The following is a 57,671-nucleotide window of genomic DNA, read 5'->3' on the forward strand; positions in this document are numbered from 1 at the left end:
CGCTAATCGTCAGGAGTGCAAGCACTCCATCAGATCCGCTCGACTTGCATGTATTAGGCACGCCGCCAGCGTTCGTCCTGAGCCAGGATCAAACTCTCCATAGAAAGGGTTTTCCGATTGTCCAGCCGAAGGCTGATCGGAAAATCCCGGTCAGAATTTGACTTGCTCATTACTTTGTTTTTATCGCTTTTCTCACGAATGGCGAGCCATTCGTAAGGGCAGTTTCGCTCGTTGTTCAGTTTTCAAAGAACAATTTATTTCGTTCTCGTCGTCGTGTGTTTCAGCGGCGACTTAGATAATATATCACGGGTGCCTATACCATTGCAAGTCTTTTTTTAAAGTTTTTTAGTTTATCTTTTTCTTCATTAATATAATTAAAAAAGGACCTTGCGTTCAACACGCAAAGCCCTTCTACTTCTTCTTCCGTACTATTAGTATTCTTTTGCTGTTGTGTACTTCGAAGCTTCTTTAGCAAACTCATACTTCTTGTTTGCTTTTTTCAGGCCGGCATCAACAGTCGTATCAACGATGACCCATTCGCCGTTCAACATAACTTCGTTCCATGCATGGTATTGTTTCACGTAAGTTGTGTTGCCCATTACCAGCTTTGTAGGAATGTCTACACTGCGCAGCATAGCTGCAAAAAGAGCCGAGTATCCGTAGCAGATATCTTTCTTCGAGCTCAGCGTACGGTCAATGTTAGGCAGGTAGTCAGTTGGCAGGTTAGCTGCCAGATCATAATCATACGAAACATTGTTTACGATATAGTTGTAGATCGCTTTAACTTTCTCGCTATCCGTTTTCTTGTTAGCTGTCAGCTCTTTCGCTTTTTGAATCGCTTTGTTCGAGCTGTTCCATTTTACGTTTTGGATCGAGTTCAAGAATACAGTGTTTGTATCGTCCAGTTCCAAGCTTACTTCTTCTTTGCTTACTACTTTATATTTATTGCCCGACGTGTTCTCCAGAACCGATACGGTGTAATCACCGTTGCCCAGTTGAAGAGGAAAGTTTTCTTTTGCATCCGTCAAGCTGTATGTATATTTCTCATTGCCCTTAGTGATCATCACTTTTGTTTTCACGTCCGACTTTACATCGTACGCTACGCTTACCACACCATTGTTCAGTTTCGAAGTATCCAACCATTTCTCTTCTGCATTAGCGGATGCTGTCGTTACTTGGATCGATGTTGTGAGTACGAATACAGCTGCTAGCATAAGAAAAAGCTTACGCATGAGTAAAACTCCCTTCGGCGGCTAGGCTGCCATCCCTTTCGGAGAAGGCCCTATAGCTTTGCGTCCCTACCTTTCGATAGGTTTGCTATTATCGTATAAAGTTTCGAACATTCGTTCGCTTTTTGTGAAAATAAAAAAAGCTCATTCTTTCGGTAGCTGGCTGCCATCATACGGAAGGCCCTGTAGCTTTGCGTCCCTACCTTTCGATAGGTTTGCCGTTATCGTGATTTAGCTTTATCTAGTACTAGATTACCATATTCTATGAAAATTGCAACACTAAAACTATTAAAAATGCAAAAAAATAGAGAGACTAGTCTAATTGACTAATCTCCCTTGATAATTACGTATAATCTATGCTTTGCGTTTTCTTTGGATCAGCATAAATCCGCCAAGCAATGCAAGCGAAGCGCCTGCAAAGTAAATTGGCAACGAGCTGGATTCACCCGTTTTCGGCAATGCGCCCAAAGGAACTTCTTCCTTTACTTCCACTGCATCGCCACCAACTGCTGTGGTTGGTTCCGCAGATGGTTTCGCTGTACCTTCGCTGCCAGTCGCAGCGCCTTCAGTTACAGTTTCCCCAGTGCCAGTTCCCTCAGTGCCAGTCGTTTCAACTGGACCCAATGGACCTTCTTCTTCGTCAATAATCACTTCTTCGTCAGGCGTAGAAGTTGGCGTTGGCGCAGAAGTAGGCGCTACTGTCGACTCTGGAGTTGCTGTCGCTTCAGGCGTTGGTGTTGCAGTTGGATCAGGTACGAACGTTGGTCTTGGCGTCGTCTGTGGTGTCGGCGTCGACTCAGGCGTCGGTGTCGACTCTGGCGTCGGTGTCGACTCTGGCGGCAATGTCGTCTCTGGCGTTGCCGTCGGTGTTGCTGTTGGCGCTTCCGTTGGTACCGGTGTTGCCGTTGGCGCTTCCGTTGGTACCGGTGTCGCCGTTGGCGCTTCCGTTGGTACCGGTGTCGCCGTTGGCGCTTCCGTTGGTACCGGTGTTGCTGTTGGCGCTTCCGTTGGTACCGGCGTTGCTGTTGGCGCTTCCGTTGGTACCGGCGTTGCTGTTGGCGCTTCCGTTGGTACCGGCGTTGCTGTTGGCGCTTCCGTTGGTACCGGCGTTGCTGTTGGCGCTTCCGTTGGTACCGGTGTCGCCGTTGGCGCTTCCGTTGGTACCGGTGTCGCCGTTGGCGCTTCCGTTGGTACCGGTGTTGCTGTTGGCGCTTCCGTTGGTACCGGTGTTGCCGTTGGCGCTTCTGTTGGTACCGGTGTTGCCGTTGGCGCTTCTGTTGGTACCGGTGTTGCTGTTGGCGCTTCCGTTGGTATCGGTGTTGCAGTTGGTGTTGGCGATGCTGACGGTGTAGGAGTAGCTACCGGTTTTAATTTGTAGTACACGTTCACATGGCTAATATCTGGATATCTGCCATTTTTCAACGGCGACTTCAAACCCGAACCGCTACTTTCTTCGTCTTCGATTGGATAAGATTTACCGTTATCCGCACCCTTTACGAAAACGCAGGTTACTTCATACTTGCTGTTTACTTCAGACCAGTCGATTGATTTAATGTCATTGGAAAAAGTAACATTGGCCACAATATCATTACCATTCTTGATAGGGAATGTTTTGCCGCCATCATCACGGTCTACATCATCAATCTTCTTGTAAGTACCCGAGCAGGCATTAGTTTCGTTACCTCCGCCTCCGTACGCCCATACTGCGCCGTAAGCGCTAAACACCATAAAAACAACTAACAAGCTAGCAAGCAACGCTTTTAGCCTCATTCTTCATTCACTCCCATTAAATAAGATTCTTCTTCAAATCGGCTAAACAACCGACTTGAGAATAGTCATATTCATGGCAATCGGACGATCATAGCATTCACTTAGCAGTAGAGTGAACGCCTTAGACTCCTGACTTTGCGTCCCACCCTTTCGAATGGTTTGCTATTAACATGGCATATGCATTGGTTTCTAGCAGAACCGCTTTTTTCTTCCATTTTCAACCGGTTCGCAAGACCTATTCTACAATTAGTAGCAAATAGAAGTCAACGATTTTCATCGTCTTTTTCAAACCGTTTTTCAGGACTAAAAACCCACCATTTGCTCCCGACAAAATTCAGCACCACCGTTATACAGGTTACGACAATCTTCGCGACAATCGCATGCCATCCAAGGGTGTCTTTCCCCACAAAAAGCAGCGCCAAGCCGACTCCGAGCACCACCATATTCAGCATGACAAAACGAACCGCCTGCGCTTTGTCGAATACAGACTCGACACGCTCAGCAGACGGTTTGCGAAACGTTATTTTCGAATTCATCAAATAGCTGTTTGCCATCCCTGCGAGATAAGAGACTACCTGGCTGGCCATGTAATTCATATCCGCCCACACGAGAAGACTGTACACCGCAAAGTCGACCGCCGTATTGATAAGGCCGACCAAGTTAAAGAGCAGAAATTGCAGCAGCGCTTTGCGTTTTGCCGTCTCCTGCCTTTTAACCTGAGACAGCTCCGTTCTTTTAGCGGACATATTCGCGTTCTCTTTCCACTCCTATATCCTGCTTGCGATCCTCACGTTCGAATCCTTGCGTTTCTCTCACGATATATAATGGCCGATTTTTCGACTCATCGTAGATTCGGCCGATGTATTCTCCGATCAATCCAAGCAATATGAGAATGATGCCGTTAAACAAGAGGTTCGTAGCGACGATCGACGTCCAGCCCGGCTGTGTTGCATTCGTGAACAATTTCTCCACCAAGACAACCATCAAATAAACGAAACTCGATATGGACAATGCGAACCCGATGTACGTTGCGATTTTCAGCGGCTTATAGGAAAACGAGGTGATGCCGTCGAGCGCGAAGCTGATCATTTTTTTGAGCGGATATTTGGTCTCGCCTGCGAACCGCTCCTCGCGCACATATTCAACCATCGTCTGTTTGAAGCCGACCCAGCTGACAAGCCCCCGCACGAAACGATTCTTTTCTTTAAGCCCGCGAAGCACGTCGCAAACCTTCCGGTCAATGAGCCGGAAATCGCCCGTATCCATCGGAATATCGAAGTTGGTCATGCTTCTCATCGTCCGGTAGAACATCATTGCCGTTAGTTTTTTAAACGCCGTCTCTCCTTTTCGCTTCAGACGTTTGCCGTATACGACCTCGTAGCCTTCTTTCCACTTCTCAATCATTTGCAGCATCACTTCCGGCGGATCTTGCAAATCGGCATCGATAATAATAACCGCTTCGCCGTGCGCATAATCCATTCCGGCCGTAATTGCGATTTGATGACCGAAATTCCGGGAGAAATTAATGAGCCGCACGTTCCGGTCATTGCGGCAAATGCCGTCCACAATTTCAACTGTCCGATCCCTGCTCCCGTCGTTGATGAAAATAAGCTCGTACGATTCGCCGTACCCGTCCATAACTTCCTTAAGCTTTGTGTACGTATGCCCGATAACCTCTTCTTCGTTATACATCGGCACGATAATGCTGTATTTGGCCTGCATGCCTATCACTTCCCTTTACATCAGGATCTTTGATCGCTCATTGCTCTAACTAAAAAACACCCATGAATCGAACAAGCTCAAAACCGCCGCGTACCATCTCGCCGTCTCAAAACCCGACAGAACCGGATAGTACATGAAGAATAGCACTGCCGCCCCGGCTACATACAGCCAGCGAACCCATTGCCGGTCCGGATGCTTCTCTTCGTACAGCTTGAACATATAAATAATAGCCATAATCATAAACGGCACCATAGCAAAATAGTGATAAAGGAACGTCAGTCGCGGCACAAGCATCCACGGCAAGTATTGCGAAAAATAAGCGATCCAAATGACATATACCCGCTTATCCCTGAGCTTCCAGCTGAAATACAGCGCGCCAAGCAGTGCGAACAAGCCCGTCCACCAAATAAGCGGATTGCCAAACGCCGAGATGGTCGAAATATAGTCTGGATTAGCCACATCGTCGCCGCTGTAGTACCATACCGGCCGCTTCATGAACGGCCACTCCCACCACTGCGAAGAATAAGGATGCGTGGCAACGAGTTCGCTGTGGTAGTGATACATGTTTTTCTGATAGTCTACCAATCTTTGGGCTGTATATTCATCGCCTTGAACGTTAAGCACAGGAATGTACGACAAACCGTAAACAACAGCTGGAACAGCAACGTAGAAAATGACGCAAACCGCCAATGTGATGATCGTATTTCGCGGGAAAAGCTTAACGATTCGGCGGAAGTTCTCGTCGTCTTCCTGGCCGGAACCAGCAGCAATCGCTCGCTTGGCAGCCGCATATTGCCGGTAACGTTCGAACAACGACCAGAACAGCATGACCGCAAGTCCTGCTCCTCCGTAAATAACGATCCATTTCGATGCCACTCCGATTCCGAACAGCACTCCTGCCGTACACAAAGGAACCAGCGTTTTGCGCAGCGGCGTGTTGTAAAAATTCATCAGTACGTACTTATGCATAAAGTAGAACATCAGCATGATGAAAAAGACGCCGTAAACGTCGATCGTCGCGATTCTCGTCTGCGTGAAATGCATAAATTCCGCAGCGAGCAGCGCTGTTGCAGCTGCAGCATAGCCCGTCTTGCGGAACAGACGCAGTGCAAACAGATACATAATCGGCACCATCGCAATGCCAAACAACGTGCCCATAATCCGCCATCCGAACGGACTTAAGCCGAATATCTTGATGCCGAGCGCGATTATCAGCTTACCGAGCGGCGGATGCGTATTTTCGTACGCCCGAACGCCTTCAATATTCTCAAGCGCCGTCCGGCCATGATAGATCTCGTCAAAATAGCTGCTGTTCATATAGTTTTCCGTATATGCAGCGGAGGACTGCTCATCGAACAGGCGCGCTGGAGCTCTTAGGTTCTTCTTGTCGGCTGTGTCATCGGCTGCGGCGGGTGCGGCATCCAGCTCAACGACTTCGCTAATTACAATTGGACTCTCGCTTCCTTGAGCATAGAAGGCTATCTCTTGTATGGAGAATTCTCTTGTCAGTGCGGTAATCTTGACATAACGCGCTCGTTCGTCAAGCTTATGAATGACCCACTTAAGACTGTCTCCGCCCTTCTGCTCGTACTCAACCGGCTTGTTCCAGCCGTCCGGCGCAACTCCGAATTCAAGTTTATATTTACCCTCTCTCGTTCCGCCAAAGCTGTTCATCCGCTCCAATTGGACCTCTTCGCCAAAGTCAACGTAGAAGCTTTGACCGACCTTTCCAGGCGTCCAGCCTGAAGACAATGTATGTGTCGATCCCAAGTTAAACAACGCAACAACGGCATAAATGAGCGTAATCGCCGACATCGCCAGCCAGTCTTTCTTGGTCAGTCCCAGCTTAACGGATTGCACATCTGCAGCCGTCCCGTCTTCACGCACCTCATCCAGCAGCAGCTTGTCGCTGCGACTTTGTTCATCTGCCGGAATTGGCGGCACAAGCTGCACTCTTCCGCGAATATAGAGATCGTAGCCAATATAGAGCAAATACACGAACAGAACCAAATTGACAATCGCTGTCACGATGACAATGCCGTCCGTCGGCACTCTGACCGTCTGTTCGCTAAACTGCAGCACGTATCCAACATTAATCAGGAACGTAATGCTATACCCGAGCAGCACGCGCAACAGGCGCCGGTCCTGCGAGAAAATGTACGCAAACACGAAGAGAAGAATCGCCGGGAACATATATCTTTCATGCATTTTGGTTCCGAACAGGAACATAACTGTAATAAGAACAGAAGCGATATAGAACGATTTGGACAAGTTGGACTTGTCCTTTCCTGCAAGCGAGTAAACCAAGGCCAGCACGACCGCCAGACCAATAGCCATGGCTCCCCATGCTCTGTAAGGAATAAGAAGCCAAGCTTCATCGATCCCCGCCCAGTTCCCGCCGGTCAGCGTGTATAAATTAAATGCGTTAAGCGTCGCGTACGGATAAGATGCCAGCGTCGTTTTATAAAGATTGATCAGACCGCCAATGCCGCCGTTGCTCCAGAAGAACGGCAACGCAAGCGCGAAGAAGAGTGCGATCCCGTACAAAGCTCCGACCGCCGCACGCGTCCAATCCCGTTTATGCCAAACCGCGAGCAGCACGACCGGCATGAAGATGAGCGCTTGCGGCTTTACTAGTACTGCAATAGCAAACCATAACGCGCCGATCTCGATTTTATCGTCCAAAATACGAAGAATAGATAGGATAAGAAGAAACGTAAAGATGGAATCCACCTGTCCCCACGCAGCGGAATCCAGCCATACGGCAGGGTTCCATACGTAGAGCATCGCAAGGCCAAATGAAGCTGTTACCGTCAGCTTTTTGCGCGCCGTTTGGAAGATTAGCCATGCAGCAGCCAAATCAGCCGCAATAGCTGGAAGCTTGTACAGCATAAAAGCAGCGCGGGACGTCGAATCAAGACCAAACAGCTGTTGAATCAGTGCCAACACGTGCAGGACATAAATATAGCCTGGCGGATAATCCGCGAACATTTCTCCATTGTAAAAGTTGCTTATGCCTTTCTCGACGACGGCATTGCCCCAATAAATGAATGTGTTCATATCGTTTATGTAGCCGGGAATAGCGGCGGACACGCAAACGCGGAAGCCGAGCGCGATGATTAGCCAGCCGATAATCGGCGCGCCCGAGCCGCGTTTGGAACGGGATTCAAGCGGCGAACGCTCTCTAATCATGCGTTGATAGAGAAAAGCGAACAGAATCGCGAACAATGCGGAAAGCGAAAGCACATAAAGCGCGGATACTTGCGGAGGCTTGGCCTCTTTATCATCTTTATTATTTGACGTATCGGCCGGTACTAGCGAGAATGCCTGCACCCCTTCGGGCAAAGACTCTACTTTATTCATCGACAAATCGTCAAACAGCGCCTTGCCGACGTTCAAGCTGTTGTAGCCGCCCAAGCTTGCGGCAACCCGCAACTCCTTCTGTTTCGGGCCGGTCTTGCCGTAAAATTCAAGCTGCTTCCACTCGCCCGCCGTATCTTTCAATTGCGGGAACTCAAAGCCTACATCCATGACAAACAGATTGGCGCCCATCATCGCCGCATCCGTACCGGACACTTTCACCCAGCCCGTCACATGATAATAGGAATCCGGCTCAACGGCCAGCTTTTGCACCCATTTCGCATGATTTGGCTGCAGGTTCTCGATAACGATCGCGCTCCCGCCAGCGTGCGTATCACCGGTTTCCAGACCGAATCGGGTCGCGTCGTCGCCTTGCACCCACACATCCTTCGTCCAATTCAACGGCGCTCCGGCATCTGCTGGATCGGCTTGCTCAAAATCGCTGTTTTGAAGCAGATTCGGGCCTGCGCCCTCGCCGGCTCCTGCAGCATAACCGGAAATCGCGGGAATAAGCACAAATAATAGCAAACTGAATAATAATATATTTCGCAACCGCAACCGCATGTTCCGATCCTCCCATTCAAAATTGACTCTATATCGACAGCAATATACGCCTAGTTTTTCCTAAAAATACATATCAACTTTATACTGAATGCCAGTATAGGTCAATAGACATGCCAAGTAATCCGGCTACTAAAAAAAAAGGGGGTCGCCTCGAGTCTTTGCAGACCTGATGAGACAACCCCATTGCTTCTCTAAGTTTGAACATTGAAGTAGCGATAAAGCTTCGTTCGGCTTATTCGCCTGCGCGATCGCGCATATGCGGGAAGAGCAGCACGTCGCGAATCGATGGCGCGTCAGTCAACAGCATAACCAGACGGTCGACGCCGATGCCGAGTCCGCCAGTTGGCGGCATGCCGTATTCCAGCGCGCGGATGAAGTCATCATCCATCTCATGCGCCTCGTCATTGCCCTGCTCTTTCTCCACCAGCTGCGCTTCAAAGCGCTGGCGCTGGTCGATCGGATCATTCAATTCCGTAAATGCGTTCGCATGCTCGCGAGCTACAATGAACAGCTCGAAACGGTCCGTGAAGCGCGGATCCTCAGCGTTCTTCTTCGCCAGCGGCGAGATCGCAACCGGATGTCCGGTAACGAAAGTAGGCTGAATAAGCGTGTGCTCGCAGAAATGCTCGAAGAATGCGTTCAGAATGTGGCCAAACGTCATATGCGGCTCAACCGGCACTTTATGCTCCTTCGCCAGTCGATGCGCTTCTTCGTCGCTCATCTGAGCGCCGAAATCGACGCCTGTTACTTCTTTAACAAGATCAACCATCGAAACGCGGCGCCATTGCGGCGTCAGATCGATTTCTTGGCCTTGATAAGTAATTTTCATCGTGCCAAGCACCTCTTGCGCAATATGCGCAATCAGGTTCTCGGTCAATGCCATAATGTCCTTGTAGTCGGCATATGCCTCATACAGCTCAATCATCGTAAATTCAGGATTGTGACGCGTCGAAATGCCCTCGTTTCGATAAACGCGGCCAATCTCGTATACTTTCTCCAAACCGCCGACAATAAGCCGTTTCAAGTGAAGCTCGATGGCGATACGCATATACAGCTGCATATCAAGCGCATTGTGATGCGTAACGAACGGACGAGCCGCAGCGCCGCCGGCAATTGCGTGCAGCGTTGGCGTTTCAACCTCGAGATAGCCTTTCGAGTCAAGATAACGGCGCATCGATTGAATAATGCGGGAACGGGAGATGAACGTCTGCTGCACATCCGGGCTCACGATCAAGTCGACATAACGCTGACGGTAGCGAAGCTCTACGTCCTTCAAGCCGTGATACTTGTCCGGCAGCGGAAGCAGCGACTTGGTCAGCACTTCAACCTCTTTCGCTTTTACCGAAACCTCGCCTGTATTGGTCTTGAATACTACGCCATGAACGCCGACAATATCGCCGATATCGAGCAGCTCAAACGCAGCGTATTTGTTCGCTTCAACAGTATCCTTCCGCACGTAGATTTGAATTTTCCCGCTCAAATCTTGAATGTGCGCGAACGCTGCCTTGCCCATGCCGCGCTTCTGCATAATACGTCCGGCAATGCTTACTTCAACCGCTTTCTCCTCCAGCTCTTCCTTGCTCAAGGATTCATATGCGGTCAAAATTTCTTTTGCCGTAGTCGTACGCTCGAATTTGCTTCCGAATGGGTCGACGCCCAAGCCGCGAAGCTCGTCCAATTTGTCTCTGCGAATTTGCAGCAGCTCGCTAAGCTCCTGTTCTTGTACTACACCGTTATTTTCTTGACTCAATTCAGTCATCTCCTCGCAAATCGTAAAACGAATATTCATAAATATAAGCGTATTTATAAGTGAAATACTTATAAAATCTTATATATTCAAAAAGCTTCCGCCAAGGAAGCTTTCCAAAATTCCATAGTTAGAAACCTTATTTCTTAATATCAACGATTTTATATTGAATGATGCCGGCAGGTACGCTAACGTCTACGATTGTTCCTTTTGTTTTGCCCAAAATCGCTTTGCCCACCGGGCTTTCGTTGGAAATTTTGTTTTGCAGCGGATCGGACTCGGCCGAGCCGACAATAGCATATTCCATCGTGTCGCCAAATTCCAAGTCTTCTACTGTTACTGTCGAGCCAATGCTCACCGTATCCGTATCAATTTCGTCATTATTGATAATCCGCGCATTGCGCAGCATTTTTTCAAGGGTAATAATGCGTCCTTCGATAAAAGCTTGCTCGTTCTTTGCATCTTCATATTCGGAGTTTTCGCTAATATCGCCGTAGCCAATTGCCACTTTGATCCGTTCCGCTACTTCACGACGTTTAACCGATTTGAGGTTTTCCAATTCCTCTTCCAGTTTCTTCAAACCGTCCTGAGTCAGAATGATCTCTTTATCGCTCATCTTCCCGATTCTCCTGTCGTGTGACAAATTTTCATACGGTGTATGAAATCACTGATATTTAATATATTACGTTCCACAGTCGTCATGCCTTTAGCAGTCGCTGCGGACGCATCTTTGATGTATATTGCAAGATTATATGCAAAGATATCTCGAATGTCAATCAAAGGGAATTGGCTTTCTGAAAACGCTTTAATTCAGCGCAGCCTATTCATGCGAGCATCTGTCGAATACCGCCGAATCGTCTGTTTAATGAACGGCTTCCGAGCTCGCTTTTCCTTCCGTCCCCGCCAGCGCTTCCTCATTCAAAGAAGCAATGTATTGTTCCAAAATTTCCACGACGCCTTCACGGCCGGTTTCTTCCATAATGACATCCTTTACGCGCGCCGCTCCAGGCAAGCCTTTCAAATACCACGCCAGATGCTTGCGCATTTCACGAACAGCCACCGCTTCGCCTTTCAATGCGGCGAGACGATCCAGATGCAAGAGCGCAACTTCCATCTTCTCGCGCGGCAGCGGATCGGCGAGAAGCTCGCCCGTCGCCAAATATTGAATCGTCCGGTACAGCATCCATGGGTTGCCGAGCGCGCCTCGGCCAATCATTACGCCGTCGCAGCCCGTGTGCTCAAGCAAGCGCTTCGCATCCTCCGGCGAGAATACGTCGCCATTGCCGATGACCGGAATGGATACGGCTTGCTTAACATCGCGAATGATATCCCAGTTCGCTTTGCCGGTATAGAGCTGCTCCCGTGTACGGCCATGCACGCTGACCGCACTGCCGCCTGCGCTTTCAACCGCTTTTGCATTGTCTACTGCAAAAATATGCTCATCGTCCCAGCCAATGCGCATTTTGACCGTTACCGGCTTGCTCACCGCCTCGACTACAGCTGAAACCATCTCATAAATTTTGTTCGGGTCAAGCAGCCAGCGTGCTCCGGCATCGCATTTCGTCACCTTCGGCACTGGACAGCCCATATTAATGTCAATAATATCGGCGTTGGTCTGCTGGTCGACAACTTTCGCCGCTTCCACAAGCGACTCCCGATCGCCGCCGAAAATTTGCAGGCTGAGCGGCTTCTCGCGCTCGTCTACAAACAGCATCTCCATTGTTCTTTTATTGCCGTGCAAAATCGCCTTGTCGCTCACCATTTCCGCGCAGACGAGCCCTGTTCCAAATTCTTTAGCGATGAGTCGGAAAGCTGGATTGCACACGCCTGCCATCGGCGCCAGTACGACTCTGTTCTTCATCTCGATGTCTCCGATTTTCAGCATGCCGCTTCTCCTCTACATCTAAATTACGACTTTATGTCCGTTAATTCTTCATAGCTGACGCCAAGCGTCTCCGCAATGCTGGCCAGCAGCTTTGGATCTACTTTGCGCGTCCCCCGCTCCAATGAGCCGAGCACGGCTACCGAAACGCCAAGCAGCTTTGCCAGCTCCTGCTGAGTATGGCCCTTCAGCTTCCGGAATGCCCGTACCCGCTGAGCCAGTTGATCGTTTTCCATAATGCAATGCCTTCCTTTCCTTCCTGAAGCGCCGCTGCCGCAGCCGTCGAAACCGAGTTCCGAAGAGGATGATCCCCGGCAATGACGTCGCTGAGCGGAACAAGCACAAAAGCCCGCTCCATCATGCGCGGATGAGGCAGCGTTAGCTCTGCCCCATCCATCGTAACGTTGTCGTACAGCAGCAGATCAAGGTCGATGGTACGCGGTCCCCAACGAATATCGCGAACGCGGCCTAACAGTCGTTCTTCCTCCAGCTGCACACGCAGCAGGGCGATAGGGTCTAGCGTTGTTTGTACCGCTATAGCCATATTTAGAAACGCCGGCTGATCCGTAAAGCCAACCGGGTCGGTCTCGTAAAGAGAGGATATGCGAAGCACTTCAATATCGCCACGCTCGTTCAAGCGCTCAACCGCCTGCCGAAGCAGCTCCTCCCTGTCGCCCATATTAGAGCCGAGAGCAATATACGCCGTAAAGCCGCCCAAGTTAGACGGGAGCAATTGTTCCATTGGCATCCCGCTTTCTGCGCAGCTCGATCGTCACTCCGTCGAAATGTATCTCGAACGGCGGATTTGGCTTCGTTACACGAACCGTCACTTCATTTATCATAGTATAAGCTTCTAAAACACGCGATGCAATGCCGCCGGCTAAAGCTTCAATCAATTTGTACGGAGGCCCTTCCACGATCGACTTCGTCAATGCGTGAAGCTGCGCGTAATCAATCGAGCAGGACAAATCGTCCGTTGACGCCGCCTGCTCTAAATCGAGCTTTAGTTCCAAATCGACACCGAACTTTTGGCCTAGTTTATTTTCTTCGGCAAATACGCCGTGATAGCCGTAAAATTGCATGCCCTTCAAAAGCATTGTATCCATCGTTCAACTTCCTTCCCCGATCCCCAGCTTCGTCTATATTCAATTACGCGGATATACGATCGCGTCGGTCATTCGAGCCGTTCGGGCGTTAGCCCGCACGTCATGCACGCGGACGATCTGACAGCCCTGCGCGATGCCGAGAGCGGTCGTCGCCGCTGTCCCCTCGGCCAGCTCCGATACCGGCAGATCAAGCGTTTGCCGAATAAACCGTTTCCGGGAGGTGCCGAGCAGCACCGGATAACCGAGCGCATTAAGCGCCTGAAGCTGTCCCATCAGCTTAAGATGATCCTCGTAGCTCTTGGCAAAACCGAATCCTGGGTCGAGCCAAATATCGCTTTCTTTTATCCCGGCTTGTCGAGCAATGTCGATGCTTGTCTGCAAATCAGCCAGCACATCGGCAACCAGATCGCTATATTCCGAATCTGTCCGATTGTGCGTGATGACAACGGGACAGCCATACTCGGCTGCCACCGATGCCATCAACGGGTCATACCTCAACCCCCAAATATCGTTGATGATATGCGCTCCGGCCTCCAACGCCCGACGGGCCGTTTCCGCTTTGTATGTATCAACCGAGATCGCAATGTGCGGCAAAGCCTTGCGCACCGCTTCGATCACTGGCAGCAGCCGGCGAAGCTCTTCTTCGGAGCTGATCGGCACATAGCCCGGACGCGTCGATTCCGCGCCAATATCAATAATGTCGGCGCCTGCTTCAACCATGGCTGCCGCATGCGCAGCGGCAGCCTCCACTTCGTTATGCCGGCCCCCGTCAGAGAAAGAGTCCGGCGTTGCGTTCAATATGCCCATGATCAGCGTGCGGCTGCCAAGCTCAAGCTGCACTTTGCCGCTTTCGCTGCCCCATGTATAAGAACGGCTCCAAAATACGGGATTATCCGCTTGATTCGATGCTATTTTCATGTTCAATCGTTTCCTTTCAGCCCTGATGCGCTGATTTGGCGCGTTTATGCGCCGCTGGCCGTATCCGCACGGTATGCCTCTAGCAGTCTTTGCGTTATGTTCCCGATTCTGCCGTCACCGACAGTTGCCGCCGAAGCCCTGTTCGAATCCTGTCCCGCCAAGCTAGTAATCGGCACCAGCTCTTGAATCGAATTGGTGACCCATGCTTCGTCGGCTTGAAGCAGCTCGGCCCAGCTGTATCGGCCTTCTTCTACGGTAAAACCCTCTTCTCTCGCCAGCTCGATAACCCGCTGACGGGTAATGCCCGGCAGTATGCCGATATCAATGGACGGGGTGCAGACCTTTCCGTTCCGCACAAAAAAGAGATTGCTCACGATACCCTCGGCCAGCCAGCCTTCCCCGCTGAGCATTAAGCCTTCGGCGTTCGCAGGCGCACCGCTCGCCGCAAGTTCCCGCTTTGCAATTATATTATTCATATAATGAAGCGATTTTAAACGAACGCTGCCCTCCGGCGTGTTGCGCGCTGTTTTAAGCAGCTTGAGCTGTTTTCCAGCGCTGTACAGCGCTTCGCTATAAGGAGGCAGCGCCTTGATCAGCAGGAGCTCATTCGGCCGTTCATAATCATCCGTCTGAAGCCCCAGCTCTCCCGGGCCTGCGGAAACGGTCAATCGGATGTAAGCCTCCTTCAGGCCGTTCGCCTGCAGCAATTGCTCCATTAGGGAGACGAGCTGATCTGGATTCGCCTCATATCGGATACCCAGCTCCCGGCAGCCTTCTGCAAGCCTTCGCAAGTGCCGTTCCAGCAAGTACGGTTTTCCCTTGTACGTGCGGAACGTTTCAAACAGTCCCAAACCGTACAAAAAGCCGTGATCATATATCGAGATCACAGCTTCTTCAGCATTCATTACAATCCCGTTGAATCCAATCTTCATCGCGCCGAGCCGGTCCGAATCTTAAGGAAATTGCGCAGCAGCGTCAAACCATGCTCCGTAATTATGGACTCCGGATGGAACTGAACGCCTTCAATCGGGTACTCTTTATGGCGAAGCCCCATAATCTCGCCCTCTGCCGTCTCTGCGCTAATCTCCAGGCAGTCTGGAAGCGTTTCGCGCTTCACGATCAGCGAGTGATAACGAGTCGCCGTATAAGGGGAAGGGATGTCTTCAAAAATCGTTTTTCCGTCATGCAAAATTTCCGACGTTTTGCCGTGCATCAGCTTCTCCGCACGCACGACGTCACCGCCAAACGCTTGGCCTATAGATTGATGTCCGAGACAGACGCCGAAAATAGGAATGATACCTTTGAAATGCTCGATCAACGACAGGCTGATTCCTGCTTCGTTCGGAGAGCAAGGCCCCGGCGAGATCAGAATATGATCCGGCTTCAACGCTTCAATGCCCGCCAAATCAATCTCGTCGTTGCGCTTGACGACAACCTCCTCGCCCAGCTTGCCTAAATACTGCACCAAATTGTACGTAAACGAATCGTAGTTATCAATGACAAGTATCATCGTTCCACTCCCCCTTATTCTTCTAATGTTCTATATACAGCAAATTCAAGCTTGACTTGTCCGCTCGCTCTCGCGCTCCTGCTCTTGTTCCCGTTCCCGCTCAGCAAAATGCTCGCTAAACTGAATCGCTTTCCATAACGCTTTCGCTTTGTTTAGCGACTCATAATACTCTCGTTCCGGAACGGAATCAATGACGATGCCCGCGCCTGCTTGAATATGAACGAGGCCTTCTTTTATTGCCATTGTTCTAATAATAATATTAAATTCCATATCGCCATTATAGTCAATCCATCCGAGCGAGCCGGTATAGGAGCCTCTCCGTACCGGCTCCAGCTCCTCGATAATTTCCATCGTGCGAATTTTTGGCGCTCCGGTAATCGTTCCGCCAGGGAATGTCGCAGCAATGACATCGTACGCATCCTTGCCCTCCGCCAGCCGGCCCTCAACTTGCGATACGAGATGCATAACATGCGAGTAGCGTTCGATGACCATCAGCTCCTCCACATTCACGGAGCCGAATGCGGCTATGCGCCCCAGATCGTTGCGCTCCAGGTCGACGAGCATAATGTGCTCGGCGATTTCTTTTTCGCTGGAACGCAGTTCATCGGCGAGCTTCGCGTCCTCTTCCTCTGTCTTGCCCCGGCGGCGGGTGCCCGCTATCGGGCGCGTAGCGAGGAAGCCGTCCCGCTGCTCCACGAGCAGCTCTGGCGAAGCGGAGACCAGCTGAAAATCCGGCGTGCGCAGAAAGCCCATATACGGCGACGGATTGACAATACGCAGCCATTCGTAGAGCTCCTCCGGCGACGAATGCAGCGCTCTGCTTTGCCGCAGCGACAGATTGACCTGAAATACGTCACCCTGCGCAATATAGTCCCGGATACGCTGCACAGCGTCCATATAAGCCTGTTTGGAAAATGGCGACGTTATGCCGGCCATTGACTCAATGTCGATCTGCAAGCTTTCATCCTGCATTAGCCGCTCTCTCGCCTCGCGCAAGCCAGCTTTGCTTTCGCCGGCGCCTCTGCCTGAGCCGGCAGCTGGCTGCACTTTCGCGCGCCAATATTCGGCCATGGCTTCCGCCCGCTCGCATGCTTGCTTATACAGCGTCTGCAGACGCTGTTCATCGGCTTCTTGTTCCGCCTGTGTATGAACGGCGCAGTATAATGTCTGCTCTTGATGATCGACGATCCACAGCTCGTCCATTCGCAGAAACAAATAATCCGGCATGCCGAGATCGTCGGCGGCGAGCTCCGGCAACCGCTCGATGGAACGAATAACATCGTAGCTCCAATAGCCGACACAGCCGCCGGTCCATTTCGGGCCGCCGCCGACCTTCGGCGCGATATACGGCGCCATCCAGCGGCGAACCAGTTCAAGCGGCTTCCCGCTCCATTCTTCATGCTCCCCGCCAGCGTCTGTAACGACAGCGCGATCTGCTTTACCGCGAATAACGCCCGACGGCTGTAGACCTAAGTACGTATAACGGCCATGTTTGCCGCTCTCCAGTACAAATGCGTAAGGGGAGGCATCTTTCCATGCAGCTTCCCAGGAATCAACAGCCAGCGTATCAAGCGGCAGCTGCTTGAGCAGCGGAAGCGTCGTATATTGCTGTTCGGCGTGCCACCCGAGCCACAGCTGAAATGCGGTGAACATCACCTTTTACCCCCGATCAATTGCTTATTATGATTTGCTAAGTATACAGAAATGGAAAGCAAAAGAAAAGACTCGAGGCCGCTGCTATAGTGGATTTATCCAATATAGAGTGCTGAATTTAGGCGACTCGACCTAAGTTAGTGGAAAAATCCAATATAGGGCGACGAAATGCGGCGGATAGGCCAAAGTTAGTGGATTTATCCAATATAGAGCACCCAGCAGAGCAACGAAATTCAAAAAGCTCCCCATACCGCGCAAAAGCGGCACGAGGAGCTTCGATAAAAGCGATATTAGTTGTCGAAGTTGAACAGCGGAGTCGACAGGTAACGCTCGCCGTTACTTGGCACGATTGCCACGACGCGTTTGCCTTTGCCCAGCTCTTTCGCAACTTTCAGAGCAGCGAAAATAGCAGCGCCGGAGGAAATGCCGACGAGAAGGCCTTCTTCTTTAGCTGCGCGGCGCGCAACTTCGAAAGCTTCTTCGTTCTCAACTGTAATAACGCCATCATAAACTTCACGGTTCAAGATGTCCGGCACGAAGTTGGCGCCGATACCTTGAATTTTGTGAGGGCCTGGTTGGCCGCCCGACAAGATTGGGGATGCAGCAGGCTCTACTGCGTATACTTTAATGCCGTCGAAGTTCTTTTTCAAAACTTCGCCTGCGCCCGAAATCGTTCCGCCCGTACCGATACCGGCAATAAATGCGTCCAGTTTGCCGTCAAGGGAGTTGATTGCTTCAACGATTTCCGGACCCGTTGTTTCGCGGTGGATTTTCACATTGGCTTGGTTTTTGAATTGTTGCGGGATGAAGTAGCTAGGGTTTTCTTTAGCCAGCTCTTCCGCTTTGCGAACTGCACCGTTCATGCCTTCGGATCCTGGTGTCAGAACGAGTTCTGCGCCATAAGCGCGAAGCAGGTTGCGGCGCTCGATGCTCATTGTTTCAGGCATAACGAGAATCGCTTTGTAGCCTTTTGCAGCTGCAACCAAAGCAAGTCCGATACCCGTGTTGCCGCTGGTAGGCTCAACAATTGTATCGCCTGGTTTCAAACGGCCCTCTTGCTCAGCCACTTCGATCATGCTGATTGCGATACGGTCTTTAACGCTCGAACCCGGGTTTTGATACTCAAGTTTTACATAGATTTCTGCGCTGTCCTCAGGCACCAGACGGTTCAAACGGACAAGCGGTGTATCACCGATAAGTTCAGTTACGCTTTGTACAATTCTAGCCATGTTATAACATCCTCCTTATTCCGACTAAATCAGTTGGTTTTTTCTAATACCATATTATCTAATGATGGTATTGGTTGTCAATAGCTTTTCAATGTAATTTGGCTTCAAACTCGCAAACGCTTTACTAATTATAAGCTGAGCAAATAGCCAGTTAAACTCCGTCTTATAAAGCTAAAAAAATGATGCCGGACAAGCGGATTATTTCCGTTTGCCAGCATCATATTTCAATAGCAGCTCATCTTCAATATCCTGCAGCGGCAATGCGCGCGACAACGCCAATTGTTTGCGCGCGGTTTCCTGCAGCTTGCGTCCGGAAAGCCCCTCCGTCTTTCGCCGTTCCGTCACCTGAATGACCGCAAAGCCTTCCTCAACCTCTAGCGGTCCAGCCATTTCGCCGGTTTGCAATTGGCCTGCCGTATCCAGCAGCTCTGCGTCATAGAAAGGATCGTCGGAATCGATCAGTCCGAGATCGCCGCCGGATTCGGACGTAAATTCATCGATCGAATAGGTTTTGGCAATGAGCGCAAAATTTTCACCGTCCGCCAGCATTGCAAGCACATCATTCGCTTCCCGCTCAGTCGCAGTTACAATCCACTGCAAACGGAATTGCAGCTGATCGGCAAATTGATCGGCATGCTCATCAATGTACCGCTCGACATCCTCGTCCGTTACTTGAACGGTCATCATTGCTATTTTTTCAATCAGCAGCTTGTATCTCATTTCCTCCAGAAGGTCATCCTTGTTCATCCCGAGCTGCTCCAGCATAACTCGATAATACGCTTCTTCGCTCTCGTAGCCTTCCATCGCCACAGTGAGCTCCCGCTCCTGCTCCTCAGCGGTCACGCTTAACTGCTGCGCCTTCGCTTCAAGATCAATCGCCTTGCGCGCCATCATCGTCCGCAGCACCGTATCGCCGTACTGCTTGTACAGCTGCTGCTCAAGCTCACTGACTAAGATTGGTTCGCCGCCTACAGTGGCAGCAATCGCGGACGACTCCTCCATGGAATCGCCGTTGCCTTCTGCTCCGTCATTTAAAGCTGCCTTGCCGCCTGACTCCGGGTCCCGGCCTTCCGGTTCGCTCCCGAAAGGCGACAGCTTGACAATGACGACCGCGCTAAGCGCAATCATGCATACCGCCTGCAGAAGGATAACCGCCTTCAATACCCCGAAATTTCTCATTCCCTTAAAGCCTCCATACGATGGAGCAGCTATGGTCTCGCCTGTTCGAGCAGCTGCTCCAGCTGTTCGCGATCAAAGGTATACGCCTCGTTGCAAAAATGGCATACGATTTCCGCTTCTCCGTCTTCCTCAATAATTTGCTGCAATTCCGATTCTCCTAAGCTGACGAGCGTTTGCGCTACGCGATCGCTTGAGCAGGCGCATTGAAATACGATGTCCATTGTATCGTGAATGTGCAGGTCGTCGCCCACCAGCCTGTGCAAAATCTCCTCCGGCGTCTCGCCTTGCTCAAGGCACGCTGTCACATGCGGCATCGCGCCGATTGCCTGCTCAAGCCGCGTAATTTCCGCATCGGTTAAACCAGGCAGCAATTGCACGATAAAACCGCCTGCATGAATGACGCTTCCGTCCGTGTCGACCAGCACGCCAAGGCCAACAGCCGAAGGCGTCTGTTCCGACAACGCAAAATAGTACGTGAAATCCTCGGCAAGCTCGCCGGAAATTAACGGCACACTGCCGCGATAAGGTTCCTTCAGCCCGAGGTCTTTCGTAATATGCAAATAGCCGTCGGTTCCAACGCCCCCGGCTACATCAATTTTTCCATGCGCATTGCTTGGAAGCAGCACATCAGGATTGTCCACATAACCGCGGACTTGGCCATGCGCATTCGCATCGACAACGATTTGTCCAATCGGCCCGTTTCCCTTCACTTGAACCGTCAACTTCTCTTCGCCCTTTAACATTGCGCCCATAATTGCGCCGGCCGTAGCTGTGCGGCCAAGCGCAGCAGTCGCAGTCGGCAGCGTGCCGTGACGGCGCTGCAGCTCGCTCACAAGCTGTGTCGTACGAACGGCAAAAACGCGGATTTTTCCGCCCCAAGCCGTACCGCGCACAAGCACATCATTCCGTTGTTCCATGCTAGCCCTCCTTACATCAAGGTTTGGGCAGAGCCCAAAACCGCTTGTCTTTTCAATATCACTCTATGTTCCGTTCATAAATAATACGCAATCCTTCCAGCGTAAGAAGAGGATCCACTTCCTCTATCGTTTCCGATTCGGCGCTGATTAACTCTGCAAGTCCGCCTGTTGCGATTACGCGCGGCGATACTTTAAATTCGTTTCGAATCCGTTTCACAATGCCGTCGACCTGACCCGCATAGCCAAAAATAATGCCGGCCTGCATCGACGTCACCGGATTGCGGCCAATGACGCTCTTCGGCTTCACAAGCTCAATGCGCGGCAGTTTCGCCGCGCGTTGATACAGCGCCTCCGTTGAAATGCCGATACCCGGTACAATCGCGCCGCCCAAGTAGTTGCTTCCCGCATCGATATAATCGAACGTGGTCGCTGTGCCGAAGTCGACAATAATAAGCGGTGCGCCGTATTTTTCAATGCCGGCAACAGAGTTGACGATCCGATCCGCGCCAACCTCGCGCGGGTTCTCATAGCGGATGTTTAACCCCGTCTTAATGCCTGGTCCGACAACGAGCGGCGTTTTGCGCAAATATTTCAAACAAAGCTGTTCCAGCGTGCGCATCAGCGGAGGAACGACGGACGAAATAATAACGCCTTCCATCTGATCGAGCTTAAGCCCCGCATAATGGAACAGGTTATGAATGTTCATGCCGTACTCATCGACGGTTGCCGATCGATTCGTGCTTAGGCGCCAATGGTGCTGCAGCTCTTTGCCTTTATATACGCCAAGCACAATATTCGTATTCCCTACATCAATGACGAGAATCACAGCGCTGTGCCTCCCTTTATCGCGTTCAAATCAAGACTGATATCGAGCGCGTTGAAGGAATAGGTGAGTCCTCCCACCGAGATGACATCAACGCCGCACTCTGCAATGCCTTTAATCGTTTGCAGGTTCACGTTGCCGGAAGCTTCAACGATTGTCTGCGGAGAGCGCGATTTTATTAGACTTACCATTTCTTTCATCATCGGCGGAGCCATGTTGTCGAGCATGATAATATCGGTACCGCAAGCAAGCGCTTCTTCGACTTGCTCAAGCGATTCCGTTTCCACTTCGATTTTCATCGTGTGCGGAATGTTAGCCCGCGCAGCCTCTACCGCCTGGCGGATGCCGCCCGCCCCTTTAATATGGTTGTCTTTAATCATAACAGCGTCATACAAGCCAAAACGGTGATTGGCGCCGCCGCCCACACGGACTGCGTATTTCTCCAGCATCCGATGGCCTGGCGTCGTTTTTCGCGTATCGACAAGCCGTACCTTGAGCCCTTCTAAAGCTGCAACGAAAGCGCTCGTCTTCGTCGCAATGCCCGACATGCGCTGCAGAAGGTTGAGCGCGAGCCGCTCCCCCGTCAACAAACTATGCGTGCTGCCTTCGGCAACGATAAGCACGGTTCCTTTTTCCACGTGATCGCCTTCCGCCACTTTCGCTTCGAACGTAATGGACGGATCGACAATTTCAAATACGAGCTTCGCAATCGGAAGTCCGGCGATTACGCCGCTTTCCTTCGCATGGATAACCGCCTTCGACTGCGATCCCGCAGGAATCGTCGTTGCTGTCGTAATGTCGCCGCTGCCGACATCTTCGGCCAGCCAGCTTCGAATTTGCGCTCTTAACGCTTCATTATAGTTGCTCAGTTCATACATGAACAATTCGCTCCTCTGTCATCCCGTGCAAACGATGCAGAACGGTGTGCTTGCGCCAGTTCTCGTCATCACGCTCCGGAAAATCTACGCGCGCGTGAGCGCCGCGGCTTTCTTCGCGTTGAATCGCCGCTTCAGTCGTCAGAATCGCGCAAGTGAGCAGGTTGGCAAATTCAAACTCTTCCCGCTTCGTTAATACATCGTCAAAAATCGGGAGCTGGCGCTTCAATTCCTCCAGCCCTTTTTCCAGCCCTTTCGCATCACGGTTCAAGCCGACATAACGGACCATTACCTTTTGCAGCTTCAGCCGTTTCTCGACTACGGCCTGCATCGGGATACTCGTACGCCATTCATCAATTTCGATCGACGGCTGAATATCCAGATCCGTCAGCTTATTGATCGACTCCACAATACGTCTGCCGAACACAATCGCTTCCGACAACGAATTGCTCGCCAATCGGTTCGCGCCGTGCACGCCAGTCGACGACACTTCGCCGCAAGCGAATAGCCGTTTAATATTGGTTTCTCCGTTTAAGTCGGTTTTGACTCCACCCATCATATAATGAGCAGCAGGAGCGACCGGAATCCAATCCGTCGTCAAATCAAGACCATATTTCAAGCAAAATTCATAAATAGTCGGAAAACGATGCTTCACCATCTCCGGCGATTCATGCGTAACGTCGAGATATACGTAAGTGGCTTTCGTTTCTTCCATCTCCGACACGATCGCGCGGGCGACAACGTCACGCGGCGCAAGCTCAAGCTGCTCATGGTAGCGTTCCATAAAACGCTCGCCCTTCACATTGCGAAGCACCGCGCCCTCGCCGCGAACCGCTTCCGAAATGAGAAAACGAGGCGCACCCGGATAACAAAGCGATGTTGGATGGAATTGAATAAACTCGACGTCTTGAATATACGCGCCCGCGCGGTATGCCATGGCAATGCCGTCGCCGGTCGCAACATCCGGATTCGTCGTATAACGGTACAGCTGTCCCGCTCCGCCGGAGCACAGAACCGTCGCTTTGCCGCGGACAAACAAACGTTGTCCGTCCGGCTTTTGCACAATCGCGCCGCAGCAAACGCCATTCTCAGTCACTAAATCGATGACGAAATGGTCGTCCCATACGTCAATATTCGAATCGGCCACCGCTTTCTCCGAAAGCGCGCGCACGATTTCATAACCTGTCGCATCGCCGTTCGCATGCAGAATGCGGCGCTGGCTATGCGCGCCTTCCTTCGTCAGCGCAAACTCGCCGTTCTCGAGGTCAAACTGGGTGCCCATTGTGATCAGGTTGTTAACGCCTCTTGGACCTTCATGCACCAGCACGTTAACCGCCTCGTCCGAGCAAAGCCCTGCCCCCGCCATAAGCGTGTCCTGGCGATGGTATTCCGGGGAGTCGTCTTCCGAGATTACAGCAGCAATGCCGCCTTGAGCGTATCTCGTATTGCTGTCGAGCAGCGATTTTTTCGTAATCATAAGCACCGAGTTACCGCTGCCGCTCGAGCGCAAAGCGGTAAAAAGACCGGCAATGCCGGCCCCGATGACGATAACGTCTTTATCAACTACTGGCAGATCCTCCAGCTTGATGTCTACTAAATATCTAGGAATCATATCGGTTGGCGCCTCCGGGCTAACATAAGGATCTTTGAGGAACTCAAAGTCCTGATGTCAGGATCTTTTCATGCATCTCTTTACCATTACTTCACGAGCAGCATGCGCTCCAAGGAACGACGAGCTTGATCGGCAACATGCGGCGGAACATAGATTTGCGGCTGCATCGTCTCAAGGCATTTGACCAGCTTTTTCAAATTGTTCACTTTCATGTTCGGGCAAACCAAGTATTTGGATGCAAAATGGAAGGTTTTATTCGGGCTGTCTAAACGAAGCTGGTAGCCTGTACCGTCTTCCGTGCCAACGATAAACTCTTGGCAATCGGATTCTTTGCAGTACTTAATAATAGCTGTTGTACTGCCGACAAAATCGCCAAGCGCCACCACTTCTGGACGGCATTCCGGATGAACGACGAATTGCGCGTTCGGGTATTTCGCTTTCATTTCTTCCACGTCTTTGACCGTCAGCATGTCATGGGTGTTGCAGTAGCCTTCCCAGATGATCATCTTCTTGTCTGTATTCTGCTGCACGTAGTGGCCCAAGTTTTTATCCGGCACCCAAATCACTTCGTCGCCTTCAACCGAATTGACCACTTTCAGCGCATTTGCCGAAGTACAGCAAATATCAGTCTCCGCCTTAATCTCCGCAGAAGAGTTGATATACGTTACGACAGTCGCATTCGGATGCTGCGCTTTCAGCTTCCGCAAGCCGTCCACGTTGACCATATCGGCCATCGGACAGCCGGCGCGCTCGTCCGGAATGATGACTGTTTTGTTCGGAGCGAGAATTTTCGCGCTTTCGCCCATAAAATGTACGCCGCAGAATACAATAACATCCGCGTCTGTCTCTGCCGCTTTTTGCGCAAGCAAGAACGAATCGCCGCGGAAATCCGCCACTTCCTGTATCTCATCCCGCTGATAATAATGAGCAAGAATAATCGCATTACGTTCTTTCTTCAACTGCATTAGCCGTTCACGCAGCTCACGGTTCTGTTCCGCTTTGCGTTCCAGTGCCAGTGCTTCCACAGTAGATCCTCTCCTCTTATGAGGGATGGGCGGTGAGTCCCATTCCGAGTAGGGCCGAACGACTTTGTGAATTGATGCACAAACATTGCCGTTCAAGCGCCTTTTATTTATAAAAACTTATTTGTTAAGGTTTAATTTACTCCAGGCGGGGAACTGTGTCAATGCGAGATTCGCCAAACTTTCGTCACAATTAACTATTTTTTATTTCCACTTGCTTTAGGTCCCCCTCCAGTATTGCCCAAGCACCACGATATTCGTCAAATACGCGTCATCGCCTCACATGCATTACGATAAAAAGGGCGTCCCGCCTGTCGGCCTAGCGCCGACCCGAGGACACCCTTTAGATTTATAACGATCCGGCTTCAACACCGCTACACTATCGCTTCGCCGAATCGTACGGTTCGCCAAGCGCAGCCGGAGCGGAAGAACGCCCGACCGCTCCTGCAAGCACAATAAGCGTAAGCAGATAAGGCAGCATGTAGAAAAACTCATTCGGTATTTGCTGCGCCCAATCGAACAGCTGCGCGAAGTTGCGAAGCGCCTGCGCCATACCGAAGAAAATCGCGGCGCCCGCTACGCCCAGCGGGTTCCATTTGCCGAAAATAAGCGCAGCCAGCGCAATAAATCCTTGCCCGGAGATCGTATTGTGGGCAAAGCTGCTCGTCGTTGTCAGCGTAATCGTCGCGCCGCCGAGTCCCGCCAAGGCGCCGCTAAGCATGACGCCGATATAGCGGTATTTTGCAACGCTGATGCCAACCGTATCCGCAGAGCTTGGGTGCTCGCCGACCGCCCGCAAACGGAGGCCAAAAGGCGTGCGAAACAATACATATGTGCTGATAACCACTAGAATAATAACGATGTACGTCGTCGGGTAAGCGGTAAAAATCGCCTGGCCGAGCAATGGAATGTCTGATAAATAGGGAATCGCCCATTTATGGAATACAACTTCTAGCGTCGGTGTCTGCCCCGAGCCTTCGAACAAGCTTTTGGTTAAATAAATGGATAAGCCCAATGCGAGGATGTTAATGACGACACCGACGACCGTCTGGTCCGCTCGGAAAGTAATGGTCGATACCGCATGCAACAACGAGAATAAAATGCCGTACACTATCGCAGCAATCAAGCCGAGCCATGGCGCCGATTGCTCCAATCCGCCGCGAATCGCATATTCGGTGACGACCGCCGCCGCGAACGCTCCCGACACCATCAAGCCTTCAAGACCGATGTTGATGACACCCGAACGCTCGGAGAAAAGGCCTCCCAGTGCAGTAAAGATGAGCGCTGTGGAAAATACGAGCGTAATGTTGATCAACTGACCGATAATTTCAAGAACGTTCATGCTTTAGCCGCCTCCTTCTCCTTGGCAGCCGCTTTGCGTCGGTTCAAGAACGGCTTCAGGATGTAAAGTACAAGTCCATGGGAAGCGACGAAGAAAATGATGGTTCCAATTACGATACGGACGATTTCCGTCGGCACATCGGCGCCGAAGCTCATCCCTGCAGCGCCGTAGCTTAAACCGCCAAACAGCACCGCCCCGAGAAAGACACCCACCGGCGTATTGCCGCCAAGCAGCGCAACAGCAATGCCTTCGAAGCCGTAGCCCGGCATGCCCGCCATAACAACCTGGTAACCGAAAACGCCCAGCACCTCGAACGCCCCGCCAAGTCCGGCAAAAACCCCGCTGATGAACATCGATTTGACGATCGTGCGGGACACGTTCATCCCCGCGTATAAAGCGGCGTTCGGATTATGGCCGACAGCCCGAAGCTCGAACCCTTGCTTGGTGCGCCACAAAAGCAAATAGAAGATGACAACACAAATGATCGCGATCAAAGCCCCCCAATGAACCCGGGCATGATCCATCGCATCGGCCAGCCAATTGATCGACATGCGTGCCGAATCATGAATAGGGCGCGACTTCTGCTGCCCTTCTTCCAGCAGAAATGCAGCGACAATATAGTTGGAGAGAAATAGTGCAATCCAGTTCAGCATGATGGATGAAATAACTTCGTTGACTCCGCGCGCCGCCTTTAAATAGCCGGCAATCGCCGCCCACAGCCCGCCAAACACCGCTCCAGCCGCAACAGCCAGCGGGCCGTGAATATACCAAGGCAATTCAAGCGATACGCCGACAATCGTCGCGCCGGTCATCCCCATAATAAATTGGCCTTCCGCCCCGATATTGAACAGTCCGGTACGGAACGCGAACGCAATCGCCAACCCTGTAAAAATAAGCGGCGTGACCGCGCGAATCGTCTCTCCGAAATCGTAAGCGCTGCCTAGCAGCTTTTCAACGAGCGAGCTATACGCCAAAATCGGATCATACCCTCCGATCAGCATCGCAATCGCTCCGCACAGCAGGCCTAATACAATGGAAACGAGAGGTACGAGCAGCGATGATTTATTGAACAGCTTACGGACGGTCTCCATCTACGTACTCCCCTTTCCTCTGCTGTTGAATCGTCTCCCAATTACAAGTCATCATTAGTCCAAGCTCCTGATCGTTCCGGTTATGAACATCCGCCTCTCCAGTCAGCTTGCCTTCGAAAATAACAGCAATGCGGTCCGACAGCGCATACAGCTCATCGAGCTCAAACGAAATGAGCAATATTGCTTTGCCTGCGTTGCGCGCCTCGATCAACCGTTTGTGCACATATTCGATAGCTCCGATATCAAGCCCCCTCGTCGGCTGCACCGCGATAAGCAAATCCGGATTGCGCGATAATTCCCGGGCAATAATCGCCTTCTGCTGATTGCCGCCCGAAAGCGATCTGGCCTTGGCTTGAATGCCGGAGCCCCTGACGTCGAATTCCTCGACCAGACGGCTCGCGAGCGTATCCATCGCCTTATAATCAATAAAACCGCGCTTGCCAAATTGCGGCTCATGATAGCTGCCAAGAATCATATTCTCGCTTAGCGTAAAATCAAGCACCAATCCGTGTTTATGGCGATCCTCAGGAATATGGCTAACGCCCGCCAGCGCCACTTGCCGGGGACTGCGGTTTGTAATGTCGCTGCCGTTAAGCTTAACCGTGCCGCTGTCGACCGAGATCATGCCTGTAATTGCCTGTACCAGCTCGCTCTGACCATTCCCGTCAACGCCGGCGATGCCGAGGATTTCGCCTGAACGAACTTGAAAGGAGATGCCGTCCAGCACAGGATGGCTGTGGTCGCCCTTTTTGCGAAGCTCTTCAACTTCAAGGATGACCTGACCTGGCGGTTGAACCAGCTTTTCTACTTTAAAATTAACGTCTCTTCCGACCATTAGCTCAGCCAGCAGCCTTTCGCTCGCTTCCACCGCAGGCAACGAACGCACAACCTTTCCTCTGCGAATGACCGTCACCGTATCGGCCAGCGCCATAACTTCCTTAAGCTTATGTGTAATGAGTATGATCGATTTGCCTTCTGCTGCGAGGCTTCGCAAAATATCGATCAACTCCTCGATTTCCTGCACCGTCAACACTGCCGTCGGCTCGTCAAAAATTAAAATGTCCGCGCCGCGATACAATGTCTTCAATATTTCCACCCGCTGCTGCATCCCAACGGTAATGTCTTTAATCCGCACCTCGGGTTCAACCTTCAGCCCGTACTGCTCCGAAATCGCCCGAACCTTCGCATGGGCTTTCTTATAATGAATAAACGCGCCTTTTCTCGGCTCATTGCCGAGAATGATATTTTCGGCGACTGTAAACGGCTGTACCAGCTTAAAGTGCTGATGCACCATCCCAATGCCCAGCTCAATCGCCTTGCCTGCCCCGTCGATAACCGCTTTCTCGCCGTTAATCCATATCTCGCCCTCATCAGGCTGATAGAGTCCAAACAAAATGTTCATCAGCGTCGATTTGCCTGCCCCATTCTCGCCCAGCAGGGCATGAATCTCGCCTTTCTTCAACACAAAATCAATGGAATCATTCGCGACAAGACCCGGAAACCGTTTCGTAATCCCCATTAATTCGACCACTGCTGCTGCTTCACTCCGGTCCATGCTCTCACCATCCTCCGGTATGTATACGCCTTTAACGAGAACAAGACCGGCCCGAAGCCGGTCTTGTCGGACATACAAGACTAACCAAAACTATTTGTCTGCCGGCGCTGTTGGCACCTTAATCTCGCCGCTGATGATTTTCGCTTTGTACTCTTCAACCTTCTTAAGCACGTCTTCCGGAACGTTCTTCGAGGATGTCTCCGGCAGGCCAACCGCGTCATCCTTCAGGCCGAGCTCAACGATCTTACCGCCCGGGAAGTTGCCGTCGATCAGCTCCTTCGAAATTTTGTATACCGCTTGCTCAACGCCCTTCATCATAGAGGTGAGCGTAATCTCATCGCCAAACTCCAGCGATTGGTCTTTGTCTACACCGATTACCCATACTTCCTTGCCCGCGTCTTTACGCGCTTTCGCTTCGTTGAATACGCCATTTCCGGTACCGCCCGCTGCGTGGAAAATGATATCGACGCCAGCGTCATACATCGTAGCCGCCGCTTGCTTGCCGAGATCCGGCTTGCCGAAATCACCGGTATAGTTTTTAACAATCTCAGCGTTTGGATTAGCCGCTTTAACGCCGGCTTCAAAGCCCGCATCGAATTTATGAATGACTGGAATGTCCATCCCGCCGACAAAGCCGATTTTGCCTGTCTTCGTCATAAGTCCCGCGACAACGCCAACGAGGAACGAGCCTTCATGCTCAGCAAATGTAACGGAAGCGACGTTAGGAAGCTCCACTACGTTATCAATAATGGCAAGGTTGGCGTCAGGATTCTGCGTCGCTACGTTTTTCATCGCGTCGGAGAACAAGAATCCGATACCCCAAGTCAGATCATAGCCTTCTTTCACGAAAGCATTCAGGTTCGGCTCCATATCAGCGTCGCCTTTGCTTTCGAGGTATTTCGTTTTTGCGTCTGTATCTTCCGTAATCTTCTGCAAGCCTTCCCACGCGCTTTGGTTAAAGGACTTGTCGTTCACGCCGCCGACGTCAGTCGCCATACCGATGTTGAACTTCGCTCCTGCGCCGCCCTTCTCGCCCCCGCACGCCGACAGTACAACCGTCATTGCAAGAACCATTGTCAGAATAAATGCCAAATGCTTGTTTTTGCTCATAGACCCATACCTCCTAAAAGTTTTGCGAAGCAAAACTCGCTTCGTAAGCAGTGAATGGCGCCCTGCAATCCTGATCATGATGACATGTCTCTGGCCGCTGTTTCTATCTATTATAGTGACAAAAGGCCAAACGTCAATCATTTTATGTTAGATTATCTAACATAAATCAACTAACTCCTAACAAAAAATTAACTGAACCGTCATCCGAAGACATGTTTCTGAGCAAAAACTTACACAAACCTATCAAGTTTCAATTTTCTGTATTTTCTTTCAATTCATATTATAGGCAAAATCCGAACATTGTAAAGAGCCCAAAACAACTTTTCCCAATTGATCGGACTGCTGCGTTATTTCTACAAAAAAAAGCAGTCCGTACAACGTTTATCTACAAAACGTCATACGGACTGCCTCATCTGTCAGACCTTATTTCGGGTCTTCTTCGTTGTTTCCGTCAGCCGGCTTCTCTTCATTCAGCGCCGGCGGCGTAATATCGCCTTCTTCACGAGTTTGAATTCGCACCTTCACACCGCCAATTGTATCTACAATTGGCTCGGAAGTCGATTCCACAACAGCACCGTCTCCACCTTCGGAAGAACCTTCGCCAGTGAGCGATCCTGTCTCGATCAGTTTCTTAATTTGTTCAAGCTCCAACGTCTCTTCGCTCAGCAAAGTCTGTGCAATAATATGCACCTCTTTGCTCTTCTCGGTCAAGAGTTTCTTCGCGCGCTCATAGCTTTCGCTGATCATGCGCTGCATTTCTTGATCGATCTCATAAGCGATCGCGTCAGAGTAGTTCTGCTCGTGACCGAGGTCACGGCCAAGGAACACTTGGCCTTGCGACTGGCCAAATTGCATTGGACCAAGCTTGTCGCTCATGCCGTATTCTACGATCATGCTGCGAACGATGCCTGTCGCTTGCTTGAAGTCGCTGTATGCGCCAGTGCCGATTTCGCCGATGAACAGCTCTTCGGCCACACGGCCGCCGAGCAAACCGGTTACTTTATCAAGCAGCTCTTGCTTCGTTACGAGCATACGGTCTTCCTTCGGCAGCATGATGACATAGCCGCCAGCGCGTCCGCGCGGAATGATCGTAACTTTATGCACTTGATCGGCATGTTCCAGGAAGTAGCCGATGATCGTATGGCCCGCCTCGTGATAAGCAACAATCCGCTTCTCGCGATCGCTGATTACGCGGCTCTTCTTCTCGGTGCCGACGATGACGCGGTCAATCGCCTCGTCAACCTCGCGCATGCCGATATCTTTCTTGTTGCGGCGAGCGGCAAGCAATGCCGCTTCGTTCAACAGGTTCTCCAAGTCAGCGCCCGTAAAGCCTGTTGTACGCTTCGCGATAATATCAAGCTTAACGTCTTTATCCAGCGGTTTGTTGCGGGCATGAACCTTCAACACCGCTTCGCGTCCTTTTACGTCTGGACGGTCTACCGTAATTTGACGGTCGAAACGTCCCGGACGGAGCAACGCAGGGTCGAGAATATCCGGACGGTTGGTCGCCGCCACGATAATGATGCCCTCGTTCGCGCCGAAGCCATCCATCTCAACGAGCAATTGGTTGAGCGTCTGTTCGCGCTCGTCATGTCCGCCGCCGAGTCCGGCGCCGCGCTGACGGCCAACTGCGTCAATCTCGTCAATGAAAATGATACATGGAGCATTCTTCTTCGCATTCTCGAACAGATCGCGGACGCGGGATGCGCCGACACCGACGAACATTTCGACGAAATCCGAACCGGAAATGCTGAAGAACGGCACGCCCGCTTCGCCTGCAACAGCTCGCGCGAGCAATGTTTTACCCGTACCCGGAGGACCTACAAGCAGCACGCCTTTCGGAATGCGAGCTCCGACTACGTTAAATTTACGAGGATCCTTCAAGAAGTCGACAACCTCGACGAGCTCTTGCTTCTCCTCGTCGGCGCCGGCAACGTCCTCAAACGTAATCCGTTTCTTCTCTTCGTTGTACAAACGCGCACGGCTTTTGCCAAAGTTCATCACTTTGCCGCCGCCGCCCTGCGCCTGATTCATTAAGAAGAAGAACAGGACGAAAATGATGACGAATGGAATAATGGAAGTAAGGAGCGTAAGCCAGATGCTCGGCTGTTCCATTTTCTTATAGCTCAGCTTGAACGTATTTGTTTCTTCCGCATTGATAATCTTCTCTCCGGCCTCAAGACCGATTCGAGTTGTGAAAGAGAGAACATCAGTCTTTGCGCCTGTTGGCTTCTCCCTATATTTACCAGACACGGAATAAGTATAACCTTCGTACCTCAGGCTCAATTCCTCGATGTTGTTCTGGCTAATAGCCTGGCGAAACTCATCGTATCGAATGCTTACGGTGGCCTCGTTGGACTTGCTGCTAATAAATTGAATGATCCCGACGGTTACCAAAAAGATGATCAAATAAAATCCAGTATTGCGGATGATCCGATTCATCCCCTACCTCCTCTCAAGACGCTTCGTATATTTTACCATAGCATGACTTTCCATCTCAATAGAACCTAATCAGAGGGGAGGACATGCGCTTGAAACGCTTATTTCTGGTAAACTTCCGGCTTGAGTATGCCGATAAACGGCAGATTGCGGTATTTCTCCGCATAATCAAGTCCGTAGCCGACAACGAACTCATCCGGCAGCGAAAAGCCCGTATAGTCCGCTTCCAGATCGACGGAGCGTCTGGCCGGCTTGTCGAACAGCGTTGCGACCGTCACCGACTTGGCGTTGCGCCTCTCCAGCACATCGATCAAGTAACTGAGCGTCAAGCCGCTGTCGATAATGTCTTCTACAATAAGTACGTCACGCCCTTCAACAGAAGCGTCCAAATCTTTAATAATTTTAACGACACCCGACGATTTAGTCGCAGCCCCGTAGCTGGATACGGCCATAAAATCGATCTCAAGCGGAATGTTCATTTCTTTTACCAAATCGGACATAAAAATAAACGCACCTTTAAGGATACAAATAACGAGCGGATTGCGTCCGCCAAAATCGCGGCTCAGCGTTTCGCCCATTTCCTTTACTTTCGCTTGAATCTGCTGCGCGTCGTACAAAACCTCTTGAATGTCGTTTAGCAAAATAAAAATCCCCCTACACCAATGCTTATATTTATGAGTATAACTGCGTTTCTTATTCGTTCTCCAAACGAATGAAAAGAAAATCCGTCGTATCCGCTTCGGCAAGCGCATGACTCGACCTGCGAATGCGCGGAATCCACAGCAGTCTCCCTTCCGCGTCAACAATTAGCGGGTACTGTTCTCGCGCTGACGGCGCGATCTTTTCGTCAACGAACATATCTTGCACTTTTTTGGAGCCGTTTAATCCTAATACCGAAATTCGATCTCCTGGCCGCCGATTGCGCACCGTCAACGGGAATGCGACTTGACTTGCGTCAAAGCAAGCCTCATCTCGGCCTTTCGCCCTTAGCGCATCGCCGTTCCTGCGATGCTCGAACACGATCGACAAGCCTCCCGCATCTACGCGTATGCAGTCCGCAAACTCATGGATTTCGAACGCATATCCATCCTTGCTCGGATCTGTTCCGCTTGCGCTGCCTGCTTGCTTCAACCATCGCATGACGCTATATTCGCGAACGCAACGTATGCCTGCTCCGGCATCGAAACGCCAGGTGCTCGGAGCTTCCGGCGCGGCTGCGAGACGCATCGTCTCGATATGCTCGAATGCAGCCGAATCCGCTTCATTAGAAAGATAATTTAATATTAGTTTAATCAATCTCCTTTGTAAAGCAACATGAAGCCCGTACAATTCGCTGCTCGGAATCGCGATTTCGCCGGGGGTTAACGTCGCGAGCTCCGCAAGCCGTTCTTCAGCCTGACGCTCCAGCAAATCGTCCTCAGCCCCCGCTACGTCGGCAAGTCTGCGCAGCGATTGAGACAGCTGAGGATTGAATTGCGATAAATACGGCAGCACATCCAAACGCACTACATTGCGAAAATAATACCGCTCATTATTGCTGCTATCGACTTCGTAAGGCACCTCATGCTCAGCACAATATTGCAAAAGGTCTGACTTGTTTATACGAAGCAACGGCCTAATGAGTTGCACGTTTTTTTCTTTGCGCTTAAACGCCATGCCGGAAAGCCCGGTCAGGCCCGCGCCGCGAAGCATTCGCATGAGCACAGTCTCCGCCTGGTCGTCCCCGTGATGAGCCAGCGCTATCGATGCCGCCCCGTACTTGCTTGCAATCTCATGAAGAAAGGCATACCTCCGCTCTCGCGAAGCAGCCGACGCATTCATTCTCGTTTCTTCTATATAAGCAGGCATTTGCAGCTCCGTCATCTCGAAAGGAATCGACAAGCGCGCTGCATATTGTCGAACTAGCTCCGCTTCAAGCGCCGACTCCTCGGCGCGAAAGCCATGATTGACATGCGCGACGACAATCGACAGCTTCTGCTTAGCCGCTATCGCATGCAGCATATGCAACAAGGCCATAGAATCGGGGCCGCCGGATACGGCCGCCACGATTGTATCGCCCTTCGTCCATAGTTTTTCCTGCACCGCCGTCTTCTCCAACTGCTGCAGCATTCCAGGCATACCATTCCCCATTGCTACTAGACCTCTCCAATTCCCTCAAAGTCGCACCGCTTATTATGTATGACGCAGGCACCAGGCCATTCTCGTTCTTGCCGTGAATTACAGCCCGGATCGAAACAGCCAAAAGATTGAAATGCCAAGAAGAACCGCGGACAGCGCCGCCAGACCCTTTAGCCAGCCTGGCGTCTCGGACTTTCGCCGCCGCGTATCCTTGCGATGCAGCAGCAGACGCCAGGCTTCGGCCCCTTGAGCGGCATCCCAGAAGTCTCCCGTCAATGCGCGCTGCATCCACCCGGACACCGGACGAAGCGTCTCGCTCTCCCGGGCAACCTGAAGCAGCTCCTCGATCGAACGGTTTTGCGGCAGCCCCGCGCTTAGCTGCTGCAGCCGTTTCGGCTCCAACAACTGCAAGCAGAGCACAGCAAACGAGAATAAATCATACTTTGCATCCGCTGACCGCGAGCCGGCGTTCCAATAGCCGCGATCGTAAATTTCCGTGAATTGGCGGATGCCTTTGCCCGTTGCCGTAACGCCGCCGTAATCGACAAGCTCGACGTAGCCGTAATCGGCAACGAGTACATTTTCGACTTTCAAATCGCCAAAAACCCACCCCTTCTTATGAAGCAAAGCGAGTTTGTTCAGCAAATTAAGTCCGACAAGCGGAAACCATTCCGCGCCGTTTTGCGACAAATAGTCAGAAAGCGTAACGCCTCTGACATATCGCATGATATAGAAGGAATATTCGCGGCCGTCAGGGCCGAGCAAGTCATCGACATCAATGAGGAAAGGCTCCTTGGCGGCAGATTGTCCGCCTGATTGTCCGCCCTGCTTCGCCAGCGCTTGAAGCACATTAATCTCGGATTGCAAATCGACCGCGTCCGCACCGACTTTCATCGCATACCAGCTTTTATCCCGCTGCACCAAATAAACTTTGCCGTTCGCCCCTTCTCCCAGCAGGCGTTCTACCCGGTAACGGTTATGCTTCCATTTGCCCGTCACCTGCATGCCGCGGCGAAGGTTGATTTTAAACGACGTAGTCACTCATCATCCCATCCGTTTCGTCTCTGCTCTTCTTACCATAATCCCCTTGCCGGTAAAAATCAATGACATGCATGATCGCCGGTCCCGTAGGCGTTGTCCCGTTCATCTGCAGCTTCGGAAACAGCGATTGCATCCCTTTTAAATTATCGGTCCAATCGAGGTCCATCGCGCAGTCATCCCCGTATTTGGAGCTTGGGAAGTGGAATACTGAAATTTCACTCTTGCCCTGCCTCGCCTGCAAGCTCAACATGAGATCGTGAATCGCTTCTTCCACAGCCCTCAGCTTCGGCTTCATGCTGGCGCTGGCATCGATCAGCAAAGCAACTTGAAGCCTAGACGTCTCGCCAAGCTCGTCTATGACACGTACCACCTCGCTCCGCTTTTCTGGCGGAAGCGCCTCAATCGAGCCGTTGCCGAGCACTTGCTTCAATTCCTTTTGCACCGCCAATTGAATCGACTGCACCGCTGTTTTACGCGTAATCATCTGCACCGTCTGCGACAGCTGCCGCATATTGACCAGCCTGCTCAAGCCGCCGCCCGCTCTCGCAATCTCTTCGATCTCCGCAGCGCCTAGCTCGCCTACATCGCCATAATCGAGTACGCCAACGACATTCACCGCTATTCCTTCCGCTTTCGCATGCGCCGCCGCTACAACCGGACTAACCCCAACATTCGAGCAGCCGTCCGTCACCAACAAGATTTGCTTCATCTGTCGCCCTCCTAAAAAGTTTGCAAAGCAAACTTACTTCGTAAGCCTTGGCCTAAAAAGTATGGCTAGACTGTTTCTATCAGTTTTGCCCTTTATTAGAAGAGATAAACGACTAGACTCGCAAAAAATATTAGAGAGCGACGCCACCAAATCCGCTCTGCGACACGCTGCCTTTATATCTTCTTTCGGAATCTAGCGCCCCCGATCTTACCTTTATAAGCAAATAAGACGCAAAAAGACTCCTTCGACAGCAGCTTCTAAGCGAGCTGCCTGTCGAAAGAGCCTGCCTGGGACCAACTTCCCCGTAGATAGCCTCCATTTGCAACCTCCAAGCGGCCGTTCTTTCCCTCAGCTTACCGTGCGCGGGCGCTCCAGCCGATTCGTCCCCGGCCAGCGAAACGATGCCCATTCCGGCAAATGCTTGTCCACTCTCGCAACGAGAACCGTCATATCGTCAATAATTTCCCCCTCATGGTAGCGAACGACCGTCTCCAGCAGCGCATCGGCCATTTCTTGCGGGTCACTGGTCCGCAGCTCATGAATAATCCGCTTCATCCACATTTCCTTATTCACGGCATGTCCCGGCGCATCGTATATGCCGTCGCTCATCATAATGAGCGTGTCGCCGGGCTGCAGCTGCATCGAGAACGTCTCGATATCGATATCTTGCAAAATGCCGATCGGCAAGTTGTTCGCCGTCACGGCGATCACCTCGCTGCCCCGCTTGATAAAGCTTGGGGTTGAGCCGATTTTCATAAACATCGTTTTCGCCGTGTACAAATCGATAATCGCCAGGTCGACGGTCGCGAACACTTCATCCGAGGAGCGCAGCAGCAGGATCGAATTGACCGATTTTACCGCGAGCTGCTCGTCCATGCCCGATTGAAGCAACTGCTGCAGAATGGACAGCGCCGCACTGCTCTCCTCCCGCGCCCGCTCTCCGTTGCCCATGCCGTCGCTGATCGCTACGGCGAATTTGCCATTGCCAAGCTCCAGCATACTGAAGCTGTCGCCCGACAGCAGGTCGCCGCCTTTGGCTGCTCCGGCAATGCCCGTCTCGATTTCGAATTCCTTCGCCGATCCGAACACAACAAGCGTCGCATCGCCGTTCTTGCTTCCGGCCCGCTCCGATTTCACCGCTACTTGCTCGCCGAGAATATCGGAGAGGAGCGGCGCGATAATTTTTCGGCACTCGTCATAGCCCTTCGTGAAATGATGGTACAGCTCAATTTCAATATTGCCCTCCTCCAGATTGATCACTTCGATATCTTGAATCGACAAGCCAAGTCCCTCCAGCGCTTCGCGGATCTGCTCTTCCTGCAGATGAAGCGTCTGTCCCTCGCGCTTAATTTCTCCGGCCAGATCCTCCATCACTTTGGAGACGCCGGACAGCTGTTCGGCAACAAGCTGGCGAGAGTCGAATATTTGCTTTTTCCAGTGCATATTATTTTGATATAGCTCGTACTGCTGCTCCATCACGCCAAGCACCTGAGCAGGCTTCACGCAATGGGAAACCCATTTGCGCGGCATCGTTTTCGCGGAAGGCACTCGCCCTTCCTCAACACTCGTAATCATATCGGTCATCATTTGATGCGTATGATAAAACTTGCTCTCCCAGCAAGCATCTCTTCGATGGCAATCGATGCAGCTGCGTTCGGCAACTGCATTCATGAAATGGCTAATTTCTTCCTCGCGCTTCACCGCTGCGGCCGCACCGCTGAACTGGCCGAAGCTGCGCGACAGCTGGCGGAACACTTCGGAATATTGCGATACGCGCTCAGCCGTTACCTCGCGTACCCTTTTGGCATAATCATGCTGCGACTTGGCATGCTCGTTGGTGCCGGGCACGTATCTGGCGATCGTACGGATCATCACTTTCGGCGTCAGCATTAGGAGAATCGCAGCCGCGGCCGACTCCCAAGTTGAAGACATGACATCGGACTGGCTTCCGACGTAAATAGCGAGAATCGAAGTGCCAAGCAGCATTCCGAACGCTACCGCTAATTTGCCCCCGTCACGAAGCAACCCGGCAAGCAGACCGGCGAAAGCAAGCAAGCTCATCTGCACGATTGCCGTCAGATCGGCCAGGCTCAGAATCAAGCCTGCTATAACGCCGACAGACGCGCCAAGAGGCGCTCCGCCCGCTAGCGCAAACAGCACGAGCATATACCGGGACATCACATGCTCAACGGACATGCCATAAACGATCCAGCCGACCGCTCCGGTCATGACCGATGCAAGCATAATCATTAGACAAATAATTTCTTCGTTTTTGAGCGAAGCTGTTTTCTTCGTCATCGTCAGCACCGGTATCGCCTGAATGAAGACGAGCGTAAGCACGAAGCTGAGCGCCGCTTCGACGACAACCATCATGAAGTTGTACCAGCTCAGCGCATCGCCGATAAAGATCGAGAACAGCTGTACAACAAGCGTCGAAGCAAATACGAGCAGCGGCGCCGATGAAAGCTCGGCTTTCTCATACGTCTCCAGTCCTTTAAAGAGCAGGAACAGCGCGGCAAGCTCCATTGCGATCCACATCGGCGACGGCACGGCGGCGAACCAGCTTCCGGCGATAAGCGATACAGCTACCCACGGGTACGCATCGCGGCGCAAAAAGTAAATAACGGCGAAATAAGCGGCGGCGAACGGCATTAATGACTCCAATATGACAGCCCGTCCGAGCAAGAAGCCGACCATTACAAGCAGGAACGTCCACTTCTTCGCAAGCAGCAGCTGTATGAACGTCCTTGAGACCGCCCATTCCCTCCCTTGATTGATCCATGATCTCCCTCGACCGGCCTTCTTGCCGTCTCCACCTGGAAAAATGACCACGTTCTCCTTATTCACTTACGACACCACCCATTCCGAGTATATTGTGTAACTCATTATAGGAGGTTGTCCGTATGAAGTTTGTCACTTGAAGGAATCGCGGAAAAAGTTTTTTCCGACAAATGGCTCGGTCGCCGCTGCACCCTTGTCGTCGCTTTGCAAACGCATACGCCGCAAGGGTTTGAACGGCCCGCCTAGTCCATTAGACTGCCGGAGCTTCAACAAAAACCGTCGACGTCTGTTCGATTCCGTTGGCGAATGCTGGCTTGCCGCTGTCGGTAATGCTGGACTTCCGCCGACACCGCTTGCCGAACATGACGATGGATAGCGGGTTGTATGGCGGTTCAGCGATTGGTCAAGATTACTCTTGAGGCATTAACGTACTTTTGTACCTTAGAACGGCGGATTCCAGCTCGACTCGGCTTTCTTAGGTACATTTGTACCTTGCATGCACCAACCGCCTTCACCCCAAATCATGCAAATAAAAAAGCAGAACCGCCAGGTTCTGCTTCGTTCCGGATTATATAATCCAATCTATACCCGTTTGGCGCCGCGTCCGCCGCGTTTGCCTTCGGTGTTTTTCTTTAGGGATGATATGCGTTCTTCGCTGTCTTTCAGGAAGCGCGACATTTTATCTTCGAATGACGGTTTTCCGTATGAAGGTCTGCCAGAAGATGGCTTGTTAAAGGGACGTCCGCCTCGATCTTGTCCGCCTCCGCCGCCTCCGCCGCGGTTGAAACGTTCTCCGCCGCCGCCTCCACCTTGACGTGGTTCGCGTTGCGGCGCTTGTTGGCCTTCTGGCCGATCAATCGCTTGTTTAATAGAAAGTCCGATTTTACCGTCCTTATCGACGTTAATCACTTTTACTTTGACGATGTCATCAATTTTCAGGTGATCTTTCACGTCTTTGACGTAGTTATCGGCAATCTCCGAGATGTGAACGAGTCCTGTGACACCTCCCGACAAGTCGACGAATGCTCCGAAATGCGTAATGCCTGTCACTTTACCCTCTAACTTGGCGCCCACTTCAATTGCCATAAAATAAAATGTTCCTCCCTAAGATATTTGCTAAATAGCCTCACTATCGTGATTATAACCGAACCGTCAAAGGAAGGTCAACAGACGTTCACCCTGTAGGTGCGTCTATTTAATGACTTGGATCGGCTGCTGGCCGTCCTTAACCATTCCTTGTTCCTTTGTCGCCAGCTGCTCAATATATTCCGGATCGTTAAGCCGATCAATCTGCAACTGCAGCTGCTTCGTCTCAACAGATGCTTCTTCTAGCTGTTTCTGTACCGTCGACAGCTTCGTTTCCATCGCTTTATGCTCATTCCACTGTCCTATGAAAGTATAAGCCGCCCAGCACATAAATAGAACACACCCCATTCCCCAAATCCGAAGACGGCGTCTGGTGCCTTGGTTGAATGTTGAGTTGTTCGCTGCTGCTGAGGCTGTTGCCATAAGCTTGTACCCTCCTAAAAAGTTTTGCGAAGCAAAACTTGCTTCGTAAGCATAGACTTTAAGTTTTGCGAAGCAAAACTTGCTTCGTAAGCATAGACTTTAAGTTTTGCGAAGCAAAACTTGCTTCGTAAGCATAGGCTTCGTTTTGCGAAGCAAAGCCTCTATTCCCGCTTAAACAATCGTTTCCATAGATTCGCAATACGCGATACAATCGCACCCCATTTGGCCGGCAACTGCCACCGTTTAATCATCGGACCAAGCTTCCGCCACAGCGGGCGAACCAAAGGACGAAGCATCCAACGGAGCAAAAGCCAAAACGGACGAACCAATTGTAACACAATTTTTAGCAGGAAAATAGTGAGTGCAGTCCCAAATCCAACAATCACCCGAATCAATTTGTATAGCAAAATAATCGGCTTTACGATAAGCACGTCCACACATTTGATTATAAATCGAATGAGCTTTCTTACTGCCTCGATCACCCATTTTACGATTGCGATGACGGCTTTGCTGAGCAGCCAGTAATAGCCGAGTACGCCGATCAGCAGTCCAACGAACACATACGCCCGCACTTCGCCGTAGTTGCTGGCGTATAACACTCGAAAAATGAGAAGCGCTGCCGCTACCCAGTACATCATATCAAGCACGGGAAGCCACCATTTCGGAAATCGCAGCTCGTTCGACACGACCCGATATCCGTCGAATACCGCCCCCATGGCGATGCCGGACAGCAGCATCGCGGCCATGGTGAACCATTGCATGCCGAGCGTCATTTAAACAGCTTCCCGAACAAGCCCTTGGATTTGGAGGTGCTTGTGCCGTCCAAATAGGCGAGTGAATGGACGAACCCCTCAATGGCGACGAGCCCCTGCTCCAGGTTGAGATGCTTAATATGCAGATTTTGTCCTTTGATTGTCAGGAAGCCCAGCTCTGTCTCCAACAGAAACTCTTCGCTGTCGAAGCTTTCCACGTTCAATACGCCGGATAATTCGAGCAGCTTACGGTTTAGCATCTTCACTTCCTGACGCTTCTGTCCTTTCACTTGATCATTCATCGACTCGTCCCTCCATCCGCTTCGAATACATCGAAACATCGCTTGAGACCAGCCTATGAGAAAAGGACAAACATTAGAACTAATGCTTCGCCGCAGACTCCAAATGCTTCGCGCAATTGAAACGTTCGCAGACCCAGCCGCCACCCTCTCCCGTTTCACTGCATATCGTCGAAATCGATGTATTAATCAAATGCTCATCGACATAGTCATTCGGCACCCAAGCCTTCATGCATTGGCCGATCAGCGCGCCATGGCTGACAACAAGAACATTTTGCCCCGGATGGCGTTCCGCAATTTCCTCCAGTACTTTCGACCCTCTGCCGACGACCGACTCCGGCGTTTCCCGCTTAAGATCGAGTTCTCTCCAGTTCGCGCCCCACTTCACAATCCGCTCCGCTTCCGTCGTCCCCTCGGTCAAGCCGCCGCTCGCCTCGCGCAGCCGAGGATCAATGTTCACCTCGCCGATACCCAGATGCTTCGCGACGGTCTCAGCGGTAACTCGCGCCCGCATCAGGTCGCTGGAATAAATGACATCCCATTGCTCCCCGCTTAGCCGTCTGCCAAGAAGTTCTGCTTGTTCCAATCCCTCTTCATCAAGCGGGATGTCGGAGTGGCCTTGTGCCCGCCCTTCCTTGTTCCACGCGGTGCTTCCGTGCCTAATCCATCCGATTTTCGTCGCTATCGTTGATTTCATTCGCCGCTACCTCGCTATCCTTTTGTACTGTTTTTATATGCAAGTAGATTACGGTTAACAGAACCGTATATACGAGATATAAATAGTCCATCAATACATCATAAATGAAAACAGCCAGCCGTTCATCGGGCAAAATAAAGCTCAGCCCTTCGCTTATCCCATAGAATGCTGCAAAACCTGCAGCCGTAAACAACACCACATAGCCCAAAAAAGGCCAAAAGCGTCCGATCGACATATTGCGCCCGACCTCAAGCGGATTCATTACCGACGTGTTCTCTGCTGAAACGACCACAGGCAGCAGCAGCGTCCTCGTTAACATAAGCAATCCGGGTACGACGAGCAAAATCAAACCCGCCGTTACGATAACGCCTTGCAAAAAATGATAGACAATAATGCGCGGCCATTTGCGCACGCCCCACATATACGAAGCCCAGACGCTGGCGCTTCCGTCTCGCATTTTACCGATTAAATAATAGACGACAACCGGCGTTAGTAGACTTAAAAATACGGCAGAAACAAATGTATCTGCAATCAGCGACGCGGGCGCTTCTCTATCTCCCCAAAAATACGCGTAATTTTTTATGATTTCGACCGGGACGGCCGTTACAGCCGCTATGAGCAGCAAAGCTCCGGCGTTGCGGAAGAATAGCGATAGCGTTTTGGATATGACGCCCCTTCCGTCTAAACGAAGCTCTGGCAGATGTTCAATCGACGATCTATTCACCCTGATCTGTTCCCCCTATGCAAAAAAAAGGCTGTCCGTACGGGCTCAGAGCCTGCCGGACAGCCTTATCGTTACCAGCCGAGATCGTTCTCGCGCGGGCGCTGTTCTTCTCTCAATAACGTGTAGAGTTCACCGGCTTCATCCTTACGGGTCGTTTCCGCAATCCGCTCGACGCGAACGGTTACGTTCTTCTGCCCGTATTGAATTGTGAGCTCATCCCCGATCTTAACGGTGCTGCTCGCTTTCGCTTCGCGGCCGTTGATCCAGACGCGTCCTTGCTCGGACACATCCTTAGCGACTGTACGCCGCTTGATCAACCGGGACACTTTGAGAAATTTATCAAGTCTCATTGAAACTACTTGATAGCGTCTTTCAGTTTGTTGCCTGCTTTAAATGCAGGAACTTTGGATTCTGGGATGGAGATTTCTTTACCCGTTTGCGGGTTGCGGCCTACGCGGCCGGAACGTTTACGAGTTTCGAAAGTACCGAAGCCGATCAATTGTACTTTATCTCCGCCGGCAAGAGCTTCTGTAACTTCACCAAGGAAGCCGTTCAATACAGCTTCTACGTCACGTTTAGTCAAGCCGCTTTTTGTTGCAATGTTGTTGATCAGGTCTGTTTTGTTCATTATTAATTCCTCCTAAAAGTTTTGTTTGTAAAGCAAAACTCACTTCGTAAGCCTAAGCTTAGTTTTATAAAGCAAAACTTACTTCGCAAGCTTTGAATTTGCCCTTGTCTCAAGCCGGTTCGGATATGCCGCCACCTGAAGCCGAGTGGGAAATTTTACTGGTAAACATGTTATACGAAGAATAGATATTCTGCTCGGCTGCAAAAAATCCTGCTGTCGTTCGAAATTTTTTAACGAATCGTATCGGAAATCTTCGATTAGTGACGAATAGCGACAGCTATTGTCGCTTCGCTTCCTCCCACCAACGATCCATTTCTAGTAGATCAGTCTGGTCAAAAGTTTTACCGTTTATACGAAGCTGCTCTTCGATATAAGAGAATCGCTTTCTAAATTTCGCGTTCGTGCGTGAGAGCGCCTCCTCCGGATCCGCCTTAATAAACCGCGAAGCGTTCACCGCCGCAAAGAGCAAATCTCCAAGCTCGGAAGCCTGCTGCTCCGCATCGCCGCTATCAATCGCTTCGCGCAGCTCAGCGAGCTCTTCCTCGATTTTGCTGAGCACCGGACCGATCTCGTCCCAATCAAAGCCGACCTTAGCCGCTTTCTTCTGAATGGCGTATGCTTTCATCAGCGCCGGGAGATCAGCCGGAATGCCGTCAAGCTTCGAAATCCGATCCTTGTCGGTCCCTTTCCGTTTCTTCTCTTCGGCCTTCATTTGTTCCCAATTCCGCAACGCCTCTTCCGCATCGTCAGCTCCACGATCGCCGAACACATGCGGATGGCGGAAAATAAGCTTCTCGTTCAGCGATTCGATTACGTCATAGACGGAGAATGAACCGTTCTCCTCCTCCATTTGGCTGTGCAGCATCACCTGCAAAATAACGTCGCCAAACTCCTCGCGCATGCCGTCCGGATCGTCGTTGTCGATCGCCTCCAGCGCTTCATACAGCTCTTCGATAAAGTTTTTGCGGATCGATTGATGGGTTTGCTCGCGGTCCCAAGGGCATCCTTCCGGACTGCGAAGGATCGAAACAACCTCATGCAGCCGGTCAAACGAACGATTCAGCACGGCGTCGTCATCCGTTCTCGGCACCCAAATGAGCGACAAGTTGCCGTAGCCGGGCGTGCGGTCCAGTTCGTAAAGCGGCACGCGCAATATTTGCTCTTCGCCCGGAACGCCAAGCGCATGTCCGACGACAACTTCATAATCGTCAGGGTAGCGTTCCATGAGCGCCAGCTTTACATCCGACGCGGTGAAAGCGTCGTAGACTTGGCCAAGCAGCGTATGTACGCGAGGCTGAAGCTGCGCCGGCTGAAGCTCAGCGGCATCCAGCAGCGCAAAGCCTTCAATCGGATCGAAGCCAAGTCGGATAAAGGCTTGGTCGAGGAAGCTTTCGCCGCCGATAATGTCAAGCGCGACGCCTTGCTCCGGGCACCGCTCGCGCAGCAGCTGTACCGTGCGCTCCGCCACCATCGGATGGCCGGGAACGCCGTACAGGACAGGCTCTGCGCTATCTTTTGCCTCCTGGATTAATTGCTTAGCAATCGCGTCGTAGACATCAGGAAACGTATCATGCTGTTCATAAATCGAGTCAAATGAAGTAAAAGTCAGCTTTTCGTCGCGCAGCAGCGATATGACCGGATGCTGTTCCGTACGCACGCGAATGCGCGGCGCCGCTTGCAGCCGCCGCCATACGCCAAGCGTCAATTGGCCGGCGTCGCCGGAGCCGAGGCCGACAACGGTAATGGATGCTGTCAATTCAGGTTCCTCCTTGTTTTACACATTAACGGTAGTATACCATTGCTGCGCCGCAATTCGAAATTTGGAGAACCCAAATGAAGACTTGTACATAAAAAAGCTGTCCCATCGCGTTCGATGGAACAGCCTTGTGTATTATTTATAAGCAGGCAGCCAGCTGCCATGAGCATCGATCAAGTCGTCGCAGAGCGAGACGATATCGTCCATCGAAAGCTCCGCCGATGTATGCGGGTCAAGCAGCGCCGCATGGTAGATGTGCTCTTTTTTGCCCGTAATCGCCGCCTCGATCGTCAGCAGTTGTGTATTGATGTTCGTGCGGTTAAGCGCCGCCAATTGCGGCGGCAAATCGCCGATATAGGTCGGTGAAATGCCGGAACGGTCCACCAGACACGGCACCTCGACACAAGCTTCCTTAGGCAGATTCGTGATCAGCCCGTTATTCATGACATTTCCGCCAATTTTGTATGGACGGTTGGTCTCTATCGCCTCCATGATGTACGATGCGTATTCATGGCTTCGCGTATGCTTGATTTTAGTATCCGAAAGCAGAGAATCGCGCTGCTGCTCCCACCCTTTAATCTGCTCCACGCAGCGGCGCGGATACTCATCCAGCGGGATGTTGAACCGGTCGATCAGCTCCGGATAGTTCCGTTTGATGAAGTACGGATGGTACTCCGCATTATGCTCCGAGGACTCCGTGACGTAATAGCCGAATTTCAGCATCAGCTCGAAGCGCACCATATCATGATGCTTTTCCTTTTGCTTTTCAGTGGCACGACGCTTAATTTCAGGATAGAGATCAACACCGTCTTTTGTCGCTTCAAGCAGCCAAGCCATATGGTTAATGCCGGCGATTTTCGTCTTGATGCCCTCTGTTTCCATACCGAGACTCTCGAACAAATGCGGTACGCACACTTGAACACTGTGGCATAAACCGACTGCATTCACCCCGCCATGCGTCGACAGCACGTTGGTCAATACCGCCATCGGATTCGTATAGTTCAAGAACAGTGCATCCGGGCACACCTCTTGCATATCCTTCGCAAAATCCAATACAACCGGAATCGTTCGCAGGTTGCGGAAAATGCCGCCGATGCCGACCGTGTCCGCAATCGTTTGGCGCAATCCGTATTTTTTAGGAATTTCAAAGTCAGTAATGGTGCACGGGTCGTATCCGCCCACTTGAATGGCATTTACGACATATTTAGCGCCGCGCAGCGCTTCTTTACGGTCGGTGTACGCTTTGATCGTACAGCTACTGCCTGAAGACTGTTTCATATTGAGCAGTAATTGCTCCGATTCACGCAGCCTGCTGCCGTCTATATCAAACAGCGCCAGCTCGAAGCCTTGCAATGATTCGGTCAGCATCACATCGCCTAGAACATTTCTTACAAACACGGTGCTTCCTGCGCCGATAAACGTAATTTTGGACATGCAAATTTCCTCCCTGCTTCTCATCTTCTGATCTGGATTTGACTCCTTAACTATACGATTTACCGGCAGGGGAGGAACATGGCTTAACTCCTGATAAACCTGTCATAATTCCTTTACATCTTCTGATTTCATCCGTATTATAATCATAATTCCTGTCATAATTAAGCAACATGAAAGGCGGTTCCCGACATGGAGTTTTTCAACAAAAATGATTCGAAACAACGTCAAATGGAGCTTCGCCTGCGCTTTTTCGGTAGCGAGCAATGCGCGCCGCTGCACAGCTGGGGACCGGGTCTTCGCGACATCTATATTGTTCATTACGTGGTAAACGGCAAGGGGCAATTTAGCACGGGAGGAGAGACGTATCAGCTGTCCGAAGGACAGGGCTTTCTCATAACGCCGAACACGCTCGTTCATTATGCCGCCAATGAAACCGATCCTTGGACATACAGCTGGATCGGCTTTGACGGACTGCACGCTAGAGCCTTCATGCAGCGGGCCGGCCTAAGCGTTTCCCAGCCTGTTTTCAACGCTGCCAAGCCGCCTTCAAGCCCGCCAGGCACAGGAGCCAGCTGGTTTGATGACGCTCACCGTCTTCTGATGGTTGCGAACGACGACAACGCAGCGGATGTGCTTCATCAGAGCCTTCTGTATCGCTATATAGCAGAGCTGATAAGCTGCTCGGAACAGTCCGGCGCTTCCGATGCCAAGGACACCAAACGCAGCGGCTCCAAAGTAGCTTACCTGGACAAAGCCATTTCCTTTATCGAAAACCAATACAGCCAAAAAACGACTGTACAGGACATCGCGCAAGCCGTCGGCCTCGACTCCACCTATTTATCGGCATTGTTCAAGCAGCACTTCGGCCTTTCGCTCCAATCCTTTCTGCTGCAATTCCGGATGAATCGCGCCGCGGAGCTGCTCGCCAATAAAGCATTGACGATCAGCGATATCGCGCGTTCCGTTGGCTATACCGACCCCTTCGTATTCAGCAAAATGTTCAAAAAATCAATCGGCTCCTCCCCCCGCGCCTACCGGGAAAATCTGAAATAAATAAACTGTATTTAGACTAACAGAGCGTTCGTCCCCGGCTCAACTGTAAGGGTGTGCTTGAGCACTTCACTGAAAAACCGGCTCGGCACGTACAGCATTCCTTTAATAATCACAGGCGCAAAAAGGCGATTTGTTCGTCATGGCAGTTATTCCTCCGGCAGGATCAAAATGATGGAATAATTCTACGTCCCGTCAAACTTATAAATGCTTAGAATTCAAAAAGGCCCGTCTCCGCATGCGTGTCTCGTACGCATCTCGAAGCCGAGGCCTTTGATTAGCTACTGTTCCATTTGCTTGGCGAGGAAGCCCGCAGCTGTCTCCGCCATTTTCGTTTCCATTTGCGACATTTTCACTGCTTCATCCTTGCTTAGCAAAACGACTGTGCCGATGGGATCGCCGCCCGCTACGATCGGAGCCGCCACATACGCTGTGTAGGCGTCATGCACATCTTTCACAATCTCGTACGTACCGGAACTGCCTTCAACCGTTTTGCGGTTCTCCATGCAATTTTCCAGCAGCGAGCCGATCTGTTTATCAAGCAGCTCTTTCTTGGATGCTCCTGCTACGGCGATGACCGTATCGCGGTCCGTAATAAGCGTGACATGATTGGTGCTCTCGAACAAGGATTCGGCATATTCCTTGGCAAAATCGCCGAGCTCGCCAATCGGAGAATATTTCTTGAGTATAACTTCACCATCGCGGTCTACAAATATTTCGAGCGGATCTCCTTCACGGATACGCAACGTACGGCGGATTTCCTTCGGAATCACCACACGCCCGAGATCATCGATGCGACGTACAATTCCAGTTGCTTTCATTTCATGTTGCCCCACTTTCCTAGAGGATTTTGAGTCGACTGGACATTACGGCTTTACAATGCACAAGCTGCAAGCAAGTCCCGCTTTATGAGCGGAAAAAATACGTATAGTAACGGAAACGTTGTGTCGTTCGGGCGAGGAACAGCGTATTGCGTCGTCGGCTGTTTTCCATTCGAGCGAGTTCGATAACGAATTCGTTGTGAATCTGACCATAGTATTCATCGGCTCCCATTTTCTTATGCACATTCCATTACAGTCGCCAAGCACTAATATCCTGCTATTGAACTTGTCCGCCTGTTCTTCCAGCTTTCCCCCCAAAATCAAAAAGCATCCCGCCTGTCCGCTAAGCGGAAAATAAAATAACGGTGCCAGGGAGGTCGCTCCCCGCACCGCTATTTATAATTTTCGATTAACCTTCAATGTATTGAAACAGCTTATCTTGAATGCGGTAAAGCGCATGCCGGCGAATGCCAAACGCCACCTGATTTTCTCCTTCAATATACGAGGTAATCAAGCCGGCGCTGCGCAAATTAAACAAATGATCATGCGTAATACCCTTCGACAGCTTCAAATGCTTGGAAATTTCAATAAAGGTTCGCGGTCCCGCGTTCAAGTATCGCAGTATTTTGAGACGGCTTTTTTCGCCCAGGCTGCGCAAAATCCGCAAATCCGGCGTCGGAATAACATCCTCGTCGCCCAAATAGAGACGCGTATTGTAATGAATCAGCAGCGTATCGTCATAATGATACAGGATCGTATAGGGCTGTGAATGGTATTGCGGAATAAGCAGCAGCTTATCCATCCCGCTGATCGGCTTAAAGATCAAGCCGTTCGTCGTCTCGTCCAGAAATGCTTCCTGCTTCATTCCGGTCAGCTTTTCCTGGCGGATACGCGCCTCCGTCCCTAACCCCGCGTCAATCGCTGGGTCCGCAAAACGGAAATACTGCTCGTTCCACCCTGTAAACACCGTTAGAAGCCGGGAACGAAACGCCTCCACATCTTCAGGAAACGGGTGGCTGTAGCCTGCGAATCGCTCCGCCATATCGGATGCGCTCATCTGCTCCAGCCAAGCCAGAAAAGATTCCGGACTGCTTGCTTCAGGCAGAGCGAGCATGGCAAGCAAATACGCCGATTTCCATTCATTGTCTACTTTCATCTCTTTGATCTTGGCTGCCAGCTCCGGGGTCAGCCTGGCTCTGGCCTCTTCTACCCAGGGCGTAGACAGCTCGATTCTTTTGTGATATTTGCTGCAAATATACGTATGAAAGCTCATCACCAGCTCAAAATAAGGCTCATACTGCACCTCTAAGCGCCAATTCAATGGTTGCACCTCATTCCATTCCAACAGTCTATCTCATTATTATGGAGTTGGACAGAACAGTCAATCGGAGACTCTTATTCCGATTCCGAAGGCGGCTTATTGGCAAGAGGAGACTTTGGCAGCCTTCCGGCTTTTCCAAGCGCTTCCCTTAGAAGAAACTCAATATGGCCGTTGACGCTGCGGAATTCATCATTCGCCCACTGCTCCAGCGCGCGATGAAGATCGGGATCCAGACGCAGCGCGAAAGCTTTCTTTTCTTTCCCCATAACCGGTTCCTTCTTCCTTAGCTATACAGCGATCCAGTATTGATAACCGGCGTCGCCGAACGGTCGGAAACGATCGCAACCATTAAGTTGTTAACCATCGCCGCGCGCCGCTCGACATCAAGATCGATCCCGCTTTCCTCCAATTGCTTCAGCGCAGACTCCACCATGCCTACAGCGCCTTCCACAATTTTTTGCCTAGCCGATACGATCGCAATCGCCTGCTGGCGCTGCAGCATCGCGCTGGCGATTTCAGGTGCGTAAGCCAGGTGCGTAAGCCTCGTTTCCAGCACTTGAACGCCGGCAACCGACAATCGCTCCTGCAGCTCCTTCATCAATTCCTCAGCCACTTCGTCGGCATTTCCCCGGAGCGAGAATGCGCTCGTATTTTCGAATGTATCATAAGCATATTGCGCCGCAATGTGCCTGATTGCCGTCTCGCTTTGAATTTCTACAAAGCGCTCATAGTTGTCGACGTCGAAGGTCGCTTTAGCCGAATCAGTAACTTTGAAAACGACGACAGCGCCAATCTCAATCGGGTTGCCCTCAGCGTCGTTTACTTTCAGCGTCTGGCTGTTAAAGTTGCGCACTTTCAGCGATACGCGAACTTTCTTTGTAAACGGAATGACCATCCACATGCCGCTCTTCGCTACCGTTCCAATATAGGTGCCAAAAAACGTAATGATCTTGGACTCGTTCGGCTGAACAATAGTCAGCGACGAGCTCGCAACGATACCTAACACCAGAATAACTGCGCCAAGGACGATTTGCGTTGTATTTGCAGCCTCCTCCTCAGGCATCGAGCCCAGAGCGATCAGGGCAGCCCCGCCTATAATAGCTGCCAGCACAAAGACAAATGCCAAAAAACCATTCATATACCAAGCTTGTTTTTCTCTCATATTCAGCACCCCTTATATTATTTTGATATTTAAATGATATCACTTTTTACAGTATTAGTAAACCACCAAAATTTAAAATGCGCATTTCATAAAAAAATAACCCGCCGCAATTTCGCGACAGGCTGTTTTCATTGCTTCTATGTTCGTGTTTTACACGACCGAAAACCACGCTCGAACAGACGAGCGGACCGTCAATTGTCCGGGCTCAATCGGGGTAACCTCGCTCGCTAAAGCAACGGCGGCTTTAAAAGGCACAGGCTCCGATGAAGCTTGAAGCTCGCGGACATAAGTAGGAACTGAAGCAATCGCCACGCCTAAAGTCCCTGCAATCGTCGCCGCTTTCACCTGGGCGTCCTTAACGGCCCGCGATAGCGCCTCGTTCGTTGGCACAGCGCCGCTTTGCAAGCCGAAGCGGATGCTCACAATCGTATTTGCCCCATGCAATATGGCAGTATCGACAATCGCCCCCGCCTGATCCACTTTATCCGTCGTGATGCGGAGCAGATGAACAACTTTAAATCCGCGAAACACCTGCTGCCCGTCCGGGTAATCGTACTGCATCTCAATCCGATAATCCGACGTCTGAATTTGATCGCGCGGCACGCCCTCTTCAATTAAAGCGTCAATGATGCTGACAATGGCTGCGTCATTTTCCTCCTGCGCTGCGCTCAACTCCTTGCCCTCTGTCTCGACGCCAAGCACGATCACCGCCTGATCGGGCGCAACCGATACGCTCCCTTCGCCGACTGCTTCAATGACCGCATGCGGGCGCGAATAGTAGGAATGCTGCGCCGCGCTGCTATTTCCGTTGAAATTTCCGCCATAATAACCGTAGTACATCGCCGATCCCCTCTCCATACTTGCATACTATCATTGTATGGGGAGCCACAGTCGGACATTCGCCAACAATTACAGACTTGCATAACCGCCTCTCCCTCGCCCCTTTCAGCTGAACCCCTGTCTTTGCGAAGCTGTTTCGCAATTTAACGAACCAATTTTCGCTGCTGAGCCCCGTCAGCTCCCAGAAACTCGTCATAGCGAACAATTTATCGCTAATAGCGAAACAAGGATCTCCAACAGCGAATCCCTCTTCGCTATTCGGTCAAAACAGCCCAGACCCTAATTGACAGCCCAAATTTATGAAGAAGCCTTCGCTGTATAGCGAACCAGGTTCATTAACCAGCCTAACCTAGCCGCAAATGAAAAAAAGCTGTCCCCAGACAGCCATACGGCCGCCGAAAACAGCTTCCTCACCATTATTGTTTCGTAAGCTTTTCTTGCGCCAGACGGATCATCTCACGTACCATCGAACCGCCGATGCGGCCGCCAATATGACCGGCATCCTCCGTTTTCAAATCGCCGTTATCCCCTTGCTTCAGCGTTATGCCGAGCTCTTCTGCGACCTCATACTTCACATCATCCGGACGATTCGGATTCACATTATATCCTTCCTTGCGCATCACTTCAGTCTTAAATTGCTGCATCGCCTGTCTTGCCTCCGGCACAAGCAGCTTTCGATTTCTTCTCGCCATCTTCGCACCGCCTTCCAAACGCCAAATATACAGCTTCTTATAAAGCATTTCCTCGCAGCTGCACATTTATGAAGATGAAGATGTGAAGAGACTTAAGCTATTTCCCAGCCTCCTGCTGTTTCCAATATTTCTCCTCAAAATATTCCAACAGTCTATTTGGATCTTCGGTTTGCAACACGATGTCTTTGCTTTCGAATACGAATATTTGAGGAAAATCTCCCAATTGAAAAATGTCTTTATAATTAAAATCATGGTCATCCCTCACATCTATGAAGGAAACATTCGTTACTATATTTTCCGGCATAAAAAGGTTGTTAATCCGATTTATATTCCCGTTCAACAACGTTACGAATGAGTTTTCCAGTGATTTATCTGTAAACACGATGATAGAACCATTATGTTTCTGGTTTTCTAACAATGTGTCGATCGCCCGCTCCTTCTGATCAGCTTTTGAACAACCTGCCACTACTAATACTGCGGCAAATATAATGGTAATAATTTTAATTTTGTGCAACCCTTTACCTCCTGCCATGTCTTACTCATCGGACACCTTTCATTATACTCAATAACGAGGAATATCTAAATAGTTCCAATTCGCCTTCTTTTTATAACAAAAAAGCCGCCCGCAACATGGGCAGCTCTCAATTTCCAACTCAAACCGTCAAATACTTCTTAATGACTTCTTCGCCAAGCGCCTCTAAGCCGCCTTCCCACGCGACAGCTCCTTTATCGAGCACATAGAAGTAATCGCCTACGCTTTTCACAAAATCGAGACTTTGCTCTACCAGCAAAATCGACGTCTTGCCGTCCGCTTTAATCGACCGGATAACGTCGCGGATATCGTCAACGATCGACGGCTGGATGCCTTCGCACGGCTCATCGAGCAGCAACAGCTCCGGCTTCGACGCGAGCGCACGGGCGAACGCCAGCTGCTGCTGCTGCCCGCCGCTCAAATCGCCGCCGCGCCTCGTGTACATCGTCGGCAGCACGGGAAACTTCGCGATCGCTTCCTCCGGTATGGATCGTGACCGCACGCCTTTCTCGCGGGAAGCTTCCAGTCCGACCATAATGTTCTCATATACGGTCAGCTGTCCGAAAATCTCGCGCCCTTGCGGCACATAGCCGATACCGCTCCGCGCGCGGCGGCCCGGCGCCGCCTTCGTGAGCTCCTGCCCGCCATAGAGAACCGTACCTTTGCGCGCCTTGAGCAAACCCATAATGCTTTTCATCAGCGTCGTCTTTCCGACGCCGTTCCGTCCCATCAGGCAGACAACCTGCCCCGGCTGCACCTTTAACGAAACATCGCGCAAAATGACGCTTTCTCCATATCCCGCTTCAAGCTGTTGAACGGCTAGCATCCGCATCCCGCCTTTTCCCCAAGTAAACCTCCGCTACGCGGTCATCCCGCTGCACCTCTTCCATCGTCCCTTCCTTGAGCAGCTTCCCTTCGTGCATGACGGTAACCTTGCTCGCGAAATTGCGAACAAACTCCATATCATGCTCGACCACCACAATTGAGCGGTGACGGGCGATCTCAATGAGCAGCTCGCCCGTTTTGTCCGTCTCTTTATCCGTCATGCCGGCAACCGGCTCATCAAGCAGCAGCACCTCCGGCTCCTGAAGCAGCATCATGCCGATCTCCAACCACTGCTTCTCGCCGTGCGACAAACCGCCCGCCCGCCAATCGGCTTTATCCTGCAAGCCGATCATGACGAGCTGCCGCTCAATGCGCTCCCGCTCCTCCGCTTTCATCCTCGCGAACATCACCGTGAACACGCCACGCCGCTGGCGCATCGCGATCTCCAGGTTCTCGAACACCGTCATCGACGGAAAAATCGACGGCGCTTGGAACTTGCGGCCGATGCCAAGCTCGGCGATCTGATGCTCTTTTTTCTTCGCGATATCGATCGATTGCTTGAAGGTAACCGTGCCCGCCGTCGGCTTCACTTTGCCGCATATGACATCCAGCATTGTCGTTTTGCCTGCCCCATTCGGGCCGATCAAGAAACGAAGCTCCCCTTTCAGCAATTGCAGACTCATGCCCTGGATCGCTTTGAACCCGTCGAATGCGACCGTCACATCGTCACACTGCAGGATACTCGATTCTTTCATGGTTAGCGCCCTCCTCACATCAGGATCTTTGAGCGGAGCTCAAAGTCACTCGTTTTCCCCTGCTGAACTTGATTTTGCTTGCCAGCCCCGCAATACCGTTCGGCAAAAATACAACGACAATGATAAATACTGCGCCAAGGAAATAAGTCCAGCCTTCCGGATACGTCGTGCTGAACTCGCTTTTCGCCCAGTTCATCAGCACTGCTCCCAATGCAGCGCCAATGAGCGTGCCGCGGCCGCCGATCGCCACCCACAGCACCATCTCGATTGAAGGAACGATCCCCATCATCGAAGGGGAAATGATGCCGACATGCAGCACAAACAGCATCCCCGCAATTCCCGCCACAGCAGCAGACACCGTGAATACAACCATTTGATACACCGCCGGATTATAGCCGATAAAACGAACCCGGTTCTCGCCGTCGCGAATGGCACGAAGCACCTTGCCGAACCGGCTTTTGACGATATAGCGGCATAGAATGAACACAGCGATCAGCACAGCTGCCGTCACCCAGTACAGCATTCGTTTCGTGTCGGGCGAAGCGATCGATTCCCCTACTATTTTGCTATACCCCGTCACGCCATTCGTACCGCCCGTATAAGCCTGCTGGCCGACGAGCAACGTAGTCGTAATAATGACAAGAGCCTGCGTAAGAATGGTGAAGTAAACGCCGCGAATCCGGTTACGGAACGTGAAATAACCCAAGAACAGCGCTAAAGCGGCAGGCATGAGCACACCCATCAATACCGCAAAGCCAAAGCTTTCGAACGGCTTCCAAAAAAACGGCAGCTCGGAAAGTCCGCTCCAGCCCATAAAATCGGGCAGCTTCCCGCCGCTTGCCTCCAGCTTCAAGTACATTGCCATTGCATAAGCGCCAAGGCCGAAGAAGATGCCATGCCCTAAGCTAAGAATGCCGGTAAAACCCCATATTAGATCCAAGCCTAGCGCAACAATGGCAAAGGCAAGAAATTTAGCAAGCAGATTCAACCGGAAATCGCTCAGAAACATCGGGGCCGAGAAAAGCGCAGCCGCCGCTGCAGCATAGCCTGCAAGCAGCCAAATGCGCTGGGGCGTCATTTTTTTAAGCGTCAGCATCAGGTCTTCACCTCTCTCTATGAGTCAAGCGAACGCGAGCGCATCGCGACGAATCCCATCGGTCTCCATTGCAGGAAAGCAACGATACAGAGGAATACGAGCACCTTGCCGAGCGAAGCATTCGTCCAATATTCGAACATCGTATTGAATATGCCGATCCCCGCCGCGCCAAGCACGGTGCCAACCAGCTTGCCGACGCCGCCGAGCACAACAACCATAAAGGCATCGACAATATAGTACGTGCCAAGAGACGGTCCGATCGGACCAAGCAGCGTTAGCGCGCAACCGGCTATGCCGGCAATACCTGAGCCTATCGCAAACGTCATCGCATCCACGCGGCGCGTCGATACGCCAAGGCATGCGGCCATGTCGCGATTTTGCATAACCGCTCTCATTCGGCGCCCCTCTAGGCTGCGATAAATATAGAAATACATCGCGAGCAGCGTAATGAAGACCAGCCCGATAATAAACAAACGCTTGTAAGGAAGAACCGCGCCAACTATACTCACTCCTCCGTCGAGCCAGCTTGGGCTTGTGACCGCAACGTTCGGAGCGCCGAATATCGATCTGGCGAGCTGCTGCAGCACGAGACCGACTCCCCAAGTCGCAAGCAGGCTGTCAAGCGGTCTGCCGTAAAGAAAACGAATCAAGCTCATTTCAAGGAAGAGACCGAAACCGAAAGCAATTAGAAAGCTGAAAGGTATTGCAAGCACGAAGTACCAATCGAACATCGACTTCGGCAAATAGTCGTTAAATAAATTTTGCGTCAAGTAGGTGGAATACGCGCCGATCATAATGAGCTCGCCGTGCGCCATATTGATGACTTTCATCAAGCCGAACGTAATCGCAAGCCCAAGCGCGATCAACAGAAGGATCGAACTAACGCTCAGCCCGTTGAACAACTGCAGCGTGAACACTTCCATATGCCTTCAACTCCTTCATGATTTGCGCAACGGATAACAAGAGAGGGAGTATCCGCAGCCAATTTCTCCGAATACTCCCTCATCTTTAGCCGCATGACATGTCGCCATTAGCTGCTTTCCGCTTACGCTACTCCGTCGGCTTGATGCTCGCCGCCCACTCGTAGCCCTTCAAGTAAGGGTCCGGCTTCACCGCGCTTCCGGAATTCCACAGCTCTTTAAATTGTCCGTCAGCTTGAACCTCGCCGATCCGAACGGTTTTGTAAATATGCTGCGTCTCACCGTCGATTTTCACTTTGCCTTCCGGAGCATCCCACTCGAGATCCTTCGCCGCTTCTTTCACTTTCGCTACATCAGTCGAGCCGGCTTTCTCCACTGCCGCTTTCCATAAGTACACCGCTGCGTAGCCCGCTTCGATCGGATCGGCCGTAACGCGGTCTTCGCCGTATTTCTTCTTATAGTTTTCAACGAAACTTTTGTTCGCCGGGGTATCTGTCGTTTGGTAATAGTTCCATGCCGCCAGGTGGCCTTGCAGCACATCGACGCCGATGCCG

General features: G+C 51.4%; 55 protein-coding genes, 1 rRNA gene and 3 riboswitches (1 of these 59 running past the window's edge). Of the genes, 1 reads left to right on the forward strand and 55 read right to left on the reverse strand.

Going from position 1 to position 57,671, the window contains the following annotated elements:
- From GOM71_RS17155 to melA, 43 genes are all read right to left on the reverse strand, one after another.
- Positions 1–104 (reverse strand): 16S ribosomal RNA (locus tag GOM71_RS17155); the annotation flags it as partial.
- 327 nt (positions 105–431) lie between these two features.
- Positions 432–1,232 (reverse strand): transglutaminase-like domain-containing protein, encoded by an 801-nt coding sequence (locus tag GOM71_RS17160; protein ID WP_156283257.1) that lies wholly within the window; start codon positions 1,230–1,232, stop codon positions 432–434.
- Between the two features lie 13 nt (positions 1,233–1,245).
- Positions 1,246–1,329: riboswitch (cyclic di-GMP riboswitch) on the reverse strand.
- 51 nt (positions 1,330–1,380) lie between these two features.
- Positions 1,381–1,459, reverse strand: a riboswitch (cyclic di-GMP riboswitch).
- Between the two features lie 124 nt (positions 1,460–1,583).
- Positions 1,584–2,999 carry an LPXTG cell wall anchor domain-containing protein gene (locus tag GOM71_RS17165; protein WP_156283259.1) on the reverse strand — a complete coding sequence of 472 codons (1,416 nt, stop codon included), beginning with the start codon at positions 2,997–2,999 and terminating at the stop codon, positions 1,584–1,586.
- Positions 3,000–3,071: 72 nt separating this feature from the next.
- Positions 3,072–3,173: riboswitch (cyclic di-GMP riboswitch) on the reverse strand.
- 89 nt (positions 3,174–3,262) lie between these two features.
- Positions 3,263–3,745: a GtrA family protein gene (locus GOM71_RS17170; RefSeq protein WP_156283261.1), complete on the reverse strand. Its 483-nt coding sequence runs from the start codon at positions 3,743–3,745 to the stop codon at positions 3,263–3,265.
- A complete protein-coding gene (locus GOM71_RS17175; RefSeq protein WP_156283263.1) occupies positions 3,735–4,721 on the reverse strand; it encodes a glycosyltransferase family 2 protein in 987 nt (328 codons plus the stop codon). Before GOM71_RS17175 ends, GOM71_RS17170 begins: the two co-directional genes overlap by 11 nt.
- 45 nt (positions 4,722–4,766) lie before the next feature.
- The gene (locus GOM71_RS17180) at positions 4,767–8,645 is read right to left on the reverse strand and encodes a phospholipid carrier-dependent glycosyltransferase (RefSeq protein WP_156283265.1); all 3,879 of its coding nucleotides are present in this window, start codon (positions 8,643–8,645) and stop codon (positions 4,767–4,769) included.
- Between the two features lie 232 nt (positions 8,646–8,877).
- Positions 8,878–10,395 (reverse strand): lysine--tRNA ligase, encoded by a 1,518-nt coding sequence (gene lysS / locus GOM71_RS17185; RefSeq protein WP_156283267.1) that lies wholly within the window; start codon positions 10,393–10,395, stop codon positions 8,878–8,880.
- A 136-nt stretch (positions 10,396–10,531) separates the two neighbouring features.
- Positions 10,532–11,008, reverse strand: coding sequence for a transcription elongation factor GreA (gene greA / locus GOM71_RS17190; protein ID WP_156283269.1), 477 nt, complete (start codon positions 11,006–11,008; stop codon positions 10,532–10,534).
- Between the two features lie 246 nt (positions 11,009–11,254).
- Positions 11,255–12,277 carry a tRNA dihydrouridine synthase DusB gene (gene dusB / locus GOM71_RS17195; RefSeq protein ID WP_156283271.1) on the reverse strand — a complete coding sequence of 341 codons (1,023 nt, stop codon included), beginning with the start codon at positions 12,275–12,277 and terminating at the stop codon, positions 11,255–11,257.
- 23 nt (positions 12,278–12,300) lie between these two features.
- Entirely contained in the window at positions 12,301–12,510 is a 210-nt protein-coding gene (locus tag GOM71_RS17200) for a helix-turn-helix domain-containing protein (RefSeq protein WP_156283273.1), read from the reverse strand.
- Entirely contained in the window at positions 12,462–13,016 is a 555-nt protein-coding gene (gene folK, locus GOM71_RS17205; RefSeq protein WP_173275751.1) for a 2-amino-4-hydroxy-6-hydroxymethyldihydropteridine diphosphokinase, read from the reverse strand. The genes GOM71_RS17200 and folK overlap by 49 nt, the downstream gene beginning before the upstream one ends.
- Complete coding sequence (gene folB, locus GOM71_RS17210) at positions 12,994–13,380, reverse strand: dihydroneopterin aldolase (RefSeq protein ID WP_156283275.1); 387 nt, start codon at positions 13,378–13,380, stop codon at positions 12,994–12,996. Before folB ends, folK begins: the two co-directional genes overlap by 23 nt.
- A gap of 39 nt (positions 13,381–13,419) precedes the next feature.
- Positions 13,420–14,298: a dihydropteroate synthase gene (gene folP, locus GOM71_RS17215; RefSeq protein ID WP_156283277.1), complete on the reverse strand. Its 879-nt coding sequence runs from the start codon at positions 14,296–14,298 to the stop codon at positions 13,420–13,422.
- Positions 14,299–14,342: 44 nt separating this feature from the next.
- Positions 14,343–15,230, reverse strand: a complete 888-nt coding sequence (pabC, locus tag GOM71_RS17220) for an aminodeoxychorismate lyase (protein ID WP_156283279.1) — start codon at positions 15,228–15,230, stop codon at positions 14,343–14,345.
- The gene (pabA, locus tag GOM71_RS17225) at positions 15,227–15,808 is read right to left on the reverse strand and encodes an aminodeoxychorismate/anthranilate synthase component II (protein WP_156283281.1); all 582 of its coding nucleotides are present in this window, start codon (positions 15,806–15,808) and stop codon (positions 15,227–15,229) included. The genes pabC and pabA overlap by 4 nt, the downstream gene beginning before the upstream one ends.
- Before the next feature lie 45 nt (positions 15,809–15,853).
- Positions 15,854–17,461 (reverse strand): anthranilate synthase component I family protein, encoded by a 1,608-nt coding sequence (locus GOM71_RS17230; protein WP_156283283.1) that lies wholly within the window; start codon positions 17,459–17,461, stop codon positions 15,854–15,856.
- Positions 17,462–17,751: 290 nt separating this feature from the next.
- Positions 17,752–18,690 carry a cysteine synthase A gene (cysK, locus tag GOM71_RS17235; RefSeq protein ID WP_156283285.1) on the reverse strand — a complete coding sequence of 313 codons (939 nt, stop codon included), beginning with the start codon at positions 18,688–18,690 and terminating at the stop codon, positions 17,752–17,754.
- Positions 18,691–18,888: 198 nt separating this feature from the next.
- Positions 18,889–19,869: a peptidyl-prolyl cis-trans isomerase gene (locus tag GOM71_RS17240; RefSeq protein ID WP_156283287.1), complete on the reverse strand. Its 981-nt coding sequence runs from the start codon at positions 19,867–19,869 to the stop codon at positions 18,889–18,891.
- A gap of 29 nt (positions 19,870–19,898) precedes the next feature.
- A complete protein-coding gene (hslO, locus tag GOM71_RS17245; RefSeq protein WP_156283289.1) occupies positions 19,899–20,786 on the reverse strand; it encodes an Hsp33 family molecular chaperone HslO in 888 nt (295 codons plus the stop codon).
- A 58-nt stretch (positions 20,787–20,844) separates the two neighbouring features.
- On the reverse strand, positions 20,845–21,612 hold the full coding sequence (locus tag GOM71_RS17250; RefSeq protein ID WP_367649671.1) for a type III pantothenate kinase: 768 nt from the start codon (positions 21,610–21,612) through the stop codon (positions 20,845–20,847).
- Positions 21,609–22,487, reverse strand: a complete 879-nt coding sequence (nadC, locus tag GOM71_RS17255) for a carboxylating nicotinate-nucleotide diphosphorylase (RefSeq protein WP_156283291.1) — start codon at positions 22,485–22,487, stop codon at positions 21,609–21,611. Before nadC ends, GOM71_RS17250 begins: the two co-directional genes overlap by 4 nt.
- Positions 22,480–24,096: an L-aspartate oxidase gene (gene nadB, locus GOM71_RS17260; RefSeq protein ID WP_156283293.1), complete on the reverse strand. Its 1,617-nt coding sequence runs from the start codon at positions 24,094–24,096 to the stop codon at positions 22,480–22,482. The genes nadC and nadB overlap by 8 nt, the downstream gene beginning before the upstream one ends.
- An 86-nt stretch (positions 24,097–24,182) precedes the next feature.
- Entirely contained in the window at positions 24,183–25,121 is a 939-nt protein-coding gene (nadA, locus tag GOM71_RS17265) for a quinolinate synthase NadA (RefSeq protein WP_367649672.1), read from the reverse strand.
- A gap of 376 nt (positions 25,122–25,497) precedes the next feature.
- Positions 25,498–26,460, reverse strand: coding sequence for an ABC transporter permease (locus GOM71_RS17270; RefSeq protein WP_156283295.1), 963 nt, complete (start codon positions 26,458–26,460; stop codon positions 25,498–25,500).
- The gene (locus tag GOM71_RS17275; RefSeq protein ID WP_156283297.1) at positions 26,457–27,551 is read right to left on the reverse strand and encodes an ABC transporter permease; all 1,095 of its coding nucleotides are present in this window, start codon (positions 27,549–27,551) and stop codon (positions 26,457–26,459) included. The genes GOM71_RS17270 and GOM71_RS17275 overlap by 4 nt, the downstream gene beginning before the upstream one ends.
- Positions 27,535–29,106: an ABC transporter ATP-binding protein gene (locus GOM71_RS17280; protein ID WP_156283305.1), complete on the reverse strand. Its 1,572-nt coding sequence runs from the start codon at positions 29,104–29,106 to the stop codon at positions 27,535–27,537. The genes GOM71_RS17275 and GOM71_RS17280 overlap by 17 nt, the downstream gene beginning before the upstream one ends.
- Before the next feature lie 90 nt (positions 29,107–29,196).
- Entirely contained in the window at positions 29,197–30,180 is a 984-nt protein-coding gene (locus GOM71_RS17285; protein WP_301539640.1) for a BMP family lipoprotein, read from the reverse strand.
- Between the two features lie 459 nt (positions 30,181–30,639).
- Positions 30,640–32,658: an ATP-dependent zinc metalloprotease FtsH gene (gene ftsH, locus GOM71_RS17290; protein ID WP_156283309.1), complete on the reverse strand. Its 2,019-nt coding sequence runs from the start codon at positions 32,656–32,658 to the stop codon at positions 30,640–30,642.
- Between the two features lie 98 nt (positions 32,659–32,756).
- The gene (gene hpt / locus GOM71_RS17295; protein ID WP_156283311.1) at positions 32,757–33,296 is read right to left on the reverse strand and encodes a hypoxanthine phosphoribosyltransferase; all 540 of its coding nucleotides are present in this window, start codon (positions 33,294–33,296) and stop codon (positions 32,757–32,759) included.
- 52 nt (positions 33,297–33,348) lie between these two features.
- On the reverse strand, positions 33,349–34,785 hold the full coding sequence (tilS, locus tag GOM71_RS17300; RefSeq protein WP_156283313.1) for a tRNA lysidine(34) synthetase TilS: 1,437 nt from the start codon (positions 34,783–34,785) through the stop codon (positions 33,349–33,351).
- A gap of 87 nt (positions 34,786–34,872) precedes the next feature.
- Entirely contained in the window at positions 34,873–35,814 is a 942-nt protein-coding gene (locus GOM71_RS17305) for a protein kinase domain-containing protein (protein WP_367649674.1), read from the reverse strand.
- The gene (locus GOM71_RS17310; protein WP_156283315.1) at positions 35,798–36,523 is read right to left on the reverse strand and encodes a vWA domain-containing protein; all 726 of its coding nucleotides are present in this window, start codon (positions 36,521–36,523) and stop codon (positions 35,798–35,800) included. Before GOM71_RS17310 ends, GOM71_RS17305 begins: the two co-directional genes overlap by 17 nt.
- Before the next feature lie 348 nt (positions 36,524–36,871).
- On the reverse strand, positions 36,872–39,370 hold the full coding sequence (gene spoIIE, locus GOM71_RS17315) for a stage II sporulation protein E (protein WP_367649675.1): 2,499 nt from the start codon (positions 39,368–39,370) through the stop codon (positions 36,872–36,874).
- Between the two features lie 516 nt (positions 39,371–39,886).
- Entirely contained in the window at positions 39,887–40,390 is a 504-nt protein-coding gene (locus tag GOM71_RS17320) for a S1 domain-containing RNA-binding protein (protein ID WP_156283317.1), read from the reverse strand.
- 105 nt (positions 40,391–40,495) lie between these two features.
- Positions 40,496–40,813, reverse strand: coding sequence for an FtsB family cell division protein (locus GOM71_RS17325; RefSeq protein ID WP_156283319.1), 318 nt, complete (start codon positions 40,811–40,813; stop codon positions 40,496–40,498).
- Positions 40,814–40,974: 161 nt separating this feature from the next.
- The gene (yabQ, locus tag GOM71_RS17330; protein ID WP_156283320.1) at positions 40,975–41,586 is read right to left on the reverse strand and encodes a spore cortex biosynthesis protein YabQ; all 612 of its coding nucleotides are present in this window, start codon (positions 41,584–41,586) and stop codon (positions 40,975–40,977) included.
- A complete protein-coding gene (gene yabP / locus GOM71_RS17335) occupies positions 41,583–41,867 on the reverse strand; it encodes a sporulation protein YabP (protein WP_156283321.1) in 285 nt (94 codons plus the stop codon). Before yabP ends, yabQ begins: the two co-directional genes overlap by 4 nt.
- A 79-nt stretch (positions 41,868–41,946) precedes the next feature.
- On the reverse strand, positions 41,947–42,561 hold the full coding sequence (locus GOM71_RS17340; RefSeq protein WP_156283322.1) for a histidine phosphatase family protein: 615 nt from the start codon (positions 42,559–42,561) through the stop codon (positions 41,947–41,949).
- Positions 42,524–43,285: a hypothetical protein gene (locus GOM71_RS17345; RefSeq protein WP_156283323.1), complete on the reverse strand. Its 762-nt coding sequence runs from the start codon at positions 43,283–43,285 to the stop codon at positions 42,524–42,526. The genes GOM71_RS17340 and GOM71_RS17345 overlap by 38 nt, the downstream gene beginning before the upstream one ends.
- A 71-nt stretch (positions 43,286–43,356) precedes the next feature.
- The gene (locus tag GOM71_RS17350; protein WP_156283324.1) at positions 43,357–43,635 is read right to left on the reverse strand and encodes an RNA-binding S4 domain-containing protein; all 279 of its coding nucleotides are present in this window, start codon (positions 43,633–43,635) and stop codon (positions 43,357–43,359) included.
- Positions 43,636–43,640: 5 nt separating this feature from the next.
- A complete protein-coding gene (locus tag GOM71_RS17355) occupies positions 43,641–43,913 on the reverse strand; it encodes an HU family DNA-binding protein (protein WP_156283326.1) in 273 nt (90 codons plus the stop codon).
- 277 nt (positions 43,914–44,190) lie between these two features.
- Positions 44,191–45,669, reverse strand: a complete 1,479-nt coding sequence (gene yabN / locus GOM71_RS17360) for a bifunctional methyltransferase/pyrophosphohydrolase YabN (protein ID WP_156283328.1) — start codon at positions 45,667–45,669, stop codon at positions 44,191–44,193.
- Positions 45,670–45,804: 135 nt separating this feature from the next.
- Positions 45,805–47,103 (reverse strand): alpha-glucosidase/alpha-galactosidase, encoded by a 1,299-nt coding sequence (melA, locus tag GOM71_RS17365; RefSeq protein ID WP_156283330.1) that lies wholly within the window; start codon positions 47,101–47,103, stop codon positions 45,805–45,807.
- Positions 47,104–47,292: 189 nt separating this feature from the next.
- Between melA and GOM71_RS17370 the strand changes: the two genes are divergently transcribed.
- A complete protein-coding gene (locus tag GOM71_RS17370) occupies positions 47,293–48,156 on the forward strand; it encodes an AraC family transcriptional regulator (RefSeq protein WP_156283332.1) in 864 nt (287 codons plus the stop codon).
- 278 nt (positions 48,157–48,434) lie between these two features.
- Here the strand turns inward: GOM71_RS17370 and spoVT are convergent, their stop codons facing one another.
- From spoVT to urtA, 12 genes are all read right to left on the reverse strand, one after another.
- Entirely contained in the window at positions 48,435–48,974 is a 540-nt protein-coding gene (spoVT, locus tag GOM71_RS17375; protein WP_156283333.1) for a stage V sporulation protein T, read from the reverse strand.
- Positions 48,975–49,383: 409 nt separating this feature from the next.
- Positions 49,384–50,295, reverse strand: a complete 912-nt coding sequence (locus tag GOM71_RS17380) for a winged helix-turn-helix domain-containing protein (RefSeq protein ID WP_253944898.1) — start codon at positions 50,293–50,295, stop codon at positions 49,384–49,386.
- Between the two features lie 74 nt (positions 50,296–50,369).
- Positions 50,370–50,561, reverse strand: a complete 192-nt coding sequence (locus GOM71_RS17385) for a type II toxin-antitoxin system antitoxin (protein WP_156283334.1) — start codon at positions 50,559–50,561, stop codon at positions 50,370–50,372.
- A gap of 17 nt (positions 50,562–50,578) precedes the next feature.
- Positions 50,579–51,457, reverse strand: a complete 879-nt coding sequence (locus GOM71_RS17390) for an SPFH domain-containing protein (RefSeq protein ID WP_156283335.1) — start codon at positions 51,455–51,457, stop codon at positions 50,579–50,581.
- A gap of 150 nt (positions 51,458–51,607) precedes the next feature.
- Positions 51,608–52,297, reverse strand: coding sequence for an SIMPL domain-containing protein (locus GOM71_RS17395; protein WP_216651767.1), 690 nt, complete (start codon positions 52,295–52,297; stop codon positions 51,608–51,610).
- A 416-nt stretch (positions 52,298–52,713) separates the two neighbouring features.
- On the reverse strand, positions 52,714–52,989 hold the full coding sequence (locus GOM71_RS17400) for an alpha/beta-type small acid-soluble spore protein (protein WP_156283339.1): 276 nt from the start codon (positions 52,987–52,989) through the stop codon (positions 52,714–52,716).
- A gap of 97 nt (positions 52,990–53,086) precedes the next feature.
- Positions 53,087–53,521 (reverse strand): hypothetical protein, encoded by a 435-nt coding sequence (locus GOM71_RS17405; RefSeq protein WP_216651768.1) that lies wholly within the window; start codon positions 53,519–53,521, stop codon positions 53,087–53,089.
- 121 nt (positions 53,522–53,642) lie between these two features.
- The gene (gene urtE, locus GOM71_RS17410) at positions 53,643–54,347 is read right to left on the reverse strand and encodes an urea ABC transporter ATP-binding subunit UrtE (protein ID WP_156283344.1); all 705 of its coding nucleotides are present in this window, start codon (positions 54,345–54,347) and stop codon (positions 53,643–53,645) included.
- Complete coding sequence (urtD, locus tag GOM71_RS17415) at positions 54,325–55,101, reverse strand: urea ABC transporter ATP-binding protein UrtD (protein WP_156283346.1); 777 nt, start codon at positions 55,099–55,101, stop codon at positions 54,325–54,327. The genes urtE and urtD overlap by 23 nt, the downstream gene beginning before the upstream one ends.
- A 19-nt stretch (positions 55,102–55,120) precedes the next feature.
- Complete coding sequence (gene urtC, locus GOM71_RS17420) at positions 55,121–56,197, reverse strand: urea ABC transporter permease subunit UrtC (protein WP_156283347.1); 1,077 nt, start codon at positions 56,195–56,197, stop codon at positions 55,121–55,123.
- Between the two features lie 17 nt (positions 56,198–56,214).
- Positions 56,215–57,120 (reverse strand): urea ABC transporter permease subunit UrtB, encoded by a 906-nt coding sequence (urtB, locus tag GOM71_RS17425; protein WP_156283348.1) that lies wholly within the window; start codon positions 57,118–57,120, stop codon positions 56,215–56,217.
- Positions 57,121–57,247: 127 nt separating this feature from the next.
- On the reverse strand, positions 57,248–57,671 hold the end of the coding sequence (urtA, locus tag GOM71_RS17430; RefSeq protein ID WP_156283350.1) for an urea ABC transporter substrate-binding protein. Its footprint extends 830 nt past the window's final position; 424 of the gene's 1,254 nt are visible here — the last part of the coding sequence; the start codon falls outside the window, past its right edge — the gene reads right to left on this strand; its stop codon occupies positions 57,248–57,250.

It is taken from the genome of Paenibacillus sp. NEAU-GSW1 (genome assembly GCF_009737085.1).
In the GTDB taxonomy this organism is placed as follows: domain Bacteria; phylum Bacillota; class Bacilli; order Paenibacillales; family Paenibacillaceae; genus Pristimantibacillus.

Excerpts from the sequence above, each read along its gene's own strand:
- GOM71_RS17160 (WP_156283257.1), bottom strand. The coding sequence starts at position 1,232 with ATGCGTAAGCTTTTTCTTATGCTAGCAGCTGTATTCGTACTCACAACA.
- GOM71_RS17165 (WP_156283259.1), bottom strand. The coding sequence starts at position 2,999 with ATGAGGCTAAAAGCGTTGCTTGCTAGCTTGTTAGTTGTTTTTATGGTG.
- GOM71_RS17170 (WP_156283261.1), bottom strand. The coding sequence starts at position 3,745 with ATGTCCGCTAAAAGAACGGAGCTGTCTCAGGTTAAAAGGCAGGAGACG.
- GOM71_RS17175 (WP_156283263.1), bottom strand. The coding sequence starts at position 4,721 with ATGCAGGCCAAATACAGCATTATCGTGCCGATGTATAACGAAGAAGAG.
- GOM71_RS17180 (WP_156283265.1), bottom strand. The coding sequence starts at position 8,645 with ATGCGGTTGCGGTTGCGAAATATATTATTATTCAGTTTGCTATTATTT.
- greA (WP_156283269.1), bottom strand. The coding sequence starts at position 11,008 with ATGAGCGATAAAGAGATCATTCTGACTCAGGACGGTTTGAAGAAACTG.
- dusB (WP_156283271.1), bottom strand. The coding sequence starts at position 12,277 with ATGCTGAAAATCGGAGACATCGAGATGAAGAACAGAGTCGTACTGGCG.
- GOM71_RS17200 (WP_156283273.1), bottom strand. The coding sequence starts at position 12,510 with ATGGAAAACGATCAACTGGCTCAGCGGGTACGGGCATTCCGGAAGCTG.
- folK (WP_173275751.1), bottom strand. The coding sequence starts at position 13,016 with ATGGAACAATTGCTCCCGTCTAACTTGGGCGGCTTTACGGCGTATATT.
- folB (WP_156283275.1), bottom strand. The coding sequence starts at position 13,380 with ATGGATACAATGCTTTTGAAGGGCATGCAATTTTACGGCTATCACGGC.
- folP (WP_156283277.1), bottom strand. The coding sequence starts at position 14,298 with ATGAAAATAGCATCGAATCAAGCGGATAATCCCGTATTTTGGAGCCGT.
- pabC (WP_156283279.1), bottom strand. The coding sequence starts at position 15,230 with ATGAAGATTGGATTCAACGGGATTGTAATGAATGCTGAAGAAGCTGTG.
- pabA (WP_156283281.1), bottom strand. The coding sequence starts at position 15,808 with ATGATACTTGTCATTGATAACTACGATTCGTTTACGTACAATTTGGTG.
- GOM71_RS17230 (WP_156283283.1), bottom strand. The coding sequence starts at position 17,461 with ATGTTCACCGCATTTCAGCTGTGGCTCGGGTGGCACGCCGAACAGCAA.
- cysK (WP_156283285.1), bottom strand. The coding sequence starts at position 18,690 with ATGGCTAGAATTGTACAAAGCGTAACTGAACTTATCGGTGATACACCG.
- GOM71_RS17240 (WP_156283287.1), bottom strand. The coding sequence starts at position 19,869 with ATGAGAAATTTCGGGGTATTGAAGGCGGTTATCCTTCTGCAGGCGGTA.
- hslO (WP_156283289.1), bottom strand. The coding sequence starts at position 20,786 with ATGGAACAACGGAATGATGTGCTTGTGCGCGGTACGGCTTGGGGCGGA.
- nadC (WP_156283291.1), bottom strand. The coding sequence starts at position 22,487 with ATGTATGAACTGAGCAACTATAATGAAGCGTTAAGAGCGCAAATTCGA.
- nadB (WP_156283293.1), bottom strand. The coding sequence starts at position 24,096 with ATGATTCCTAGATATTTAGTAGACATCAAGCTGGAGGATCTGCCAGTA.
- GOM71_RS17270 (WP_156283295.1), bottom strand. The coding sequence starts at position 26,460 with ATGAACGTTCTTGAAATTATCGGTCAGTTGATCAACATTACGCTCGTA.
- GOM71_RS17275 (WP_156283297.1), bottom strand. The coding sequence starts at position 27,551 with ATGGAGACCGTCCGTAAGCTGTTCAATAAATCATCGCTGCTCGTACCT.
- GOM71_RS17280 (WP_156283305.1), bottom strand. The coding sequence starts at position 29,106 with ATGGACCGGAGTGAAGCAGCAGCAGTGGTCGAATTAATGGGGATTACG.
- GOM71_RS17285 (WP_301539640.1), bottom strand. The coding sequence starts at position 30,180 with ATGGTTCTTGCAATGACGGTTGTACTGTCGGCGTGCGGGGGCGAGAAG.
- ftsH (WP_156283309.1), bottom strand. The coding sequence starts at position 32,658 with ATGAATCGGATCATCCGCAATACTGGATTTTATTTGATCATCTTTTTG.
- tilS (WP_156283313.1), bottom strand. The coding sequence starts at position 34,785 with ATGGGGAATGGTATGCCTGGAATGCTGCAGCAGTTGGAGAAGACGGCG.
- GOM71_RS17310 (WP_156283315.1), bottom strand. The coding sequence starts at position 36,523 with ATGAAGCAAATCTTGTTGGTGACGGACGGCTGCTCGAATGTTGGGGTT.
- GOM71_RS17320 (WP_156283317.1), bottom strand. The coding sequence starts at position 40,390 with ATGGCAATTGAAGTGGGCGCCAAGTTAGAGGGTAAAGTGACAGGCATT.
- GOM71_RS17325 (WP_156283319.1), bottom strand. The coding sequence starts at position 40,813 with ATGGCAACAGCCTCAGCAGCAGCGAACAACTCAACATTCAACCAAGGC.
- yabQ (WP_156283320.1), bottom strand. The coding sequence starts at position 41,586 with ATGACGCTCGGCATGCAATGGTTCACCATGGCCGCGATGCTGCTGTCC.
- yabP (WP_156283321.1), bottom strand. The coding sequence starts at position 41,867 with ATGAATGATCAAGTGAAAGGACAGAAGCGTCAGGAAGTGAAGATGCTA.
- GOM71_RS17340 (WP_156283322.1), bottom strand. The coding sequence starts at position 42,561 with ATGAAATCAACGATAGCGACGAAAATCGGATGGATTAGGCACGGAAGC.
- GOM71_RS17350 (WP_156283324.1), bottom strand. The coding sequence starts at position 43,635 with ATGAGACTTGATAAATTTCTCAAAGTGTCCCGGTTGATCAAGCGGCGT.
- GOM71_RS17355 (WP_156283326.1), bottom strand. The coding sequence starts at position 43,913 with ATGAACAAAACAGACCTGATCAACAACATTGCAACAAAAAGCGGCTTG.
- melA (WP_156283330.1), bottom strand. The coding sequence starts at position 47,103 with ATGTCCAAAATTACGTTTATCGGCGCAGGAAGCACCGTGTTTGTAAGA.
- GOM71_RS17370 (WP_156283332.1), top strand. The coding sequence starts at position 47,293 with ATGGAGTTTTTCAACAAAAATGATTCGAAACAACGTCAAATGGAGCTT.
- spoVT (WP_156283333.1), bottom strand. The coding sequence starts at position 48,974 with ATGAAAGCAACTGGAATTGTACGTCGCATCGATGATCTCGGGCGTGTG.
- GOM71_RS17385 (WP_156283334.1), bottom strand. The coding sequence starts at position 50,561 with ATGGGGAAAGAAAAGAAAGCTTTCGCGCTGCGTCTGGATCCCGATCTT.
- GOM71_RS17390 (WP_156283335.1), bottom strand. The coding sequence starts at position 51,457 with ATGAGAGAAAAACAAGCTTGGTATATGAATGGTTTTTTGGCATTTGTC.
- GOM71_RS17395 (WP_216651767.1), bottom strand. The coding sequence starts at position 52,297 with ATGTACTACGGTTATTATGGCGGAAATTTCAACGGAAATAGCAGCGCG.
- GOM71_RS17400 (WP_156283339.1), bottom strand. The coding sequence starts at position 52,989 with ATGGCGAGAAGAAATCGAAAGCTGCTTGTGCCGGAGGCAAGACAGGCG.
- GOM71_RS17405 (WP_216651768.1), bottom strand. The coding sequence starts at position 53,521 with ATGGCAGGAGGTAAAGGGTTGCACAAAATTAAAATTATTACCATTATA.
- urtE (WP_156283344.1), bottom strand. The coding sequence starts at position 54,347 with ATGCTAGCCGTTCAACAGCTTGAAGCGGGATATGGAGAAAGCGTCATT.
- urtD (WP_156283346.1), bottom strand. The coding sequence starts at position 55,101 with ATGAAAGAATCGAGTATCCTGCAGTGTGACGATGTGACGGTCGCATTC.
- urtC (WP_156283347.1), bottom strand. The coding sequence starts at position 56,197 with ATGCTGACGCTTAAAAAAATGACGCCCCAGCGCATTTGGCTGCTTGCA.
- urtB (WP_156283348.1), bottom strand. The coding sequence starts at position 57,120 with ATGGAAGTGTTCACGCTGCAGTTGTTCAACGGGCTGAGCGTTAGTTCG.